Source organism: Methylocapsa acidiphila B2 (assembly GCF_000427445.1).
Classification (GTDB): domain Bacteria; phylum Pseudomonadota; class Alphaproteobacteria; order Rhizobiales; family Beijerinckiaceae; genus Methylocapsa; species Methylocapsa acidiphila.
On record NZ_KE386496.1, the window covers coordinates 3838757 to 3896427 of the forward strand.

The window sequence follows — 57671 nt, forward strand, 5'->3', positions numbered from 1 at the left end:
AGATTTCCGTGCCGGTGACTTTCTCCAAAAGCTCGGCGCGCTCATTCTCGCCGGCCAGAAGAAAGGCGTCGAATTCGCCTTGAGCCAGCAGGACCGTGCGGCGAAACTGATCAAAGGTAAAATCAGTCAGAGCCTGGACTTTGATGAGAACGTCGCGCTTGCCCGAGGCGATCGGCTGGTTGTCGGCAATGCGAATCAGGCTTCGTAACTCGTTTTGCAGAGCGCCATTGGCTTTTCCCCGCGCGCGCAGCGCTTCCCAGCGCGCGCGATAGGCTTGCCCGTCGGAGCCCAGAAAATCGACTTCGGCGAAGCCTTTGCCGGCGCCCCGCCGCAGGAGCGCGCGCGGATCCTGCCCGCTGATCTCCTTGCCGCTCGGGTCGGGGGCGCTCTCGCGCCGGTCTATGGCGACGCGTGGATAGGCGCCGTAAAGCGCGAGGCAGATCGCGTCGAGGATCGTCGATTTGCCGGCGCCTGTTTCCCCGGTGATCGCGAACAGCCCGGCGCCCGCGAGCGGCTCGCGTCGAAAGTCGATCTCGAAGAAAGCGGCGAGGCTCGCGAGATTTTCGCCGCGAACGGCAAGGACGCGCATAGTCACAAATCCGCGCGGAGATGGTGGAAGGCGTCGAGATGCGCAGGCTCCGGCGGGCGGCCATAGCGCTTTTCAAAGGCGCGCCGGAACATGTCTTCGGGATCGCGCTCGGCGAGCCTGACCAGAGGCGCGACGGTGTCGGCCATTGGCTCCGACTCGGCGGAAACGGCCAGGCGGGCGTCGACGAGCCTTACCGGAACGCTCTCGACGATTCGATCGACCTCGGCGCGAAAACCCGCGGCGAGGCCTTCAGGCGCCAGCCGGATCGCCAGAAAGGGCTGCTTGTCGGTCGGCAGGGCGGGATCGAGATCGAGGGCCGCCAATCGATCCGAAAGCTCGTCCAGCCTCAGCGCGCCGTGCTCAGGCAGCCGCAGGAACGGGACCGGGCGCGTCAGCGGGATGTGTTCTATGCGGGTTTCGGCGCCTTTGAGTGTCACGAGGGTGACGCCGTGGCGATAGGCGTGCTCGGTCGCGGAGAGCGGGAAAAGCGAGCCGCTATAGCGCACGCCCGCGCCGAGATCTTGGGCGCGGTGCAGATGGCCGAGCGCGACATAGGCCGCATCCCGTCCCTGGAACATGCCGGCCGGAACCGCGTGCTCGCCGCCGATGAGGATCCGTCGCTCGGCGCCTTCTGACTCGACGCCGCCGGCTACGTGGAGATGGCCCGTGGCGATGAGGGGAAGACCGGCGCGCAAGGGCGCCGCGCTCTCGAACAATTCCCCATAGAGTTCTGAGACCGCGCGAACGATGGGCGAACCGGTAGCGTCCGATGATGAAAACGGCGGCAGGCAGGCCGCGGTCGGATAGGACAGGGCGAGCGCATGGGCGGCGATCTCGCCCCATGCGTCCGCAAGCGGGATGAGATGCCGCCTTATGTCGATCTTGCCCTCGCGCCGCGCGACATTGCCGATGACGTGGACGCGGAAACGTTCGAGCAGCGCGCCAGGCGCCTCCAATCGGCCGGCGGCGTCATGATTTCCCGCGGTGATGACGGTCGTCATGGTGGGCCGCGCGCGATGGAGGCCGGCGAGCAGATCGAAGAAGAGCCGCTGCGCTTCCCCGCCGGGATTTTGGCTGTCGAACACGTCGCCGGCGACGATGAGCGCGTCAACTTCCCGTTCCGCGACGAGAGCCGTCAGCTCCGCGAAAACGGCGCGATGCTCGGCGTCTCGGGAAAAGCCGCGCAAGCTCTGTCCGATGTGCCAATCGGCCGTATGAACGATTCTCAGCATTATCCGCGAGTTTGGCGGATTCGCTGGGCGATGACGAGCGCCGAGTAAGGCGGGGCTGAGAGGCTTTGCGAAAACTCGCCGTCGGCGCGGCTCAGGACTCCCCGGCCGATTGCGTCCCGGACTCGTCGATCGACCATTTTTCGATCGGCTCGGCCGCGAAGCCGGCGGCGGCCTCTTGGATTGAGCGTCCAGACAAGCTCAAGCTCGGGGCGATCTCGGCAAGCGGGATCAGCACGAAGGCCCGATTGAAGAGATCCTTGTGCGGCAGGTTGAGCTGTTCGTGTTGGAAGGACGCGTCGCCATGGAAAAGAATGTCGACGTCGATGAGGCGCGGACCCCAGCGCACCGTGGGCTCGCGGCCCATGTCGCGTTCTATGGCGGTGGTCGCGGCGAGAAGCTCGAGCGGTTCCAGCAGGGTTTCGCCCAGGGCGCAGGCGTTGGCGAAAAAATCCTGCTCGACAAAGCCCCAGGGCGCCGTTCGATAGATGGACGAAACCGCCGTCAAACGAACAATTCCGCGCTCTTCAAGAAGGTTGAGTGCGCGCCGGATATTGCCGGCCTTGTCGCCTATATTGCTGCCGAGGCCGAGGCCGATCTGCGTCCGCTGGCCGGCGCCGAGGAGCTCAGGCGAATGTGACGGCATGGAAAATCCAGGAAACGGCTTGCGCGCTCATTGGCCGCGAGGCTGAGAGGAAAAGCGCGCCTTGCCAGAAGGTTGGCGCGCCTTAGGCGGGGAATAGGATCTCGCCTTTTCCGAGCGCGGCGGAATCGCCGGCGAAACGGTGGAGCAGGCTCGAGAAGAGCTTGGCTGCGCCACGGCTTTCGGGTTTCAGCAACCGTGAGGAGAGGCTCGCAAAGGCGAGCTCATGCGCGCCACAATCGAGGAAAGTGGGCGCGAGCTCGGGTGGGTTGGCGAGCGCGATCGTGCCGCGCCGCATGAGATAGCCGGGCAAGACGCCGGTCGCGCCGAGCACGACCAAAGTTCCGGCGATCATGCGGCTACCTGGATAATCCCCGGCGGAACCTTCAATCACGAGCGTCCCGCGGCGTAGACGATCGCCAGCGCGGGCGCCGGCGTCCCCACGTACGATCAACAAGCCGCCAGTGACGCCTTCGAGCTCGCCTTCGAGAGGCCCGCCGAGGAAGTCGCCGGCATTGCCGCCAATCTCGAGCCGTCCGCCGGACAGGGCGGAGCCGGCATAGGGGCCGGCGTCGCCGGCGACGACGAGATTGCCGCCGCTCATGCTCCGGCCGACGCATTTGCCGACGTCGCCTTCGACGATGATCTCGCCGCCCTTCAGGCCCAGGCCCACATTGTCGAGCCGCGTCGATCCGCCCTCGAAGACAATCGTCTGCGCATCGCCGGGACGAATGCGAAAGAGATCGCCGACCGTGACTTTCTCGCGCGTGGTCTGCACTTCGATCTCGGCGATCTCCTTCGCCGATTTGCCGTCGAGCCGGTGCGGGGAGAGAGGCGACAGGTCGAGCCTTTGATCCGGCTCCTGTTCGAGCGCGAGGACGAGTGGCTTCACGGCAGGAGATCCTTCAGATGGAAGTGGAACGGGCCGAGCTTGCCGCCGTAATTGCCGGCGCCGACGCGCACGGCGCCATCCTCTGGCCCGAGCTTGAGAATGGCCGCGAGGCCGGCGCGCATCGCCTTGGCTACCGCTTGCTCGTTCAGGCCGTCGATGACGATCTCGAGGACGCAGCCGATGTCTTCGTCCAGATTGGTCGCCACGGCCCCACGCAAGGTCGGGCAATAGGCGTCATTGGTCGAGGCCGACATGGCTTTATATTTCGAGCCGACTTTCGAGCCGGAGCGGACGATTCCGCCGGGGAACGGCAGGATCACGTCCTTGACTTCGTTCATCGCCGCGACCGCAGCCTCGGTCGCGCGAAAGGTGGTCTTCGGCGTCGCGCCCATGATGAGCAGATTGCCGCCGCCGACCGCCTTTTTGGTCAGCCCGGTCGTCGCCTCGCAGAGGAATTCTCCGTCCATGACCGGAACGCGCCAGAAATGCCGCGCGCCGAACTTCTTCGACACCTGCCATCCATCGCCGAAATAGCGAATGGCGTCGCCGATCTGCAGCCGGTCCTCGCTTTCCAGATCGCCGAAACAGGCGGATCCAGGGGAGGTGAGCACGCATTGCCCGACGCGATTGACGAGCTGAGTCTGCAATGTGTCCGACGACATGGCGAAGATGAGGACGCGCACGCCCGGCCGCCCGTCCGGCGTCTCCTTGGCGGAAATCTCGTGGTCGATGCCGGCTTCGCAGCCGCAGCCGATGACGGATGTGGCGAAGCCGGTCATGGTGACGGCGGCCTGTTTCGCCCAGCGCTGATTGGGCCCGGTGATGACGATCGCCGTGCCGCGCATGGGAAAAGCTTCGGCGAACGACTCGTCGATGCGGACGCCGTTCCTGACTATTGGGCGCATTCGACCTCCTGGAACGGATCGGGACGCGGAAGAATATGCTCCGGCACCGCGAACATATTATGAGAGACGCCGAAGTGATGGTCGTAATAGCCGGAGAGGCGACGGTCCATGGCTTTGTCATAGCCTGGATTCACCTTGAGCGTCTTGCCCCACCGGTAATGCGTGACGGTTCCGTCGCGTACGACGAGATCGCCGTCCTTGAACACGAGATGGGCGGCGCCGAACATCTTGGCGATGTCCTTGTCCGGCGAATAGACCGCGACATCGGCGAGCCCGCCTTCGCCTAAATGGCCGCGATCCTTCAAGCCCAAGAGCTTCGCCGGCGCGGCGCGGGTCATGATGGCGATTTCGTTCAGCGTGTACTCGCGCGCGATGGAGGGCAGCGTCGTAACGGCGAGCGCCGCCTGCGGCAGGCGCGCGGCGGCCTCGGCCCGCGCCTCGCGGCTCATGAGCAGCGCGAATACCTCTGGATAGGTCGTGAAAGGCGCGCCGTTCGGATGATCGGTCGTGAAGAAGACGCGCCAAGGGTCGTCGATCAGCAGGAAGAGCTCGAGGCCGCAGGCCCATTGCACGGCGTTGGCGAATTCGGTCTCGCGATAATGGTAAGGCACGACGCCGCCGCCCTCGGCGTCCGCGTCGAAAATCACCGATTTCTTCGGCCGCGCTTGGCCCACGGCATTGAACTGACGCAGCACGTCGGACGAAATCGTGACCGTCTGCCGGAACATGGACTGCCCAACGTCGACGGTCACATTCGGCGCAGCGTTCACAGCCGCGGCGACGGCGGCGGCGCCGGAGGAGAAGCCATGATCGCCCTCGTCGCCATAGCAATAGAATTGTAGATGGGCGAGATGTAGGGGCTTGCCGCGCGCCGCCTCGATGGTGGCGAGGGCCGTCGACACATTGCCCGGAATGCCGAGGTTATTGGCGTGCAGATGCAACGGATGTGGGATCTTGAGATCGTCGACGGCCTGCTGCAGCGCCTCGAGGATCTTGCGTGAGGTGGTTCCGTAGAAGGGCACCGCATCGTCGAGGCCGAAGGCCCGGACGTTATATTTGAAGGATGTCGCGCCGCCGGCGTTAATCGTCTTCAGGCCGAGGCCATTGGTGGCGGCCAGCGTCGCCGCGACATAATCCGCGATCGCGCCGGGCTTTTCGCCCTCCCGCAGCAGGGACAAAAGAAAATCGTCGTTGCCGAGGATCGTGAGCGCCCCCTTGTCGAGGATCGGCACGTCCGAAAGTTCGAGATGGCCTTGAAGCGCCTGATGCGGCGCGAGCGCCGGCTCGATCACCGTGGTGAAGCCCATGGCCGCATAGCGAACGCCGGTCTCGAAGGTCGACCATTTGGCGCTCGCCAGGGGCAGGACCTTCTGCAGCGGGGCATCGGCGCGATGCAGCTCCGGCAGCAACAGGCGCGCCGTGTTCACATTGCCGCCGGCGATATGGGAATGAATGTCGATGGCGCCGGCCATGACGATCTTGCCGGTCACGTCGTGGATCTGGTCAGGCTGTCGCCCGGCGGGCGGCGCGACGATTCGCCCGTCCTCGATCCAGAGGTCGCCGATGCCGTCGCGATTATTGACGGGGTCGACGATACGGCCGCCCTTGAGGAGAATAAGCATTAGGCCTCTCCGCCGATATGTTGCGCGATCCGGTCGATGACGGAAGAGACGGAGGGAGCGTCGCTCGGCAGCGAAGCCCGGCGGGCGACAATCGCGCCGACTTCCCGCGCGAATTCCGCCGAATCATGATCGACGCCCGGGCCGCCGACCTCGACGCGGACCTGCGGCTCGTGATCGAACTTGACTTGCGAGGGGACTAGCGCGATGAGCGGAATCTGCTTTTTCCAGCGCGGGACTTCGCGGCCATAGGCCGAGATCCAGAGCGCGGCGTCGGCTTCTCCGCTGTCGACGAGGCGGGCGGCGTCGAACCGCCAGGTGTCATGCTCGGGGAAGCCGCGTCCGAATGACGTGCGCATGGGGAAGCCGGTCATCCAGCCCGAGGCTTGCAGGACGCCGCCGGCATTGGAGTCGGCGCCGAGAGGAAGGCCGGAGAATCGCGTCGTCTTGTTGAGATCGGCGAGAAGGCCATAGAGCATCTCGATCGCGAGGCTATCGAGAAGCTCGGGACCCCAAACCGCGACGCCGAAGCGCGCGCCTTTGAGAATTTGCGCGATCTCGTCGATCTTGCGCTTGGCGCCCTTGCCGGAATTGACCGGCCGATCGGCGACGCGGGCGCGCAAGCTCGCGAGCGCGACATGCGGATCGTTCGAGTCGATCGTCGTGACGTCAAGGCCGTCGACTTGGGCCGCGGCGCGGCCCGGCGCGATCCAGACGAGCTTGCGCGTGGCGTGCGCGAGATCGAATTCCGGGACGGCGGCCGGCGCGAGCCGCTCGAGAAGCTGCGGCCAGATCTTGGTCAGATCCTTGCCGATGAAGAGGAGGACATCGGCGCGCAGACGCGCCTCGTTCGGCGTCGTGACAAAACGCCCGGCCTGGCGCATGACGTCGAGATCCGTGAAGATCTTGTCCGATTCCAGGTGGTCATAGGCGCCGCGAATGCGCTCCGCCAAGGCGATGGAGGCGCGGGCGCCGGCTATGTCGGTCCCGAGGCCGGCGACGATGGGCAAACGGGCGCGTGATAAAATTTCCGCAGCGCGCTGGGCCGCCGCGTCGAGCGAGGCCGGCCTCCCGTCGATCTGGGCTTCAGTCATGGCGCCTCCTCGAAAGCTGCTCACATCGCATTGGGTTCGCCCTTAATTTATTGCGGGCCGGTCCTCGGCGCCGAGCCGCGAGGTCGATATTGCGGCGCAGGCTTCGGATAGGGCTGTTAGCGCGCTTTTGTGCCGGCGGGAACTGTGAAAGCGCGCGATGGCTTCGGTTTTTTTATTTCGGCGCAAGGAGCGGATCGCCCGAACGGCCCATGCGGGCGATCGTTCGCGGGCGGGCCGCGACCCGTGAGATCTGCATCGGAGGGTCCTCCCGCGTGGCTTTAGGCCGAAGCGACCGCGTGGGGCGCGGCCTATAGACCTCGCCGTAGCGGCTGATCAGCGTCTGGGATCTTGTGTCCGGCAGCGTGTCACGACGTTGACGAGGCGCTAGGGCGATTGAAAAAGCGCCGCCTGGCCTTCGAAGATTCGTCCGCGTTCCCTATCGCGGGCGATCTTGAAGCCGGATATTCGATAATGCTACGTTATGGCGCTCAGCCATGCAAGACGACGATCGATTTTTTTCAAAGCCACATTATATAGGGGCATATTTTCGTCGGGCTTGGTTTTTTATCGGCGTTTGACGATCCGCGCGATCCGCGCCAATACGCAATCAAGGCCTTTTGGATATGCTCTTTGGAAGCCCGATCGGATAAGGACGGGTTTTCAGCCGAAAGGACTATTCGAGGAGTTGTCCATGCCGATTCAATCTTCCCTGCCCGTTCAGCGCGAGACGCAAGCGACGGCCGGCGGCGAAACGCCGAGAGCGGCGTCTTTTGCCAGGAGGCCGCGCGGTTTGGTCGCCTATAAGGGTAGGCCCGCCGCGAAGCCGGCGTCGCCGCCGGCTGAGAAGGCCGCGCCTGCGAAGGAAAGCCAGCCGCAGGCCCCGGCCGCGCCGAAGCCGTCCGAGCCGGCCAAAGAGGGCGGCGCCAAAGGTTCTCGGAACTAGGCGCAGGCGCAGCGCGGCGTTCGGCCGAGGCTTTTATAGAGCGTTGTCGGGGGAGCGGCTTCTGGCCGCAAAGGTTGAAAGAAAGGCGCCTGAGCCGATTTCGCGACTCTGGGAGGCCGCTTGAGGGCTGAAATCCTCCCGATGACCGCGCGGCGCGCCGATCGGGAGGGCGAGAGGCCAGTCGGACGAAGCCGTTGAGGCGAGCCTATGCATGTCATCGAGATTGCCTTTCGTGACGCGGCGGAAGCGGCCTCCGCTCTGAGTCATTTGCCGTTTCTCACCTTTCTCGACAGCGCGATGGCCGACGGCAAGCTCGGCCGCTATAGCTTTGTCGCGGTTGATCCTTTCGCGAAGCTTCAAGTCCGCGATGCGGACATCGGCTGGATCGAGCGCCTCAAGAGCCTTTTGGCGCAATATCGCATCGAACCCACGCCCGGCCTGCCGCCGTTTCAGGGCGGCGCCGCTGGGCTGTTTTCCTATGAGCTCGGCCGCAGCCTCGAGCGTCTGCCGAAGCCGGCCTTGGACGAACTCGAGTTCCCTGATCTCTCTCTAGGCCTCTACGATGTAGTGGCGGCCTTCGACGCCCTGGAGCGGCGCGGGTTCATTCTCTCGACAGGCTTGCCCGAGATGGATCCCGCGGCCCGGCGGCGCCGAGCCGTCGAACGGGGGCGCTGGCTCGAAAGCGAACTCGGCCGGGACGCCGTTTCGCGTCCCGCCGGAAATATTTCGCTTTCAGGTTGGACGAGCAATTTCACCCGGAGCGGCTATGAGCGGGCGGTCGGCGAGGTCATCGAGCGCATTCTCGCCGGCGATATTTTTCAAGCGAACCTTTCGCAGAGATTTCTAGCCGCGGCGCCAGATGATTTCGATCATTTCGGTTTCTACAGGCATTTGCGCAAGGTCAACCCGGCGCCTTTCGCCGCCTATCTGGACCATGCCGACTTTGTCATCGCTTCAGCCTCGCCGGAGCGATTTTTGCGGCTCGAGGGCGATCGCGTCGAGACGCGTCCGATCAAGGGCACGCGGCCGCGGTTCGCCGACGCCTTCCTCGACAGCATTCAGGCGCAGGCGCTGAGGGAAAGCCGCAAGGATCGCGCCGAAAACGTCATGATCGTCGACCTTTTGCGCAATGATCTCTCGCGCGTCTGCCTACCGGGTTCGGTGCAAGTGCCGCAGCTCTGCGGGCTCGAGACCTTCTCCTCCGTCCATCATCTCGTTTCGTCCGTCGTGGGGCGCCTCCGCGAGGGACAAGGCGCGGTCGATCTCCTCGCCGCCGCATTTCCCGGCGGCTCCATCACGGGCGCGCCGAAGCTTCGCGCGATGGAGATCATCACCGAGCTCGAAGGCCATGCGCGCGGACCCTATTGCGGGGCGATCGGCTATATCGGCTTCGACGGCGCCATGGATACGAATATCGTCATTCGCACGGCGAGCTTCCGCAAGGGCGCATGCGTCGTCCAGGCGGGCGGCGGCATCGTCACGGCGTCCAGCCCCGCAGCCGAATATGACGAGACGCTCGATAAGGCGCGGCGGATCTTCGAGGCTTTTGGGGTCAAGGAACTCGCTCGATGATCCTCGTCGTGGACAATTACGATTCTTTCGTTCACACGGTCGCCGGCTATCTGAGCGAGCTCGGGGCGACTCCGGTGGTGGTGCGCAACGATGCGCCGCTCCCCGACGAGACGCCTGAGGCGATCGTGATTTCGCCTGGACCCTGCACGCCGAATGAGGCCGGCGTCTCCATGGCGCTAATTCGCGAATATTCCGGCCGGGCGCCGATCCTCGGAATTTGCCTCGGCCATCAATGCATCGGACAGGTTTTCGGCGGGACAGTGCGGCGCGCCTTGCGTCCGATGCATGGCGAGGCGAGCCTGGTGCGCCATGACGCGTTGGGCATCTTGGAAGGGTTGCCAAGCCCGCTCAATGTCGGGCGCTACCATTCCCTCATCGTCGATCTCGAAGGCGGCGAGGCCTCGCTCGCCGCCACGGCCTGGTCGCAGGACGGCGAGATCATGGCCTTGCAGCACCGCGAGCATCCGACCTTCGGCGTGCAGTTTCATCCGGAATCGATTCTTACCGAGCACGGCCATCAAATCCTGCGAAATTTCCTTGGGCGCATCGTCAGACAATGACGCGCGTGTGGCTGGACGGGAGGCTCGTCGCCCCCGATAGGGCGCATGTGCCGATCGCCGATCGCGGGCTATTGCTCGGCGACGGCCTGTTCGAGACCATGCGCGTGCATAAGGGCCGCGCTTTCGATCTCGACGGACATCTCGCCCGGCTCGAGTCCGGGCTCCGGATCCTTGGATTCGCGAGGGCCGTCGATCTTGCGAGGCTTCGCGCCGACGTGACGAATTATCTCGCCGCTGAAGGGGCCTCGGAGGCGGCGCTCCGGCTTACCTTGACCAGAGGCGCGGGGCCGCGCGGACTCGCGCCTCCTGAGGAGCCCCGCCCGACGATCGTCATGACGCTCTCGCCTCTGCCGCTGGCGCGCGAGACGCCGGTTTCCCTTTGGATCGCGACCTCGACGCGCCGGAACGAGCTCTCTCCGGTTTCGCGCGCAAAGGCGCTGCCCTATCTCGACAATCTGATCGCGCTTCAGGAGGCCAGGGCGCATGGCGCCGAGGACGCGCTTATGCTCAACACGCGCGATCTCGTCGCCTGCGCGAGCGTCGCTAATGTCTTTATCGTCCGCGACGGCCGTTTGGAGACGCCGCCGATTTCGGACGGCGCTTTGCCCGGCCGGATGCGGGCGCTTCTCCTCGATCTGGCCGGTGAGGCGGGATTGACGCCGATGGAAGGATCGCTCTGTCCTGATGCGCTCGCCGGCGCCGATCATATGTTGCTGACGAACAGCATTCGCGGCGTCGTGGAGGCGGGGTCTTGCAATGGCGCGGCGCTTCAACGCCGAGCCGGCGTCGTCGTCGCGCGGCTGCGCGCCCTGATCGCGGCCCGCGTCGAGCGCGCGTGAGCCTCCGCGCCCGCCCGTCGCGATTGCATTTGGGGCGCCAGGTCTTATATAGGGCTACCGCCATACAGCTGGCGTTGCTGGCGAGCTTTCGCTCGGGCTCGGCATGAGAGCGCCAAGCGCGTCGCGCGCTCGCGTCAAGTCGATCATTCCACAGCCTGCTCCGTGCGGCCTGCGCCTCTACCCAGCGCCCTGTGGTCTCGAGGCGCTTGGAGGGCTGACGGGTCCGTGCGGCGATGTTGAATGCTCGCGGTCGATCGGACGGGCGCGCGTGAAGTTTTTAACGATGTCCGGGGAAGCGCTAGAATGACATTAATGCTCGCGAGCGTGGCGAACTCTCTCGAAGCCGACGCTGTCTGGGAGGGCGGCGCCGATATTGTCGACCTCAAGGACCCGGCGAAAGGCGCGCTCGGCGCGCTCGACACTTCTATTGTGGCCGAAGTCGTGCGGGCCGCCGCGAAACGCAGATTGGTGAGCGCGACCGCGGGCGATTCCTTCGCCTCGGCGCAGGCCGCGGTCGACGCGGTCGCGCGGATGGCCTCGACGGGCGTCGACTATGTCAAGCTCGGTTTTGCCTCGGGGACCTCGGGCGCGGATTGCATTCGCGCGCTGGGCGGTCTGGCGAAAGAGGTCAAGCTTATTGGCGTTCTGTTCGCGGATCGGGAGCCGGACCTCGACGCCTTGCGTCTCATGGCCGGGCAGGGCTTCGCCGGCGCCATGCTCGACACGGCGACCAAGGGACTTGGTCGCCTGCTCGATTACATGGACGTGGCGGCGCTCGTCGAATTCGTCGATCAATGCCGAGAGGTCGGGCTGATCTCGGGCCTCGCCGGCTCGCTCGAAGCGCCCGACGTGCCGCGTCTTCTACCTCTTCAACCGAACTATCTCGGCTTTCGCGGCGCCTTGTGCCATGGCCGCCTGCGCGGCGCGTCGATCGACGCCGCATCGGTGAGCATGATCAGGGACCTTATTCCAAGGCGAGGGGATGGCGGGACCGTCTCCGGCGAGGCGAGCGTCGATTGGCGTCTCCTCATGGCGCGCGGTCAGGCCGCGCCGGTCGAGCGCGCGATCGAGACGGACCGGGTCTTCGTGCATGATCTCATCATGCCTTGCTCGATCGGCGCTTATGATTTCGAGCGCGGCGTGAAGCAGAATGTGCGCTTCAACATCGATGTCGACGTCAAGCGCGCGCAGCGGCACTCCGACGACATGCGCGACATTTTTTCCTATGATCTCGTGGTCGACGCCATCAAGATCCTCCTTGGGCGCGGGCATGTGGAATTGATCGAGACTTTGGCGCGCGACCTCGCCGATTCCGTCCTCGGCCATCCGCAGGTCGTCCGCGTTTGCGTGCGCATCGAGAAGCTCGACGTCATTTGCGGCATGGTGGGCGTTGAGATCAAGCGCGAGCGGGCGATGGAATCGGGCGCTGTGGACCAGCTTTTCCCGAGCCTCGGCGGCGGCGCCGGAAACACGAGGAGCCATTGAGCCTCACCGTCGTCAAATTCGGCGGCAGCCTGTTGAAATCGCCATACCGTGCGGCATGGCTCGCGGCCTTGGCCGCGTGGGGCGGCCCTCTTGTTCTCGTGCCAGGCGGCGGCCTTTTCGCCGATGGCGTGCGCAATGCGCAAAATGCGATAGGCTTTGACGACGCCTCGGCGCACCGCATGGCGCTTCTCGCCATGGAGCAATTCGCCATCGCTCTCGGCGCCCATTCGGACGCTTTTGTTCTGGCTGGCTCGCGCCCCGAGTTCGAGACAGCCTTGAAGGTCGGGAAGATCCCGATTTGGCTTCCGTCGCAAATGGCGCTCGCCGATCCGACTTTGCCGTCGACTTGGGAGATGAGCTCGGATTCGCTTGCGGCCTGGCTCGCGGAGACCTGCGGGGCGGACCGCCTCCTCCTCATCAAATCCTGCGATCTGACGCCGCCGCTCTCTGCGCGCGAGCTCGCCGAGGATCAAATCGTCGATCCGCTGTTTCCGCGCTTCGCCGCGCGAAGCCGCGCCGAAGTTTGGCTCGCGGGCCCTGCGTCGCTCGCAGGAGCGGTGGAAACGTTGCGCAACGGCGGAATGCCCGGCGCGAACGTCTCTTTGTCTTGAAACTGTCGGAGATTCGAATTTGGTGCGGACATGAGCAAAGTCGTCACCCCGCGCTGGGGATGGGCGCTCACCGGCTCGGGCCATTTCTTCAACGAATGCATCGAGCTCGCGCGCGAGCTCGAGCATGTCGACCTTTTCGTCAGCAAAGCGGCGGCGGAAGTGCTGCGCATGTATAAGCAGAAGCTCGACCTGCCCAAGACCGCCCGTGTCTTCAGCGACAAGGCCGCGAGCTCGCCCCAGGTCGGCTATTTTTATCACGGCGTCTATCACACGCTGATCGTCGCGCCGGCGACGTCGAACAGCGTCGCCAAATTCGTCTATGGCATCTCGGACAATCTCGCGAGCAATGTCTTCGCCCAGGCCGGCAAATGCCGCGTCCCATCGATTGTCTTTGCCTGCGACACCGCGCCGGAACTCGAAACGCGGGCGCCCGATGGAATGGTGAAAGTCTTTCCGCGCCGGATCGATCTCGAAAATTTCGAGAAGCTGAAAAGCTTCGAAGCGACGAAGGTGGCCGAGAGCTTGAGCGACCTCAAGGAATTTATCGCGCGCCGCCGGAGCGAATTGCCGGTGAAATGAGCGAGCGTCTCCTCTTCCTGACCGGGCGTCTCGCCTATCCCCGCCTCGAACGGCTGCTGCGGTCCATGGGAGAGACGAGCTTCAGCTGGGAAATCCGCGACATTGGCGTGAAAGTGGCGGCCTTGATGACCGAAGCGATCATCATGGGGCGGCTGCCGCGCCCCATTTCTGCGGACCGGATCATCTTGCCTGGCCGCTGCCGCGCCGACCTCGCACGTCTTTCCGCCGCGCTCGGCGCGCCGGTCGTGCGCGGCCCGGACGAATTGAGCGATCTCCCAGCTTTTCTCGGCCGCGGCGGGGAGGCGCCGGATCTGTCGCGCTACGACATTCGGATCTTTTCTGAAATCGTCGATGCGCCGATGCTGTCCATCGAGGCCTTGCTCGTCCGCGCCGAGGCCATGCGGCGGGCGGGGGCCGACGTCATCGACATCGGCGGCCTTCCCGACACCGCCTTTCCGCATCTCGAAGATTGCGTGCGCGCCTTGAAGGCCGCCGGGCATCGGGTCAGCGTCGATTCCGCCGATCGCTCTGAACTGGCGCGGGGGGGCGGCGCCGGCGCCGATTTCCTCCTGAGCCTCGACGAAGGCTCGCTCGACATCGCCCAGGGCTCGCAAGCGACGCCGATCCTCGTGCCCGCGCCACATGGCGACGTCGATTCTTTGGTTCGCGCCGCGAAGGAAGCGGAGCGGCGCGGGCTTTCCTTCATCGTCGATCCGATCTTGGACCCAATTCATTTCGGGCTCGCTGCCTCTCTCGCACGCTATATGGAAACGAGGCGGCGTCTTCCGCATGTCGAGATGATGATGGGGACAGGCAATCTCACCGAATTGACCGAGGCGGATTCAGGCGGGGTCACCGCGATCCTGCTGGGGCTCTGCTCGGAACTCGGGATCAGGAATGTGCTCACCGTCCAGGTCAGCCCCCATACGCGAAGGACGATCGAGGAGCACGACGCCGCGCGGCGCCTCATGTTCGCCGCCGCAGCCGACAATGCTTTGCCAAAGGGCTATGGCGCGGGCTTGCTGCAACTTCATGACCGCGCGCCCTATCCGTCCACGAGCCGGGAGATCGCAGAGACCGCTGCGGAAGTGCGCGACGCGAATTTCCGCATCGCGACGGCCGAGGACGGCATTCATGTCTTCAACCGCGCTGGGCATCACGTCGCGCGCGACGCCTTCTCGCTCTTTCCGAAATTGGGCGTCGAGGCCGATGGGGCGCATGCCTTCTATTTGGGTGCGGAACTCGCCAAGGCCGAGACCGCCTTTTCGCTCGGCAAGCGCTATGCGCAGGACGATCCGCTCGACTGGGGCTGCGGGGCTGACAGGCCGGAGGAAGACAAGAACCGACTGCGGGAGGCCGGGCATACATTGCGCGCGAAGGCTTGATATGACCTGCGCAACGGCGCGCGCCTTACGGGAGGAGAAGCCGACGTGCCGATGATCCGTGAAGTCATCGTCACGACCATCGATCCCGCTGGCGAGGCTCATCTGGCGCCGCTTGGCCTGATCGAGGCGGGAGACGGATGGATCATCGCGCCGTTCCGTCCGTCGACGACGCTCGACAATCTCGCCCGCGTTCCTTTTGCCGTCGCCAATTATATCGACGATGCGCGCGTTTTCGCTGGCCTCGTCACCGGCCGACGTGACTGGCCGCTTGTTCCGGCGCGCCAATCGCCCGCGCCGCGTCTGGCTTGCGCGCTGGCCCATGCGGAACTCGCCGTCGCGCGCATCGAGAAGCATGCCGAGCGACCGAGGTTCCATTGCGAGGTTCTGCATCGCGAGCAACATGCGCCATTCGAGGGCTTCAATCGCGCGAGGAACGCCGTGCTGGAAGGCGCCATTCTCATCAGTCGCTTGCATATGCTGCCGCGGGAGAAGATCGACCAGGAGATCGCCTATCTCTCCATTGCGATCGAGAAGACGGCGGGCGCCGCGGAGCGCGAGGCTTGGTCATGGCTCATGCAAAAGCGCGACGCCTTTTACGCATCGAAATAATCCGCCGCGATCAAGGCCACAGCTGACGCCGGCGCGCAGTCGCAGGCCTTGCTCCGCGTCTCGGGCGCGGCCTCGATCAAATCGTCGAAAGCGATGAACGGCCGGTCGAGCCGCGCCGCGAGTTTCTTGACGAGTCCGCGTCCGACGCCGGCGCCGACCACGGGCGCGTCACAGCCGACGAGTCCGCGCGATAAGATGAGCTCCGCAGCGTCCATAATCTCGCGCAATTGCGCTTCGGCGAAAATACGCGCGAGCCTGTCCCAAGCGTCGTCGTCGGCCTCGCTGGCGTCGCGTCCGATCATGCGCGCGAGCCTAGCGCGCGACGCAGGCTTCGTCTTCTCGCGCCCGTCGGCCGAATCCGTCATGTCGGCCTCCTCCGGCAATTCGCCCAGAATGCGGTAGACGTCGGCCGTCGTCGCGAACCATTCGTTCATCAAGGGAGTCCATTGCCCTCCAAACGGGACGCGCTTGGGTCCAGCCATGAGGAAGGTTCGGACAAGGCCGGTATAGACCAGTTCCCCATGCGTGAGGCGCTGGGCGTCGCTATAGCCTAGCGCCGCTGCTCGTCCTTCCGCGATGGGAATAATATCGGTCGTGGTGGAGCCTATGTCGACGAAAAGCGCTTCCCGCATCCGCAGACCGGCCAGGGTCGCGCTCGCGTGCCAATTGGCGGAGGCGATGTCGCGCGCATGCGCCTCCACGCCGCCGCCATCGACAAAGCCCGATCGACCGGCGTAAAACCATGTCCGGCCCGGGGTGAGTATTCGCGCGGCGATTTTTGCGACCCCCTCGACGCCGTCCTCGCGCGTTGCGAAGGCGTCGCATAATTCGCCGGTCATGGTGACCGCATTGAGGGGAGCCGCGCCGATGTCCGCCAGGGCTTCGCCGAAGGCGCGATCGAGTTCCGCGAGGCCGAGCCAAAGCGGGCAGGCGATTTGAACGGCGGCGGCGACAATACCATTTTCGACGCGCGCGGCTTTGAGATGCGCACCGCCGATGTCCCAGCCGATGATAGTTTCCATAGCGATCATCCCGGGCGCATTTTGCGCCGAGTTCGATTTGAGACGCTCGATATAGACTCAAACGAGCTTGAAATCGCGGCTTCGATTCTAGCCGCGAGCTCTCCAAACGCGCTTTCTCGCAGGGCGGCGCGCATCGCAGCCATTGGTCTTTTGTCGCCCATCGAGGCTTGTAGACTTCATGCACGTCATTCCCGTGATCGACCTCAAAAATGGCGTGGTGGTCCGCGCCCGCTTCGGCCAAAGGGAGGCCTATGCGCCGATCGTCACAGCTCTTGCGCCGACAAGCGCTCCGCGGGACGTCGTCGCGGGGCTTTTGAGTGTTTTTCCTTTTCCCATCGTGTACGCGGCCGATCTGGACGCGATCGAGGCGCGCGGAAGCCATGAAGAAAGCTTGCTCGAATTATGCGAGGCTTTTCCGGGCGTCGCCTTTTGGGTCGACGCCGGCGTTCGCGACGCGGAGCAGGCGCGTTCATGGCTCGCCCGCCAGCGGCGCGCGCATCTGGTTTTGGGAAGCGAGAATTTAGGAGATCTCTCGGTCCTGAAGGCGCTTCGCGGCGAGGACCGCGTCCTTCTGTCGCTCGATTTTCGGGGCGAGATCTTTCTGGGGCCGGAGGGGCTCTACGCCGCGCCGGAACTCTGGCCGAAGCGGGTCATCGCAATGACGCTCTCGCGCGTCGGGGCGACATCGGGGCCCGACATGGAGCGGATCCGGGCGGTTGTCGGCCTAGCAAACCATTCCGCAGTCTTTGCCGCGGGGGGCCTCCGCGGGCCTTCCGATCTTGCGACTCTGTCGGAGGCCGGGGTTAGCGGAGTTCTCGTCGCTTCCGCGCTGCACGACGGCGCTTTGACGAGAGACGATCTTGCCGCCCTCGTCACAAGCGCGTGATGACCCACAAAATAAGAAGGGGGCCTAAGCCCCCTTCTGAATTCTACGTCCTTCAGGCGCTCAATTCGGCGCGAAAGGATGCTTGGCGATGTTGCGCTGCGCGACGACATGGGCCGGGGTCGGCTCGCCGTTGACGGCGCGAGCAATGGCTTCCTTGGTCGCCTGATAGTTGTAGTCTTGGATCTTCTTGTCGTCGTTGGCTTCCCAATGGATGAAGACGCCGACCGAAATGAAGAGGTTGTCAGCTTCCTTGATCGGGATGACGCCGTCGGCGACGCTGTCCGCAACGGCCTTGGCGACGCCATGCTGAGCCGGTCCGAACATCTGAACGGCCTGCTTGGCGTTCTTGATCGTCACCTTGTTGAACAGGATCGTCGCCGGCTTGACGAGGACGTTCGGGGCGATCACGGCGAGCAGCGTGGTGAAGCCGTCTTTGTTATTGGTGAGCGCGTTGGCGAAAGCGGTCTCGGCGGCGCTGCCGCGCGGCCCAATCAGCAGGTCGATATGGGCGACCTCATTGCCTTCGCCTACGAGCGATTCGCCGACGAGGAGCCTGTTTATCTTGGCCATGCTTGTAATCCCCCTTGGGTTTCCATTTCAAACTGCAGCGATGTTCAAACTGCGGTGGCGGCGGCTCGACAAATGCCGATGAATATCCTTGTTGTCAACGCCCGGCATTGCGCCAGGCGGGTTGGCCAGATAGCGGCGGAGGCGTTCCGCTGCGGCGCAGTCAACCATCATTAGGTCGATAGATCAAGATACGGGCGAGTCGATCGGCGAAAACAGTCGCGACGGTAAGGTCGGCGGAGGTGCCGGGGTTTAACCTGGCGGTCTTGAGCCGTTGATCGAAGCTCAAAAGCTCGGGGAGCGCGTCCGACGGGTTCGAAAATCCGACAAAGCGATTGCGAAGATCTTTCGCCTCGCTTTGGACGGCGGCGGCGATCTCCGGGCCTTTCTTTCTCGCGATATGGCTATCGGGGAAGCCGGCGAGAAAAGCGAGATAGACCTCGACCGTCGGCCATGGCTCTTTCCAGCCGCGACCGCGCGCGGCGGCGAGAGCGCTGAGGCCGGTCTCGAACACATCGATGAAGTTTGAAGCATATTGAAATGCGATGCGGTCTCGATCGGCAGCCGCCTGCATCGCTTCCAGAAGCGTGACGTCGGGCGCGTCGCGAACGTCGTGGCGCGGCGCGTCGCCGAGGCCCGCCGGAGAGGCGCGAAGAATGGCGCGAAAGGCGGCGGCGGCGTCCGCTCGGGTCAATTCGGCAAGGACGCTCTTCAAGGCGGGCCGCAACGCGCCCCCGGCCTGCGCGGCCTTCGCCAGCGGCGCGCAAAGAAGGACGATGCCGAGATTGGTGTTCGTCCCCACGCTTGCCCAGGTCGCCTCGATGGCGCCGAGGATGCGCTGGCCGACGGAAGCGGAGGGGTCGCTGATCGCCGGCGCCGAAACCTCCGCGCTGCGCAGGAATTCCTGCGCGGTCATGCCGTGGCCGGCGGCGAAAATATGGACATTGCCAGGCTTCGGCGCCTCGATTTCATCGCGGCAAGAGGCGATGAAGGCTTCCGCGATCTCCGTCACAACGCTGTCGCGCTCTTCTTCACTTGGTCGCCTCCGATCCGTAGAATCCGATGCGCGCGAGGAGATCTCCGGCCAGCCGATCGGCGACCGAGAAGGGGGTGACTTTTTGCAAGCCCCGCCATCCCGGCATGCTGTTGACCTCGAGCACATAGGCTGCGCCGGCGGCGTCCGTGATGATGTCGACGCCGGCGAATTCAGCGGCGACCGCGGCAGAAGCGCGGAGCGCCAGGTCGATCATCGCGGCGTCGGGCTCGAACGGTTCCGGCCGCGCGCCGAGCTTGACATTGGTGATCCATTGCTTGGCGTGACGCGTCATGGCCGCGATGACCTCGCCATGAGAGACGAAGAGCCTGATGTCGCGAAAGGTGTCGCAGCCTCCGGCGATGAAGCGCTGAAGATAATAAACACCTTCGACTGCTTCGAAGGGAGGAAGATCTTCCACGCGGCGGATCAGCTTTAATCCAAATCCCTGCGCGCCGAACAAGGGCTTCAGGACCAGCGGCCCGCGTCCCGCCTCGCGCCGCACGATCTGCTGTGCAGCCTGCTCCGACTGCACCGTCCAGGTGGGCGGCGTCGGAATGCCCCGCCGCGCCAATGCGAAGCTCGTCGCCGCCTTGTCGACGCAGAGCTCGATCGCCCGCGCCGAATTGACGACCGGCACCCCGACATCGGCGAGGCTATGCAAGACGCCAAGGCGCAGCGTCACGCTTTCAAAAGTGCCGGACCCGATCGCGCGCACGAAGACGGCGTCCGGCAATTCCGCGCCAAAGCCGGGAATGACCAGCCCGCCGGGCCGCCGCGTGTCGAATCCGCACTGAGACAGGCGGATCGGCGCGGCGATCGCCCCCGCGCGGGCGAAGGCCGCCGCGAGATCCCTGGCGTGCCAATCATACAGATCGACGGCGACGGCGATTTTTAGCCGGCGCGCAACATGCGCCGGCGCGCCGATTCTAGCCGAAAGAGGCATCGAGCAAAGCTTGGTCGAGCGCGCCCGCGTGGAAAGTTTCTCCTGTCTCGACGGCGGTCACGATGGCGCGGGCCGGGCTGAACAGGGCGGGATCGATCTTGTAGAAATCGCCTTTATAGGCCTTGAACACTTCCGCGAAGGGGCGGCCGTAGTCGCGCGATCCCGCGCTCGGCAAGGCCTCGGCGAGAGCCTTCGCGTCGGCCGCCGGACCCTTCACGAAGAGATGCGCTTGGCCGCCATAGATGATCGCGTCATTGGTGCGCCCCATCGCCTGGATGAAATCCGGATGCGGCGGCGAAAGCGGCGCCGAGGCCAGGCCGTCGACGATGCGCTCGAGCGGAAATTTCGCTTCATGCGCCTTGTGCATGGCCACCTCGAGAACCCGGGCGACGACTTGAACGCTGCCGGCGAGGCTCTGGGTTGGGGCGAAGATGAAGGTGAGGTCTTCGGTCTTGACGCCGCAATCGCGGGCGACCTTGTCGACGATCTCGGGCGGCGGCGCCTTGCTCGATTCGAGCACCAACGTCGCCCGTTCGGAATGGTCATGATAGTCTAGCTCGGCGAAGAGCGGCTCCTTGCGGGCGAGCGCGCGTCCGGGGCCCGAACCAAGGGCGAAAAATGCAGTCTTGCCCTCGCCATGCGAAAGGGCCCAGCCGGCATATTGGCTGGCGAGGCAGGCGATCACGGGATCGGTGGAGTGGACGAAAATCTGGAACGGCCATTTCGGGTTCGGGCCGTTGGGCGCGAGTTCGACTGCGCCGAGCCCGCCGAGGCAAATCTCGGCGAGGCGCAAGCCAGCTTCAATGCCGCCCGGAACGGACTGCCCCGCGTCGATGATGGTTTCGCCTCTTTCGCCCTTTGAGACGGCGATCCGCAATTTGGCCGCGTCGGCGATGAGGCGATCGACCGCGTGCCCGGTCAATGTATTGATGCTAGGTCCGATGGTGCTCAAGATGCCGCTCCATTTCCAATGTGTTCTAGGTTGTCGAGGATGAAGGCGGTCCGCTCCGCGATCAGCTTGCGCGCGTCTCCCGGCAGGGCGGCATGCGCCTTCACTGTGCAAAGCGGATCGTCCAAATTCAATGCGCTGCGCGGCTTTTGCCGATCGGCGGCCCAGTCCGGCCAATCGAGCGTCGGCATGCAGGGGATCGGGCGGCGCGCATAGGCGATCGCCGCGGCGGCGGCGCCTTCGAACTCCAGTGGACGCTCCGGAAGTCGGCCGAGGCAACCGTCGATATGCGCTTGGAAGAGCGACCCTTCGCGATCCTCGAATATGTCGAGCGTCGCGCCCGGTCGCGGGTTGATCTCGATCAGGACGATTTCATCTCCGTCGACGAGAAAATCAATGCCGTTGAGGCCACGAAGCTTGCATTGCCGGGCGATGGCCGTCGCGATTTCCGCCAGACGGGCCTCCAAACGCGGACCGCACTCTGCTGGGCGGAGGCTTCCGCCGAAGCGGAAGGGCTCGTCCCCGGTCGGCGCGGTCCATTGGCGGCTTGCGCCTATCGCTTGTGCGTCGGCGCCGTCGGCGACAAAGAGAAACGAGATCGGCTCACCCGAAGCGACGCGCTGATAATAGACATTTTCGCTCTCCGCCCGCTGAGCCCCGGCCGGCGCGACATGGCTGCCGCCCGCTCCGCCAATGGTTTTGACAAGCCAGTTTCGCGGGCGGTGCGGCATGTCGAGGCTGATCTCGGGATGCCGGACCCCGAGCGAGCGGCAAAGCGCCGCTAATTCGAACGGATCTTTCACGCGGCGCACGACCTCGGGCGCATTTCCGAAGATCGTCCATCGCCGCGCCAATTCTTCCAGGATCTCAATTCGGTCCTCGAATCCGGCGCCGTATACGAGGCCCAAGGGCGAGGCGCCTCGCGCGAGACTTTCCAGCGCCTCGATCAAAGCCGCCTTTTCAAAGCCCGATCCGAGATCGCCGGCGACGGCGCAATTCGCTTCAGACAAGATGCGCGTGTCGCCGTCGTCGAAAAAATCGGCGACGAGCGGACGATAACCCGTCCGCCGCGCCGCCGCGGCCAAAGCGCGCCCGGACGTCGCCGCGATCAGAATCGCGGCTCCGGCTTCAGACGAGCTCACGGGCGAGCGCGAATGCGTCGCGGAAATCGAGGCTGAGCGCCTTGGTCGACGCCGCCATGCGCTGGAACAATCCCGATTCTGTCTTGTATTTGATGTCCCCAATGGCGAGTGGCCCAATTCCGAGGCTGCCGCCAGCGAGTTCCTGGCCGTTGCCATGCAGCTCGAGGCCTTCGATGCCGGCCGGCGGAACCGCATTGACGTCCGCGGAGACGAGGAGCGATTTGGTCGAAGACAGTTGTTCCTTTGTCAGGATTTGTCTTCCCGCAGCGGCGGCGCAAAGCACGACGTCGATTCCTTGAAGCGCCGCGACTTTTTTGTCTTCCGAGCTGCCGTCGACCGCCTTGGTTTCGATGTTGAACCGCTTCTTGATGTCGTCGACCTTGGCTTGGACGCGGTCGAGGCCATCATGGCCGACGAGGCGGACTTCGGCGCCTTCCAAGGCGGCGATGACGGCGGAGGCGTAGCCCACCACCCCGGTCGCGCCGAAAATCAAGACCCTGGTCTTGGCGAGCGAAGCGTTCTTCTTGTCCTTCAGAAGCTTCTCGACGCAGGCCACCATAGCCGCTGCGGTCGTGAAGGAGCCCGCCGGATCCGCGAAAGCGGAAATTTCGAACGGCTTCAGCAAGGTCTTTTTGACGAGCTCCATCATGTCGAGAGCAAGCCCGGCGTCTTTCCCGGCGATGAAAATGCCGGTGCGCACCGCGTCTTTCGGAGAGCGGGAAAACATGGCGTCCTGCACAAGAGGCGTGACGTCTTCGAGCGTGACCCCACTATAAGGCGTGATGGAATCGTAACCCGCGTCGAGCGCCATATTCACATCGAACGGGCTCATGTGCTTCAATGGACTGAGCATATGTAAAATATTCTTGGCCACGCATTATTCCCCTATTTGATCGCCGCGAAAGTTTCACCTTTCACCAGCGCGCCGTGATTAAGTCCTTTGCAGACGGCTATGTCTAGACTGGATGCTTTGACTTTTTCTTGCACGAGTCCGCAGAGTCGGTGAGCTTCGTCCGCGTCGCGCGCGAAGGCGAAGCCCGTCGGCCCCCAAGAAGATTGTCCGGTTCCCTTCGCGCCATGGCGGCGCAGCGTCTCCATGACCCCGCCAACCGCTTTGCTCGCGAAAGCCGAGCCGCCTTGCGCAGGTGCGAAATAATCCCCGACAATGTCCTGAATGCGCGTGACGGCGTCGCCGAAGGAGTCGAGATCGGCCTCGGCGACGGCGGGAAGCGCTTTGATTAGGACCAGGCGGCAAATCTCCCCGGCGGCCGAGGCGGCGAAATTCTCGAGCTGCGCGAAAGCCGCCCGCTCTTCCTGCCCGTGAGCGCCCTCCGTGTGCGGATCGATGACGAGGATCACCCGCCATTCCTCGGGGAACTCCAGGCGGGCGATGACGGGGGGCGTCGCCGTCTGCGCGCCGCGTCCTCCGTCGACGATCAAGCCTCCGCGCTCGAAAAGCCCGGCGCCGATTCCGGATCGCGCGCCGCGCTGCAAGAGGATCGCGTCTTCCGCCGGGTTGGAGGGCAAGCATTCGAGACGTCGTACGGAGGCGGCGACGATCAGCGCAAGCTGGGTTCCCGATCCGAGGCCCGCGTGGGCGGGGATAGCTTCATGAATTTGCAGATCATAGTCCGACGCCAACCGTAGACTGTCCTTCAGACAGGCGAGATGGCTCGACGCGCGCGCGGCCTCGGGGCCTTCGATCCGGGGCCCCGCGGCGCGACGGATCGAAAGCCGCGTCGCTCGACCGTCGATCGCAAGCCCCAGGCTGCCGAAACGCCGGCCAAGCCCGCCATTCATGTCCAAAAATCCGAGGTGCAGGCGGGCGAAGGCGGTTGCCGTGACGCTGTCGAACATGACCCTTTCTCGCGCGGACATTCATTCCTTTCGCGGGCGCCGTCGAGGCTCCGCTGTCAGGCTCCGCGCCTATCTCCAGAATTCACATGTGCCTATTGTGACGCCGCCTTTTCTGTCTCGGAACGCGCCCCGCCAAGCGCGCGAGCGCTCAAACCGTTCCGGTCCCGCATCGCGGGGCGCCGCGCCTCGAGATGGTTCGCAATAACGAGAGAGCGTTGTCAGATCAAGGGGCGGGATCCCGCCGCGCGCTTTTCGGCCGACTGGTTACGGCGTCGCGGCCGCGCTTTTTGCGGCAAAGCGGGGGCGTGCGATGAGGCGCGGCTGCGGGGTCTTGTTGTGCGTCCCTGTGCGATCGCTTCGAAGTCGCACGCATCTTGAAGCATTCGACGCTTATCCAGCCGCGCTGGGGCGCTTCGTTGTCCTCGGGCGACGGCAAGCCCTATTTCGCCGCACTGCAAAATCGGCGGGTTCAAGCCCGAGCTTATGAATATCGCAGAAGGTCCACCCATGCGCCAACGGTCCCAAAGGGAACGTTGCGGCGGATTATGTTCCCTCAGCCCTCTCGGTTTGGCGTGCCGAGAACATGGACGTTTGGCGGCAGCATCGCATTGTCGAAGCTTTGGGTGAACATGGGCGCCGCGAAAAAGGCGACGGCGCGCAATGTTTCGCTGCCGGTATTGGCGAGATCGTGCCGCACGGGCGTCGGGATGACAAAAACGCTCCCCGGCGCAACTTGATGGATAATTCCGCCTTCCATCCGCAATTCGCCGGCGAGGATATATTGCGTCTCCTCAGTGGCGTCAGTGTGCCAGCCGAGCCGCCCGCCGGGCTCGATTTCATAGACGATCGTCGAGGATTGGGTCGCGCCATGTCCGCCATATGTCGCGAATGCGCCCGACCATCGGACTGTGGGATCGTCCACGCCGCCGACTTTCGCGCGTGGTAGATCGGCGGTCGAAACAACAAATGCTGAAGTCAAGGTCTTCTCCTGCCGATAGGGCCGACCCGCTGCGAAATGCGCTGCACTATTACTTTTAATGACCTATGATTATTTTTATATTTCGTCAAATCACTAATGGTAATTCATGTCTCTCTATGCTGTGGAGGGTCAGAGGCCTGGCGCGTCGACCTTGGGCTTAGCCAACCACGCGCCGGCGTGTTTGACGCCAAAGAGTTGTTGGAGAGGGCTAGGCTTACGGCTCGCAAGCGCATAGAGCGGATTGCCCGATTTGTCGGACCAGGGCGAACGCCAGATCTCGAAAGGCTTGTTTTTCGCGGCCGCGCTTTGGCCCATGTTCAGCACGCTTCCGACCTTCTCTTCGCTTAAGAGAGTCGATCGCGCGAGACCGGGCGCGCTGCGGAGATCATAGGCGGGGCTGATCAATTGGGCCAGCACGAGGCGGGCGTCGAGCTCGTCGACGCCCGGCGTTGGGGGCAAGTCCCAGCCTTCGATTTGGTCGCGACGGACGAGATCGGCGAGGATCGTGGCGCGCGCGAATTTCAACGTATTGTCGCGGATCAGGCCGATCCCGCGCGGGAATGGACGCAGCGCGATCCCCAGAAGGGCGCGCAAGGGTTCTTTCACGCTCTGGCTCAGAAGCGCCGGCGCGACATAATCGAAGCGCTGCGCGATCCGCTCCTGCAGCGTTTCAAAAAGAGCCTGCGAAATGCGTGGCCATTTAGGCTGGAGGACCTCGGCCTTGGCTGTCCCGAACAGTGGCACGATCGTGTAGGATTCCGACATGGCCGCTGACGCCTCGACCTTGAAATCCTTATTCGCTTTGGCCGCCGCCGGCCACGCCTTGTAGATCGGGTGCTCCGGCGGCACGGTGAGTATCTTTTGCAGGAAGCGTTGGCAATTGCGGCGCCCGAGCTGGTAATCGTGATCTCGGAACGCGAAGGCCACAAAGCCGCCGAAACCGCCGAGAAGCCCACTTGCGATCGTGTAGCGCGCGTCGCTTTGAGGGTCATTGACATTCATGAGGCGGCTCGGGCCGATCAAATACCGGCTCGCGCAGGTCGGATCGGCCGCGAGGATGAGCTCGCTGGGCTTGAAGCGCGCTTGATCGATCAGGGCCGGCATCAGCGCGGAAAATATGCTCAGAATGCCGAGTTCCGGCTGTCCCTCGGCCTTGATGGGCTTGAGCTCGGGAAAGGGCGAGACCATGATCACGGCGCGATCGGCCTCCTCGAGTTTCGACTTGTTGGGCGCCGCGGGATCGTTTTTGAGCGTGAAGCGGGCGTATTCAAAGGGATCATTGTCGATGATCCCGCCGTCCGCCGTCGTGAACCAGAACAGCGGGGCCTGCAGCTCGGCTGTCGTGAAATTCGGATCGACGCCATATTCGTCGACCAAAGCGTCGAGCGGAAAGCGGCGTCCATCATATTCGTTCTTCTCGGCGTCGGCGCCGAGGATCGCGCCGATCTCGCGTGGGGCGAGCCCTACGGGAAAGGCGGCCGAGGCGAGGGCGCAGATCGCATAGTCCTTCCATTTCAGTGATTTTTGCGGATCGCTTTGATCGATGACGAGGTCGGCGGCGTTGATCTTGCGTGGCTTGTCATTATCGGCGAAAGGGCTGTGGCTGGGCCAGTCGCCCAAGCCGTTGACCGCGTAATGAACCCGGTCGCCATGCGAAATCATGTGGTAGTCGCCGCCCTCGAAGGTTACCCTGTAGGGCACGCCGCGCAGATTCGACAGGGTCATGTAGATATGCAGCGGCTCGGCGACATAGGCGCGCGGCGTTTCTCTCAAGCGCGAAACGGCCACCCCGGCTTTCGCGATCTCGTCCAGTAGCCGCGCGTTGAGCAGAGAGGTCACCGGTTGGGGCGAGTCGGGAGGCGGTATGGGAATGCCGCTTGTGCGCGTGAAATCATCGTCCGGGGCAGGCGGCGCGGCGAGATCCGTATTCGTCAGGAAATCATTGCGCGCTCCGCCTTCGGAGACGAGAGTGGGCCGGAGCACCCAGGCTTCATAGAGCTTCGGCAGGTAATATTTGATTTTCTGTGTTCCGGCCGGTGGAGACGGCGGGAAGGGCGTGGGCGCCTGGTCCGCGTCGGCCAGGGCTACGGCGCCGATCGCGGCGGTTATCGCTCCAGCCGAGGCGCCCGCCATGACCTTGATCGCGACCCTATGGTTGGGGATTTCGTCGGGGTTCACGCCCTCGTTTCGATAGTCGCCGTTGCGCGCCTTTTCCCATTCGTCGAGCGCTTGAATGAGGAAGTCGAACACGCCTGCGGTGTAGGCGCCCGCCGAGATCGCGCCCGACATGGTCAATCCGATCTGGAATTCTTCATTGGATGTCGTCGGCATGCTCCCCTCCCATAGCGCCATGTCGCAAAACTGTTGTTATCGCAGGAATTGCAAATGACTTGGCCGTCAACTCGGCAAATGACGTGAACTGGCCGCGACCGGCTCGCGCGCGGGATCTACATCGACCGCTGCGCGTCAACATGCCACATTGAGGAAACAATGGAAGAGCTTGTCAAGCGCGACGCGCTTCAAATGCTCCAGAAGACCCCGAATGTTCGCTCGATGAACCAGGCCAGGGCGAGAGCGAAGGCGATGCAGGAAAGCGCCGGCGCCAGGGCGCGCAGATAGATCGGCTCCCGCCTTGCGACGAAAACGATTGGAATCAGCAGAAGGGCGAGCGCGACTTGCCCTAGCTCCACCCCGATGTTGAAGCTGCACAGCGCAAGCGCGAGGCCGGAGGGGTGCAACTGCATGGGCGTCAGCGCGCTGGCGAAAGCCAGCCCATGGATCAGGCCGAAGCCAAAAGCGACGTTCCAGCGAACGCGGGACAGAATCGGCCAGACATTGTCGGCGGCCGCAAGCATGATCGTGAGGGCGACGGCCGGGTCCACGAAGCGCGACGGAACGTCGACGACGCCCAGCACGGCGAGCGTCAGGGCGATCGCGTGCGCCAAAGTGAATGCGGTCAGGATCTTCAAGGTTTCGACCAGGACGCGGCCGAAGCCGTCGAGCGGCTTCCAGCCCTTGCGAGGGGCGCGTTGGAAGGCCGCCATGATCAGGAGGACCGCGACGAACAACAGATGATCGTAGCCGAGCAGGATGTGATTGATCCCGAACCCGATAAATCGCCCGATTTCGTCCTGCGTCGAGTCCGGCGCCGCATCGAGAGAGGCCTCGGCGTGGTCGGGCGACAGGACGTCGGAACGCTCGCCGGTCGGCTGCACGAGCGTCAACAGGCCGCGATGGGTCGGATCTAGATCGAACAGCAGCCGATAATTGAGAGTCAGGGGGCCGGCCGCACGTGGGCAATCGGCGCGAAAAAAAATCGCGGCATAGGCGTTGCCTGCGTGATAATCGACCATGAAGTCGGAGGGGCGCAGCGCGCAGCCGCTGATCGTGAGGCGCCTGAGGACATAGGCCTCGATCGCAGCGCGCTTCGCTTTGAGCTTGCCCCAGGTGACGATCCCCTCGGCGCCGGCGTCGAGGCCGATAGCCGCGTCGAGGTCGCGCAAGGCCACATCCAACTGCCCGTTGACCTCGCGTTGCGCGTCGATCTGGATGCGAAGATAGCTGTCCGACGCCAGATGGGCGTTGGCCGTCATGCTGGTGAGAAAGAAAGCCAAGCCCGCAAGCGCGAGGAGGCGCATTACGCTCGTCCTCGCAAATGCGCGAATTGCAGCGCGAAGACCATGAGTCCGATCGCCGCGATCCAGCTCGCGCCGGCGCGAAGCGCGATCTTGGCCCAATTGGGAGCAGATGGAGCGATGGCGATGAAGCCATAGCTGACCAGCGAGCATGCGGCGATCGCCGCTCCGAGTCCGAACAAAGCCGGCTGCAGGCCTTCCGCGCCCATCTGGCTCGCGAGACCGATGAGAAAACCGCAGCATGCCGCGATCAAAATCAGCGTGGTTTTGCCGAGGTCGAGCGCGGCGGCTCCGGCAATTCCGATCAAGACCATCAAAGCGGAGGCGTAGACGAGGGGATCGAATTGCGCGGCGCTGGCGAAGACCGCAAGCGAGCCGGCCCATGAGCCGAGGCAAAGCGTGCCGACGATCGGCGCGTCTCCGCGGCGGCTCTGGAGGCTCGCCCAAATCGCCAATCCGACAAGAAGCGCGATTTGATCGAAAGAGGTCAGCACGTGAAGCGCGCCGGACCAAAAGCTCCCGAGAGTCTTGAAGGCGCTATGCGCTTGCGCCCCGCTCGGAGAAAAGCAGATCGCCGCGCCTATGAGAGAAGCTCCAGGCCTTGCGCCGGCGCATCTACGCAACGGCATAATCAAAGACGAAATAGAGTCCAATGAGGGCGATGACGCCGCCCAAGTAGCGGATCGCCAGCGCGCCCGTGGGCCAGTTGACGAGCAAGCCGATCCCGATGCCGAGGGCGTGCAGCATGCCCGTCGCCGCCACGAATCCGACGCTGAAGGCCAAGGCATTCGCCGCCATTGGCAATTCGACGCCATGCGCATGCCCATGCGCGACAGCGAACACGGCGATGATCGCCAGGGCGGCCGCCAAGGGCAAACGCCGCGCTTGGGCGACCAACAGGCCGAGCGTGAGGACCGAAAGAGCGATGAGGAGTTCGGTCGCGGGCAGGGGGGCGCCGAGCACGCCGAGCGCGCCGCCCGCCGCCATGATCATGGGAAAGCCGATCGGCAAGATCCAAATCGCCGGCGCGCCGAGCTGCGCCCCCCAGATGCCGACGCTCACCATAGCGAGGACATGATCGGGTCCGAGCAGCGGATGGGTGAAACCGGAGGTGAGGCCGTCGCCGATCCCGTCGCCTGCATGGCCAAAGGCGGCCGTCGCGCTCGCCAGGAGCAAGAAACAGGAAACAGCGACCGCCCTAGTCATTCAATATCCGTGGCTTAAAAGCCTCCCGATCGCGTTAATCGCTTGATCGGGAAGCGTCGGGAAAATCGCGCAGCGCGCGGTCAGGCCACGGAGGGAACGACCAAGGGCCGCGAGCTCAGCGCGTCGGCGAGAATGACGTCGGCCGCTTTCTCGCCGATCATATAGATCGAGCTGACGATGAAAAACCCCGGAATTCTTGGGAAGATGGACGCGTCCACAACGCGCAGCCCCATCACGCCGCGGACTCTGAAATTGCCGTCGAGGACCGCCATGGGATCGCCGTCTTTCCCGATCGCGCAAGTGCAGGATGCGTGATGCCCCCAGGATTGATATCTCGCGAAATCGCGAATCTGCTCGTCCGTCGCCACCGCCGCGCCCGGCGCCAGCTCCGCCACGAAATAGCCGCTCGCCTTCAACGGTTCGGCGAGCCTGCGGACGAATTTCACGCCTTCGACAACCGAGTCCAGGTCTTTTTCCTGCGCGTCATTGCCTTCCTGAAAATAGCGGAAATTGATGTTCGGGCGCTCGCGCGGGTCGGTGGAATTCAAAGTGACTTCGCCGGCCGTGTTGTTTGTATGCGCCTTGAGCACCGCCCATGTCAGATGTTTCAGGCTGTGGACGATGCGGACGGAATAGTCTGGATAATAGCCCCTGAAATCGGTCAGGAGGGCGAAGCAGAAAAGATCGGGCAATGGCCGCTCGTCTGCGGAACGCTTGATGACGGCGAGGACCGCGCCATTGGTGGCGTAGACGCCCTCCTTCTTATTTTTCCACTCGGTGTATTGCGGATCCTTGCTCGAATAGGTGGCGTCTTTCAGGACGTTCCATTCCTCTTTCATTTCATTGACGACGCCGACCTCATAGCGGTCCTGCAGATTCTTGCCGACGCCGGGCAGATCGACGCGAACCGGAACGCCATGGCGTTCGAGCTCTTCCCTTGGGCCGATGCCGGACAGCATCAGCAATTGCGGCGTATTGAAAGCGCCGCCGGCGAGGATCACCTCCCGCGACGCGTGGACCTGACGCAACTCGCCGGGCTCGCGGCTCGGACCCTTGTGCGCCTGGTAGAGACGAGCGCCCTTGAGATATTCCACGCCGATCGCTCGGTTATTCTCGTCCAGGAGAATGCGGGTCGCCAGCGCGTCGAGCTCTATAGTCAGATTGCCTGGAAATTTTTCTTGCGCCTTGAGCAAGCGCTCCCGAGTTCCGGTCCGGGAATGGTTGCGGGTCGCGAGCGGAGGATAATGAATTCCAAAAGCGTTCTTGGTCACGAGGCGCCAATCATTGGGATCGCCCTGGCCGAGAATGAACCATAGGAAGCGCTTGAGAGGAGAGGCGAGCGCCTTGATCTCAGTTCTGATGGATTTCTTGAGAAGCTTTTCCAGCTGCTCGCTTTCGATCGCGGCTTTTGGGATTTCGATTTCCGAGCTGAGCCAGCCGTTCCAACCATGCCTGGTCGGATTGTAGCCGAGCTTCGCCAGCCAACGGTAGAGGAAGACCCGGTGCCGACAATCCTCCAGCCTCTCGAAATATTTGCGCATGTTGGTCGCGCTCCAGGAGGCGTCGTCGGTCAGCCTCGCCAACGCGTCCCAATCCTCATTATGAGGATAGACCGTGATCATCGCGTTATGGGCGGTGCATCCGCCGAGGCAGCCCGCGCGTGGATATAACACCCCGTCGACGCGCTCTCCCTTCCATTCCTCGCGATATTTCAGATCCCTCTTCTGCAAGGCGTCGTCGCCGAAATGACGCACCCAGAAATCCCAAGCCATGGCCTCGTTCTCGGTCGAGCAGGCATGAAATACCGGGACCTCGTAATCGTCCGGCAGGCGCTCCTTATCGTCCGGGTAGGCCGCGTCGCCGCCCTTCAACTTGATCGGATCGCCGCCAGCCTCCAGGACGAGGACCTTTCGGCCCTGTTCTGCTAGGCGCGCCGCGACCGTGCCTCCACCGGCGCCGGAGCCGACCACGATATATTCGAAGCTCGCATTATCGGTGACGCTCATGGCTCGTCCTCGTTATATTCGTGCGGCTGGAGTCGGGCGGCTGGGGACAAATGCCGGCTCCGACGCAGGCTCACGTCAGCTAATGGAATGTTGGGATTGAGCCTTCTAACGGGCGAGGCGTCGCTGGCGGCGAGCCTCGCCCGCAGGTTCAAAACGTCTTCAAGAAGGCGATCAAGGCTCGCTTGTCGTCATCGCTCAGACTGGGCTCTTCCTTGAAATAATCCGTGCCGAAATAATGCCCGCGATTGACGACGAAGTCGGGGCATTTGTTCACCGCGAGCAAATCGTCCAGGACATTGCTGAAGACCCGACGGGCGTCGTCGTCGCTTGCATCGCTCGGCAGCGCCTTGAGATCGAATTTGAGCTTCAGCAGAACCTTTCCGAGCTGCGCGATATGTTTGATTTCGTCGATTGGATTGTCGCGCTTGTCGAGGTCGATATTGCCGAGTAGAGCGACGGGCGTTCCTTTGGGTATAGGACCGAGCGCCACGCCGTCTTCATCGAAGAAATGCCCGAGCCGTAAGGCTTCAACCAAGGGTTGGAGCTTTTCGGAATTGTTGAAGCCGGCTTGCAGGAAGTCGGGCAGATAGCCCTTAGGCACTCTCAGATAGCTCGGCGCCGTCGTGACGTCGACCTGGCCGCGAAGCTTCTTCCCGGAAGCGGTCACATAATCGATATTGCCGGTCCGCTTTTCTGGCCAGAGCATTTGCTCAATCGAACTGTTGAAGGACGCCAGCCGCGCCTCGACCGACGGGCTCGGGTTGAATTCGCCGACCGAGTTGTTGAGCAGGAAAGGCGCTGTGGACCAAAGGCTGATCAAGGAAGCGGGACGCGTGTAGCCGCGGCCGCCGGCCGGCATTTCATAGGGCCTCGGCTCGCCCGTGAACGGATGATGCACGGTGATCGTGCCAACCGAGGGAAGATCTTTGTATGAGGTGGAGGAGTAATCGTTCCAGATATTGTCCTTGATCGCATTAGTGGCGAGCGGGCTACAGGCGTTGGTTTCGAGGAGGCTCACGGGAACGCGCAGATCCGTCGACAAGAAATTGTCGACAAGGAAATCATCCGCGGTCACGATTTTCTTGAAGGCCAGCTTGGCCTCGTCGGATTTAGTCCAATCCCAATAGGCGTTCCAACACGTGAGGTAATCCTTGCCGACGCAGCCGTCATTTGGGAAGAAACTATAGGTCTTCTCCGGTAGCTTGCTCGAGTGACATCTTGCGCAACGCTCGCCGAAGACCTCTTTGCCATGGGCCATGGTCGCCGCGTCGGCGGCGAGATTGGCGGCGCCATTGGGCGCGTTTTTCAGATAGTCCGGCTTGGCCGTGGCGACGAAAAACAAGGCCGTGTTCGGCGTCTGCTTTTCATTCGCTTGCCAATAGGAGGAATTGGCGCGCCCGATCTTGATCTCGATCGGGCTGATCGGCTTGCCGCCGACGATCGGGTTGAAATGCTCGAACCATTCCTCGCTGAAGAGGCCGATGTTGACATAGACGCGGTTGAAGGAAGCCAACGCGCCGGCGGAATCGGAGCCGTCCTTGAGAACGCGCGGCGTCCATACCTGATCCGGCTTGCTGAAAAATTTGGTCAAAGGGGTGCCGGGCGGCACGTATTCATTGAACTGCTTGTTGTCCTGCTCGCCGCCTACAAGCTTTTCGTGGCCCAGCTTCAAGGCGTTTTGTAACCTGGGTCCGAGATTATAGATCGCGTTCATCGTGCGCGGATTTATGATGTAATCCGTGGAAATGAGCGAGGTGTCGAGGGCTCCAGGGCGCGACGTATGGAAATATTGATAGGCGAAGTTCGTCGGGTCCGCAGTATAAGTAAAAATCCTATCCCACCAAAAATATTGAGCGCCTGGGTTGGAATTGAGATTTTCCCATTTCGGATTTTCGGGGTCCGCGGGCGGATTGGTCGGGTTCGGCCCGACATGGCAGAATCCGCAGGACATGCCGACCCGATAGGGCCGCACGAGGTTCTTATTATTGTAATAGCTCGGATCGTTGTAGAAGCGCTCTGGGTCCCAGTTCTTTTCCGCCTCCTCGTCGAAGTCAGGATTGGGGAATAGCCGTAGGCCAACGATGCCTGTGGCGTAACCATAGTAGGAACCGACCGGGAAATTGTCGCTGCGGCCGCGGGCGCCGATCTTGACGCCCGGATATTTCGCCTCATTCTCGAACGGATCCGGCGCGCAGCTCGGATCACGCATGTCGAGCCAGAGGCCGAAGCGGTCTTTGCGCGGCGCAGTCGGCTTGGAGAAGCACGGCTCGTTCACGAGACCGAGATAGTTCCAGCGATTGCTGCGGCTGAACTTCAGGCCGGGGTGGTTCGAGATCGTTTTCAGGAAATCCAGTTCGCCGAAGGATTTCTTGTTGAGGACATCCCACATCCGGTCATTGCCGGCGGTCCATACGATCCAATTGTTACGTCCGATCGCGGCGGCTTTGACAGCTTCTTGTGGCGTGATTCCGGGAAGATAGGGCGCGAGCGTTTGGGCCAGGGCCTCCGGATTCTTGGTCGCGCCATAGTCCATGTCGCGATAATAATCCTCGTCGGAGCCGGGCAGGGAGTCCGCTGTGCGCCCGGCGCACATTGCTTCATCCTTGACATTGCCGGAGCCCGTGCCGCATTTCGCCTTCCAATCGTCCCCGGCGACGCCAGGCGCAGCCCATCCGATCGTGGCGAGGGTTACGAGTAATATGGCGGATTTCAACGAGTTGATCTTCACGTCATCCTCCCCTTCGCTTTGTTGTCCGACGTCGTCTTGACAGGCGGCGCGGATCTCGGCGATCGACGCAATCTCAAGTTTGCTTTCAATGTGCTTCCTGCATCGGGAAAACGCGGCTCACCCGAACCGCGGCTTGCCGCCGCCATCACGAATAGGCGCTGCGCTTTCTCCGCCGCAACAGGAATAGGCCGATGATCAAGGCGAGCACAATCGCGGCTATGCCCCATAGCACGCCAGGACGCGACAGGAACCGGACCACATAGGGTCCCATGGCGCCCGGCGCTTGCGGGTGGTAGGGCCACGGTTCGGCGAGGTAGGGAAACTCTTTCAATAATGGCTTGTCGTTGACTGTGGCGCGGGGCCATTGATTCGAATCGATGAAGGAATTTTCTTGCAGCGGGCAGTCGCCTTGTTGGCAGGTCAAATAAGAGACGTCGTCTTCCAAGCGCCGCCCGTTTGGAAAACCCGACGGCCTTTGATTGGTGTAGACCATCACATCCGGCACATAATCGTAATGCCTGATCAAGAAGCCGCTGAGCTGATTGAGATTGGCCAGCGGAGGCGCCCAATTCTTCAGAAAATCTTGAATCATCGCCCTCGATTTCGATCGGTCCTTGATCGCGGCGACCTGCTCGTTGGGCGGTATCGTGTTCAGGAAGTCGAAACGGCCGAGTTGCGTCCTATTGGAGCGGCCGACGTGATCAATCTGTTCCCCGCCGTTGACGCGATTGGTGGTCGCCCAAAGAAGCCAGTTTTGTTGGTTATCAGGGAACGATGATTTTGGAATGCTCAAAACCATCGTGATCACGTTGACCTTGAAAAACTTTGGGAAGATGAACGGGTCATCGCGGACGCCCGTATAGACTCTAATCTTCTCTGGATCTTTCAATCCCTTGAAGGATTGCTCCTTGACTGAAGTATCGTTGTTCAGCCGAAACCTTATCGTGACGTCCGGGCTTATCATCTCGGGGCTAGGGATCGATCCGCCATAGCGCGCGACGTCCTCGGCGTTGTCGAACGTCACCTTGCTATGTAGATCCATGTTGATGTTATATTCAAATGGCTCCAGATTATAGGGTGGGGGCCCGGTCAGCGACCTCCGCACGTCCAAGATCGCAACCATCTGATCGCCATCCGGAAAAAAGAAAAGCCCGGTGATATTCGCCTCTTGTTCATCTTCGGGCAGCCACATCGGGTCGGCGTGATCCGATGCTCGGCTCGAAGAGGACGCGAGGACTATGCCTATAAAGGCGAATAAAATGCCAAGGCGTTTCATGATCTCCCCCTCTATTAATATTGTTCTTTATAGATCTCTGGGCCTCGACCAGATTTCCTGTTTTTATTGTCAGAACATAGATTTATCTTAATAAGAACGACATCGACGTAGGCGTTGAGTGCGGTTTTCGATAAAATTCGCTCCAAATAGCTTTTTAGCTTGCTGCTTCTTGAGTCGAACAAGCCTCATTGAGGCGGCCATCGCACGGGTTTGCTCCCCTCGCTCATCCTCTGAGTCGCCCCGCGGCCGTACGTAGCCGCTTGCGGCGCATCCGATGCCCCAAGCTATCGCGGCGTATGTTAGGGACCGAAGGGCCTCCGCGTCAAAGCAAAAATTTACAAAATGTTGGAAATCAATTCACAGTCGGCCGCTGACATTAGCACAGGTTCGCCGCGCGGCTACCGGCGGCCGCAATTGCAACATTTGCGTGTGGCGCGAGATTGCACGAAAATTGAACAACAAACGCTTTCGAGAGTGGTTGGACCAAAAATGCGCCTGATCGGCTCACGCGGAGTCAATATAGCTCCTATGATTGCATACCGTCGACCTCCGACGCATGGAGATGGCATGGAGACGAAGAGAGCGGCTACGTTCGCCTGCATCAAGCGGAGCGAAACGTGTTTTGCGTTGATTCTCGTTGTGTCTTTGTATGGAGTCTCGGCGGCTTTCGCAGCGCCGTTCACGCCTACGAGCGACAATCAAGTACTTGAGCGGCTTCCGCTTTCGGCTGCGCCCTACGACAGGGAGCTGCGCACTTTGCGGGCGGCGCTCGACGGTGCGCCGGGAACTCTCGATATCGCCCTCAAGCTAGCGCAGTTTTACATTCGGATTGGAAAGATCGAGTCGGATCCACGCTATTATGGCTATGCTCAAGGGGTGTTGCAGCCTTGGTGGAATGAGCCGGAAGCGTCGGCCAAAGTTCGTCTTCTGCGCGCGATGATCAGGCAGAACCGCCATGATTTCAGCGGCGCCTTGCAGGATTTGGCGCAGGTACTCAGCGTAGAGCCGGGCAATATTCAGGCTTGGCTCACGCGCGCGGTCATCATGAAGCTCCAGGCGAATTATGACGAAGCGCGGCTCAGTTGCCTGCCGCTCGCCGAGTCCCGGGATCCTTTGCTCGCAGTCACATGTTTGAGCGACGTGAACAGCCTAAACGGGAGGGCGCAAGCGAGTTACGAGTTTTTGCAGGACGTCTTGCGCGAGCGCGAGGGTGCGTCGCAAGACCAGCGCGTCTGGAGTCTCACAGTCCTTGCTGAAATCTCGATGAGAATGGGAAGGAACGACGACGCCGAACGGTTTTTCAAGGAGGCCTTGGGCGTTGGGCGCCAAAGCGCCTATCTTCTTGCCGCCTACGCCGATTTTCTGTTGGATCAAGGGAGGGCGGCGGAAGTCGCGGATTTACTGGCCGATAAGACCTCCGTCGACAGCCTGTTGCTTCGTCTCGCCTTAGCCAAACAGCAGCTCGCGGCGGCGGATCTACCGGAATTCGTCGCGAAGATCGGCGATCGCTTTGCGGCGAGTAAAATGCGGGGCGAAAACTTCCATCAGGGCGATGAAGCGCGTTTCGCCTTGCGCCTGCAGGGGAGGGCCGAAGACGCATTGCGGTTGGCCAAGGCCAACTGGGCCGCGCAACGCGAGCCGCAGGACGCCCGCGTTCTGCTCGAAACGTCGCTCGCGGTTCGAGACCGCGCCGCGGCGCAGCCGGTGCTCGATTTCCTGGCCCGGACGAGACTTGAGCATGTGCGGCTCAAATCATTGGCGGCCGAAATTGAAAGACTGCCGTGAGGCTCGTCGTCGACGCCGGGCTAGGCGAAGCGTTCAGGCTGCGACGCCCAGTCCAGGTTGCGCCTCGATGACGAGAGAATCGACTTGCCGCTCATATTTCACGAAATTCTCGCGAAACATCTTGATGAGCTTTTGCGCAGCGTCGGCGAATTCCGTTTGGCTCGCCCAGGTCTGGGACGGATCGAGGATGCGCGGATCGACTCCCGGCGCGGCGTGAGGGATGAGAAGTCCGAAATAGGGGTCCGGGCGGAAGCCCCCGTGGGAAAGTGCGCCGTCGAGGGCGGAGTTCAGGAGCTTGCGCGTGACCTCGATGGGCATGCGTCGACCGACTCCATATTTGCCGCCCGTCCAGCCCGTGTTGACGAGCCAGCAATCGACCTGATGTTTGGCGATTTGGGCGCGCAAAAGCGCGCCATATTCCGACGCGCTGCGGGGCATGAATGGCGCGCCAAAGCAGGTCGAAAAGGTCGCCTGCGGCTCGCTGACGCCCTTTTCCGTTCCCGCCACCTTCGCGGTGTAGCCCGACAGAAAATGATACATGGCCTGCGCCGGATCGAGCTTCGCGATCGGAGGCAAGACGCCGAAAGCGTCGCAGGTGAGCATCACGATATTTTTCGGATGGCCCGCCCGTCCCGTAGCGACGGCGTTGGCGATAAAGTCGAGAGGATAGGCGATCCGTGTGTTCTCGGTCCTTGAATCGTCATCGAAATTAGGCGCCCGCGTCAATGGATCGAGCGCGACATTTTCCATGATCGTACCGAAACGCTCCGAGGTCGCGTGAATCTCCGGCTCGGCCTCGCGTGACAGCCTAATCGCCTTGGCGTAGCAGCCGCCTTCGAAATTGAAGACGCTTTCCTCGCCCCAACCATGTTCGTCGTCGCCGATCAGACTGCGGCGAGGATCGGCGGATAGGGTGGTTTTGCCGGTCCCCGAGAGGCCGAAAAACAGGGCCGTGTCGCCAGCGGGGCCGATATTGGCCGCGCAATGCATGGGCATGACGCCTTTGGCCGGAAGCAGAAAATTGAGATAGGTGAAGACAGCCTTCTTGATCTCGCCGGCATAGCTCGTGCCGCCGATGAGGACGATTCCCCGGCTGAAGTCGATGGCGATGACCGTTCCAGAACGGCAGCCGTGGCGCGCCGGATCGGCGCTGAAGGACGGTAGATCGACGATCGTGAGATCCGCGCGGAATCTCATGAGTTCGTCCGCGGGCGGCCGGATCAACAGGTTGCGGATGAACAGCGAGTGCCAGGCGAGTTCCGAATAGACGCGGACATTCAGCCGATGCGCCGGCTCGGCGCCGCCGTAAAGATCCTGCGCGAATAGGTCCATGCCCCGCGCATGGGCGATCATGTCGGCGCGCAGCCTGTCGAATTGCTCCGGCGTCATCGACTGGCAATTGTCCCACCAGACTGATGGGTCGGTGAGCGCATCTCGCACGATGAATTTGTCGCTCGGCGATCGGCCCGTATGGACCCCCGTCTCGGCGACCAGCGCGCCGCCCTTCGCGATCTTGGCCTCGCGGCGCGCGATCGCTTCCTCATAAAGGCGCGGCGCCTCCAGATTGTAAAAGACGCTTTCAAGCCCCTCGAAACCGAAAGTCTCGGCTGGAAACTCGGGATTGACTGGTCCTGCTTTGCGCATTCTCGCCTCCCGCCCGAGACGCCCCTGTTTTGCTTCGAATCGCGGCGTTAGCCCAACGTCCCACTCGCGCGCATGTTCCAAAGCCGAGCAGAGCGTGAGGCAAGATTCCCGCGCCGGGCCGATGGTCACGCGCGGAAATTCGCTGAACGGAGACGTGACGCTCTACTTATTAAATCCGCTAACCGGCTGGTTTTCTCTTGCGGCTTTGGCGATCTCGGCGAGAATCGCGCGCAAGGCCGAGGGTGACTCGACGTGGCGCGGAAAAACGATGCGCGCGGTTTCATCGCCGCAGGCGAGGTCGAGGCCGTCCGGATCGATGCCGGTCGCGCGCCATTCGCCTTTTGTGGCGCCCGAGAGAGCCGTGGCGTAGAGCTCGAGCGCATCCTTGTGGTCTGTGTTGAGGTGGACGAGGGCTTCCGCCTCCGCGGCGATAAGATCCGCCGCGTCCGCGATGGGCGTCATTAGCCGTTCCGCCGCAAAGCTCCCGGCTCGGCCAAAGCCGCCGTTCAAATGGCCGTGCTCGATTGAGACGAGCCAGAATGAAAAATCGCCGAAATCGGCATAGAGGGCGGCCTTCGGATGCTTCGCGAGAAAACGCGCCTTCAGCTCGGCTCTATCCGGTGGATCGTCGGCCCGCGCGGCGCGGCCCGTCAGCGTCAAGCGGGGATGGGCCAGCGGATCGCCCTCGCCGGTTTCGGCGAGGAGAAGCGAGACGCGGGGATCGGCTTCCATCTGCCGCGTATGTGCGGCGAGGCGTGAGACGAGGAGGATTGGGCTTCCGTCGGGCGCCGTCGCCACATTGACGAGGCTGACGAAAGGTCCGCCCTCTTTGGCGCTCAAGGTCGCGAGCGCACCGGAACGGACGCAGCGCAAAAGACGCTTGGCGTCAGCCTCGGCGTCATAAGGCGTCGGCGTGGAGGGGGTGTCGACGCCTTGTGCATCCGTCATGCGTGACCATGCCTTCTCGCGGAGCGCTCTTCGACCGAATGAATTCTTCCGGTTGATAGAGAGATCGCTCGAACCTCAAGAATTCGAGCATATTCTGCCCGAATATGCTCGAGGGCATGATGACCCGCCTTTCGAAAAAGCTCCAGCCAAGACCTCTATGGATCGGCGTGAATTTTTTCCGCTTTAATGCACGCTCACCATCTCAAGCTCGTGCTCCAGAGCATTGGCCACGGCGGCGTCGCGCGAATCGGTGAGGACGATGGGCGTTCCGTCGGCAGCCAAGAGCGCGAAGAGCTGCAGCCCCGGTTGCAACTGCGGCGCCGCGGGAAACACCTTGCGAACATCCTCCGAGAGAATCGGTTTTAGATAGGCGACGCGCCCGCCGCCCAAGCTCGCGAGTTGCTCATTGGTGAGCAATAGCCCCGAGTCTTCCTTCGTCTCGTTCAACATCATTGCTTCTCCTTTTTTGCGGTCTCACCGAGACCCGCACGCGCGCGAACCGTCAGTCTCGCACATTGATCGCCACCCTTTTGACATGCCCGCGCGGCTCTGGACGGATCAGCTCCACCGAAAGCAGGCCGTCCTGAAGGCTCGCTTCGGCGACCTCCATCGCCTCGGCAAAGCGGAAAACCCGCTGAAATTGCCGCGCGGCAATGCCGCGATGAAGATAGGTCCGCGCTCGCTCGTCTTTTTGTCGGCCCCGGATCGTCAGCTCGTTTGGATCCGCTGCAACTTCGAGCTGATCCGCGGCGAAGCCTGCGACGGCCAAGGTGATTCGCAGCCGAACCTCGTCGGTTTCACCCCCGACGATCCGCTCAATGTTGCAGGGCGGGTAGCCGTTCGAGACGGCTTTCGCGGCTCTTTCCGCCGCCCGTTCGATCTCATCGAACGCCAGCAGAAATGGCGACTTTAGGTTCGGCGCACGTGACATTTCCGAAGCTTTCGAGCCTTCGTTCCAGGGGACCCTAAAAAGGCGTCCCACAGCTTTGTCGTAGAGGGAATATGGCCCCGGGACGATGCGTTTCAAGCCCGGAGCCATCATTCATGCGGCGCGCGGTCGAGCCTCAGCAAAATAAAAAGGCCCGGCGTTTGACCGGGCCTTTCTCGCTTCGTTCGATCTTTGCGACGGTTCAGGCCGCTTCTTCGATATCCGCTTCCTCGGCTTCCGCCTCGACCTCTTCCGCTTTGCTGCGGCGGGGTCCCTTGAGCAACTGTCCCTCGATAACTTTCAGCGACTCGGTCTCGGTCAGCTTTTGCACGACGACGATTTCTCGCGCCATGCGATCGAGCGCGGCCTCATAAAGCTGCCGCTCGGAATAAGACTGCTCCGGTTGCGCATCCGAGCGATAAAGGTCGCGCACGACCTCGGCGATCGCGATCAAATCGCCCGAATTGATCTTGGCTTCGTATTCCTGCGCCCGGCGCGACCACATGGTCCGCTTGATCCGCGCCCGGCCCGCCAAAGTATCGAGCGCCTTCTTGACGACGCCCGCCTCGGCGAGCTTGCGCATGCCGACGCTCGCGACCTTCGGCGTCGGGACTTTCAGGATCATCTTGTCCTTGATGAAGCTGATCACGAAAAGCTCGAGCTTGAAGCCGGCGACGACCTGCTCTTCGATTGCGATGATCTGCCCAACGCCATGGGCGGGATAGACAATGAACTCGAGTGGCTTGAATCCCTGCCGGGCCGGGTTCGTCGCCTTTCCGGGCTTGCTCAGCGCGGCGGCCGGCTTTTCCCCTTGCTTCGTCTCATCCTGTTTGGGCTCCGCTGCCTTCGGGCGTCCAGCCGCGCTCGCCTGGGCCTCAAGCGACGCCGGGATCTTCGCCGCTTTGGTCGAAGCCTTGTCGTCTTGGCGGATCCGCGCGTCGTCTCGAGCCGGCGCTTGGGCCGCGCTGTCTTCGATGGATGCAAGCGAGGCGTCCGAGCCGGTTGACCTCACCGATGTCTTTTTTTCAATTTTCTTTGTCACCGTTGTCCGCTCATTTTCCCCTGGGGTCAGGCTCGAGGATAGGACGGTCGCCGCGGGGACGGCCGCCGGTTGGGTTTGCTTTTGCGCCTTTGTATCGCCGTGGAGCGACGCGTCTTCGATCGACGAATTCGATTGGGCCGGAGCCTGTTTCGACGCCGGAGCCTCACGTGCCGCCGCGCCTGACGTCTCGGATTTCGCGCGAGACGAAGATTCGGTCTCCGGCTTGGGGCTCTTACTCCGCGTGCGGGTCTCGGCGACCTTTTTCGCGGCAGAGCCCGCCTTGCCGTCGGTGTGGGCTTCGGGCATCTTGGCCGTATTTTTAATCACGGGCGCCGCATTTTTCGTCCGTGCAGCGGCTTTCGCCGAGACGGCGGAGGTACTTTCGCCTTGTGACGCGCCGATTCCGGGCTGATTCTGACTCTTGTCGAGCGGCGCGCTCGCTTTAGGGGCGGACGTCGTGCGCGTGGATATCCTTTTCGCCGCGCTGGCGACGGAAGAATGAGCTTTGCTTCCGCTGCGTCGAGCCGCCGTCGGCCTAGCCGTAGCGGCGGCGAGCTTTTTGGCCTTCGCCTCTGGCGCCTTTGATGCTTTGGTCTTAGTTTTCCCGGCGTCGGTTCGCGCGGTCGAGGGGAGAGCGCCTTTTGTCTTGGAAGGCTTTGTTGTCTTCTTGACGGACGCCATAAGCAGCGCGCTCCTTTCTAGTCCCGCTTTGGAGACGGGACGTGTCATCGACGGCGGAAACCGGAGTCGCCGCGCATGGAACACCGTCTACGCGCCCAGGCAAGGCGCGAAGCAAGCCATTCCTATATGATGATCATCCGCCTATGAAGCGGCCGAACTGGCGAGGCAAGCTTGACCCGCGCGGGCCATCATAAAAATAATCGCCTTGGTGCTTTGCGGGCTTCCCAAGACGCGGATGACTGATAGAAAGTCGTAAGCTCACGCTTCAGCGACTGTCGCAAGAAGTTAGCACAGAAAAGATCGAAAATCAAAATATTATGCGGAACCGCGCGTCGTGGCCGTGGCCCCGCCACGCGATTCGACCCCCGAGAGGCGGTCGTCGGCCCAGAGTCAATCTCCAGAGCCGGGTTCCGCCGAGAAAAATTCGTCGAATTTGCCGGGACGCCCGTCAAAGGCCTTGGCGTCTGGCATGGCCTCCCGCTTGACCGTCACATTTGGCCAGGCCTTGGCCATGTCGCGATTGAGCTCGAGCCATTTGTCGAGTCCCCGCTCGGTGTCAGGCTTTATCGCCTCAGCGGGACATTCGGGCTCGCAGACGCCGCAATCGATGCATTCGTCTGGATGAATGACGAGCATGTTCTCGCCTTCGTAGAAGCAATCCACTGGGCAGACTTCGACGCAATCCATGTACTTGCACTTGATGCAGTTCTCGACGACGACATAAGTCATGATCTCGCTCCTTGGACAGGGCAGGCGAATCCTCGCGAGTCCTGATGCTGGGCGGTTGCGCACGCCGCTCCTGCGCGCTAGGAGGCATGCGGCCGAGCTTGCATAAGTTATTGATTTTATAACTAAAAATATAAGCCTGACCGCGCTCGCTCGGTTTCGATGCACTAGCGCCTTTGACGGACCAGCGCAAGGACGTTCGAGGGCGGGCCGGCATATTTCTCACCTTCCGCCCGGCCGCTCATTCGAGCCTCTGGACGCCGGGCGTGAGTTCGTCGAACAGGAGCTTGGCCTCGGGATAGCCGCCCCGGCGCGTGCCCGGAGCCAAAACTTTCAGAATTCTTACCTGCTGTTCGAGGGCGATCGTGAGGACGTCGCCCGGCCCGACGGGTTTCGCCGGGGTCTCGATTCGCTTGGCGTTCAGCCTGACATGGCCCTCGACGACGAGTCTGGCGGCGAGGCTTCTCGTTTTCGCCACGCGCGCGAACCAGAGCCATTTGTCGAGTCGCTGTCTTTCGTCGTCCATCCATCGCCTTCATTAAAGAAGGAGCGCCGCTGGAAGCTTTTGAGCGGAACGCGAAAATGCAGATCCGTCATTTCGCGGAAAATTTCGCCTTCGCTTTCGAAACCCGAACACGTTTGACGTTTTTGGTGGATTTAAGCGTCCCGCGTGGCCGGTTCAAGCGAGCAGCCCGCCGCGCGCCGGCGCCAAGGGATTGTCGGCGAGCGCATCGGCGTCGGGCTGGTCCGGCGCGGGAGGCCCGACGAGCGCGCGCCAAAGCCCTTCGACGAATGCCGGCGCCATGTCGCGCAAAATGAACACGATTCGAGTGCTGCGATCGGCGTCCGGCCATGCGGCTAAGCGCGCCGGCGGATGGAAGACATGCTGCACGCCATGAATGACAAGCGGCCGATCGGGTTCGTCGGCCAGCGCGACGATTCCCTTCACCCGCAAAAGGGCGGGGCCATGGGCGTTGCGCAGCAACTCGATGAACAGATCGAACGCAGCGGCGCCGATCGGCGCGTCATGGCGCAAACAGAACGCCCGGATGCGGGCGTCATGACGATTCACGTCGTGTGAATCGTGAGAATGGTCATGGCCGTGATGGCCATGATCATGTTGGTCTTGGCTGATAGATGGGCCTGCTGCGCCCGCGGCCGGGAAAGACTCCGCATTGAGCCAGCCCTGCACGTCGAGACTTTTGCGGCTCGGGTCATAGAGCCCGGCGCCGAGCAAGGCCGCCGCAGTCGCCTCGCCTTTCGCGGCATCGAGAAGACGCGCGCCGGGGTTGAGATTAGCCAGCCGGACTTTCAGATCAGCGACGCGGACGCTTCCGCCTTCGTCGAGGAGATCCGATTTGGTGAGGACGAGCCGGTCGGCGACCGCCGCCTGCTTGACGGCTTCCTCATGCGCGTCGAGCGTCGCTTGGCCGTTCACGGCGTCGATCAAAGTGACGACGCCGTCGAGCCGGAACCGCAGCATGAGATAGGGATGAAACATGATGGTGTGAAGGACAGGGGCCGGATCGGCGAGCCCCGTGGTCTCGATCACCACCCTTTGAAACGGCGCGATGCGTCCATTGTCGCGCTTGCGGACCGCGTCTTCCAAGGTTGCGATGAGATCGCCGCGAATCGAGCAGCAGAGGCAGCCCGAGGTCATGACCAGCATGTCGCCGTCGACCTTTTCGACCAGCAGATGATCGAGCCCGATTTCGCCGAATTCATTGATGACGACAAGCGTGTCGGCGAAAGCCGGATCGCGAAGTAAGCGATTGAGCAGGCTCGTCTTGCCGGAGCCGAGAAAGCCCGTGACGATCGTCAGGGGGAAAGGCGGCGGCGGCCTGCGATCTAGGCGTGAAAAATCGCCCCGCGCGATCTCGCCGGTCGGCTCAGGACTCGCCGCCGGCGCGTCATTGCCCTGCATCGGCGTCGGAATGTCCTTGCTTCGCTTTGCCCGAGCGGGCTGTGGACTTCGGCTCCGTAGCCTGCTTTTGCGCCAGCTTTGTCGCCGGCTTGGCGGGATGGCGCTTGTCGAGCGCGGCTTTGTCGGCCTTGCTTTTCGGCTCCGCCGACTTCTTCTTTTCAGCTGTGGCGGTTTTGGCGGCTTCCGGCCGCTCGGCGGCTTTGGTCTTTGCCGCGTGACCGGATTTTGCGACGGGCTTGGTCTTTTCCGCAGATTTGGCGGATTTGGCTTTTCCGGTCTTGAGCTTTTTTGGCGGCGGCGCTGCGTCCTCGCCGCCGCTGGCCTCTTGTTCCGCGGCGGCGGTCGCATGGCGCCGGCCATGATGACGCGCCGCGGCGAGATGGGCGCGCTTCGCGTTCGGCTCGATCTGGCCCGCGGAGGGATCGGCGGCGAGGGGTGTCGCGGCCAGCTTCGGAGCGTCGAGCGGAGCATAGGCGCTCGCTGATTCCGGAGGACTTGCAGTCCCGAGAGGCGAATGCGCTGGGCGGGCTTGCGCGATCGGGCCGACATATCCATTGGGCGCGCCGACGAAGACTGGCGTCGGATCGAAGGATGGCGTCGGCACCAAAGCGATTCGCCGCGCCATGGGCGCGGTGCGGGCGAGGGCGTTTGCGCTATAGACCTCAGGACCGGCTGAGGCGGGGACGGATCTGCCGCCGTCGAGCGCTGCGATCAGGCGCTCGTTCTCGGCGTTGAACTCCGCGACGAGCTTGCCGCGCTTGCGGCAGACATTCTGGTTAGGGTCAGGAGGCGGCGCGTTCGTAGGGCCCGCGAGTGCGGTCACCGAACCCGTCGGGCGATCGACGCCGGAAAACCCGCGATCAAAGAGAGCCGCGGCCTTGATCGTGCGTTGCGCGACATTCGGCGCGCCGAGGATGACTGCGATGAGTTTCCGGCCACCTTGCGTGGCGCTCGCGACGACATTGAACCCCGCTGCGCAGGTGAAGCCGGTCTTCATGCCGTCGACGCCCGGATAACGGCCGAGAAGATTGTTGTGATTGGTGATGATGTCCCCGCCAAGCCGCAAGGCCCCGATCGAAAAGAGGTCCGCCTGCTCCGGAAAGGTCGAATAGAGGGCGATTGCGAGAACCGCGAAATCCCGCGCCGAAGAGATATGCTGAGGATTGGGCAGGCCATTCGGATTGACGAAATGCGATTGGCGGAGCCCCAGCGACGCCGCAGCTTCGTTCATCTCATCGGCGAAGGCCTCGACGGACCCGGAAATCCCTTCCGCGATGGTGACGGCGAGATCGTTGGCCGACTTGACCATCAGCATTTTCATGGCGTTGCCGAGCGTCACGAGCGTTCCCGGCCGAAAGCCCATTTTGGACGGCGGCATGGACGCGGCGCGGGCGGAAACTGCGAGGGGGGTGTCGAGCGTCAGCCGATGCTCGCGAACGGCTTTCAGCGCCACATAGACCGTCATCAACTTGGTCAGCGACGCAGGATACCAGGGCTGCGTCGCATGGTCCTCATAAAGGACGGCGCCCGACGGATATTCGACGACGATGGCCGGGGCAGCTTGCGCCGGCGCCGAAGCGGTAGTTCCCGCGCAAAGGGCCGCCACCAACAGGAATGCGAGGCCGCTCGAAATCCGCCGCGGCGGGCGGGGGTTCCGGAACAGGCGCCCGAAAGCTCCAGACCTCGAAGGTGCGACCATGGATCCTGTCGGCATGGGGGAAGCCATAGCGAGACATTGTTGATCCACTTACCTACCGCGCGCGCGGTCGAATGGGAAGCGTCATCGCGCAGTAGGCTCAGCCATAGCTTTGGTTCCGAGCGTCGTGTGGATCGATCAAACCGCGGCGGCGGGGCTTTTCACCCGCTCCGGGCGAATGCCGATCCCGATGATTCGGGCCGGCAGCCGCCGCAGGATTGGGAAACGAATGAAAAGGCGCAGGAAACCCGGCGGCTCGAATTTGCCGGAACTTGCGAGAACTCGGGAAATCATCCTTTTCTGGATGAAGACTTGGATCGCCTGCGTGGCTTTGGTCGGCCATTCGCGCCGTTTTTGAACCTTGGCCAGCATATCATCCGTCAAAACCCCTTGGCCGTGTAGCGGTTCGGCCAGAATATTCGCGGTCGCGATCGCGTCCTGAATGGCGAGATTGATTCCGACGCCGCCGACCGGTGACATGGCGTGCGCCGCATCGCCGATGCACAAAAGGCCCGGCCGGCTCCAAAGCGGCAGGCGATCGACCGTAACGGTTAGCAGCTTGACGGCGTCAAAGCTCTCGATCTCACCGACCCGATCCGCGGCGAAAGGCGCGAGAGCGGCGATCCGCTCGCGCAAAACCGCGATTCCCTGTTCCCGCATCCGTTCGCCGGACCCTTTGGCGATCACATAGCCGCATTGCCAATGTTCGCCCCGGTTGATCAGAACCAGGATCTGCCCGGCGTCGATCCGGCCGAAGGTCTCGATCGGGTCGCTCTCGCAGCGCGACAGGCGGAACCAGAGCACGTCCATCGGCGCGCCAATGTCCTGCGGCGTCAGTCCCGCCGTCTTGCGCACGGTTGAATGGCGACCGTCGGCCCCGATCGTGAGATCGGCGCGAATCGAGAGCGGCCCGTCTTTGGTCTTGGCGGTCACGCCGACGACGCGTCCGTTTTCCTCGATAAGACCCTCGACCGCCGTCGACATGGCGAGCCGGAAGCTCGGATAGAGCTTGGCGCGCGCCGCGAGAAAATCGAGAAAATCCCATTGCGGCATGAAGGCGACGAATTTTGCGTGCGTGGAAAGGTGCGAGAAATCGGCCAGAGGAATCGTGACGTCGCCGATTCGGCCCTGAAGCGTGCGCGCCTCTTGATGCGGCAGCTTCAGGAAATCGTCGAGGAGGCCGAGATCATGCAAGGCCTCGAGAGTCGAGGGGTGGATCGTGTCGCCGCGAAAGTCGCGTAAGAAGTCCGCGTGCTTCTCGACGACGATCACGTCGACCCCGGCGCGGGCGAGGAGCAGCCCCAGCATCATTCCCGCAGGCCCGCCGCCGACGACGCAACAGCGGCAAAAGGCTTGCGCTTGCGGCGTTTCTTTCGCGAACCTATTCATAGGCCTGTTCCTGTTTCGATCTCGTTCGAGCTAACACTATTATATAATGTAAGTCGTCAAGATGAGCTGAATCGAAACGGCCCTAATTTACGCGATCCTGTTTCGCGCCCTTGGCGACGCCGGACGCGGCCCGGCGGCGCTCCAGCGCGGCATTGACGACGAGTGCGACGACAATATTGGCGGCGAGGGCCAGCAACCCGGAATAAAGGACGAAATGGTGCTCGCCAAAGGTCAATGTATGCAAAGGCTTGAAATTATTGACCCAGGCCAGCCAAGTTCCGCCAAGGAAGCCAACCGCCCAGCCGGCGAGCAACGCGCCGGCGCGAAACCAGCTCGTGAACAGGCCGAACACCACTGTTGGGAAGGTTTGCAAAATCCATAGGCCGCCGAGCAATTGCAGATCGAGCGCGAATTGCGTCGGCAGAAAGAGAATCACCAATAAGGCCCCGAGCTTCACCGCCAGAGAGGCGGTTTTCGCGACCTTAGCCTCGCCGTGAGCCGTGATTTGCGGATCGACATAGGCTCGCCAGAAATTGCGGGCGAAGAGATTGGCGGCGCCGATGCTCATCACCGCAGCCGGCACGAGCGCGCCTATGGCGATCGCGGCGAAGGCGAAACCGGCGAACCACCCCGGAAACATAGTCTTGAAGAGGGTCGGGACCACGTCATTATTATTGGCGAGCTTCAGGCCGGCGGCGTGGCCCATGAATCCGAGGAGGGCGATGAGGCCCAGCAGAAGCGTATAGGCTGGCAGCAGAAAGGCGTTCTTGCGGATCACGTCGGGTCCGGAGCTGGCGAACACCACGGTTAGCGTATGAGGATACATGAACGAGGCAAGGGCCGAGCCGAGCGCCAGGCTCGCGTAGGGAAGATATTGGTCCGGCGTCAGGAGAATGCCGCCGCTTCCCTTCGCTTGGAACGCTGCCTCGGCGGCGGCGAAAACCGCTCCATAGCCGCCAAGCTTGAGTGGAATGAGCGCGATCGCTGCGGCGACGACGATATAGATCATCGCGTCCTTGACGAAGGCGATCAAGGCGGGCGCCCGCAGGCCGGAGGAATAAGTGTAAAGCGCCAGGACGATGAAAGCGGCGACGAGCGGAAGCTCGCCTTCGAGGCCGAGGGCGTGAATGGCCGCGGCCATGCCGATCAACTGCAAGGCGATATAAGGCATGGTGGCGATGACGCCGGTGACGGCGATCGCGAGCTCCAGGGGCCGCGAGCCATAGGCTCCATGCGCGACATCCGCCGCGGTGACGTAATGATGCTCTTTCGCCAACTTCCATAGCGCCGGCATAATTGTAAAAACAATTGGATAGACGATGATCGTATAGGGCAGGGCGAAGAAGCCGAACGCGCCGACCGCATAGACGAGGGCGGGAACCGCGATCACGGTATAGGCAGTGTAGAGATCGCCGCCGATCAGAAACCAGCTGATCCAAGGCCCGAATTGGCGTCCGCCGAGTCCCCATTCGTCGATATGCGCCAGAGTCTTCGGACGCCGCCAGCGGGCGGCGACGAAGCCCAGCGCCGTGACGAGGACGAAGAAGAAGACGAAGACTGCAAGCGCCGCGTAATCGACCTCACCGATCATGGCGCGCCAGCCGGTAAACGAGATAAATCAGCAGGGAGGTGATCGGCACGAAAGCCAACTGGTACCAATAGAAGAAAGGCAATCCGAAGAGGGCGGGCGCTTTGTGATTGTAGAGCGGGACGCTGAGCAGCGCGATATAGGGGATCAAAAGGAGAAGCCATATCAAGCGCATGTGAGGATGCGTCCCGGTTCTGATCGGTCGATGGCGGAGCCCATCGATGAAATGGAGCCGATCCGCCGTCTATCGAACTGGCTGGAGGAATGCGCTTCGTCGGAAGCAGCCGGAGAAAAAGCACGGCGCGCCGATCCGGCGGAGGCAGTCGATGCTATCCAGTCCGCCGGGGAAAGCAACCACGATGCGGCAGAGCCCCGCGCCTCAAAGGACCGAGCTATTCCGAGGGTTGCTCGATAATGATCTTGTATCGTTCGCCGGCCTGGAGCGGTCCGCGTCGTTCGAGGCCGTTGATCAGCAAAAAATAGTCAAGCTGACGGTCGGGGACCGCCATGCGCGTCGCAAGCGTTTCGGCCGTGTCGCCTGGTTTTGCGACGACGATCGCGATTTGCCAGGGCCGCACCGCTCGAATCTCGTCTTCCGACGCGCGGTGAAACGAGTCCGTCGAGGCGCGAAAACGCTTTTCGCTGGCGTCGGTCAAGGCGCGGGTCGCAAAAATGAGCCGGTAGGCCTCGGACGGCATGAATCGGATGACCGCCACTCGAAAGCTCCACTCGCCAGCATGCGCGGTCGCCATCGCGGCGGGTGAATTGTTGATCTCGGTTGTCTCGATCGAGTTTTCGTCCAGTCCGTCGATCCAGCCCGAGGCCATGTAGGCGGGCAACGAGGTTCCGGGCGCCAGCTTGACGCTGTCGAGGCGCAAGGCTTCATCGCCTGCCGCGGTGACGCCGAGCAAGGCTTTCGAGGAATTTTCGAGAATGAACCCCTCCGGCGCCATGAAGGCGAAGCCGAGGCGACCGTGCAGATATTTGCGGCCGCGGATCGAGCCTTCCGAGGGAGAGTCGCCGAAAGCCACGCCATCGATCGCGGCGAGAAAAGGCGCCCTGTCCCGCGAGCCCAGCCCCGGCGCGCCGATCTGGCGGGCGGCGCTGATCGCGGCCGCAACTCGCTCCGGCGTGGAAGGATGGGTCGCGAGCATGTCCGGTTTGGCTGCGCTGGCGGATTGGCCGATCAATGACGTCCGCAGAGCGGACGAACGGCCGAGCGCGTCGAGGAAACGGGCGGCGCCATAGGGGTCATAGCCCGCGCGGGCGACGACCTTGATCCCGATTTGATCAGCCTCGAGCTCCTGCTGCCGGGAGAAGCTCGCGATCGTGCGGCGGGCCGAGGCCTCGACCTCTTCGCTCTTCTGTTTGCTCTGGAGCGCGCTGGCCGCCTGGCTGATCACGGCGGCGCGCTTTTCCTCCTCCTCGCGCCGAACGGCGTGCCGCGCGCTGATATGGGCGATCTCATGCGCCATGACGGCGGCGACTTCGGAGGCGTCGTTCGCGAGGGCGAGAAGACCCCGCGTTACGTAAAGGTTGCCGGGCGGCAGCGCGAAGGCGTTCACGATCGGCGAGTTCAGGATCGTGACCTTATACGGCTGGCTCCCCCGTTCGGTCGCATTGGCGAGCTTGACCAGAATCTCATTGAGATAGCGTTCGGCCGTCGGATGCCTATATTCGCCATCGAAAAGCGCGACCATTCGGGCGTGTTCGGCCGACCGTTTCGTTTCCGCGTTGGCCGGGCGCGCGGGCGGTGTGGCGGCCTGAAACGGTTGCCCCCCCTGGGGCTCCATCGTCGAGCAGCCGGCCAAAGCGAGCGCGCCCGCGAGCGCGGCGCGCGGCCAATGACGCGCCACGCGCCGGGCAAAAACCGCGACCTCGGCCGTCATCAAGGCTTCGGGGCTCGCGCCTTTCCGGCATGGGCGGCGGCCGCGTCTCGGTCCGCCGGCCGTCGCGGCGCAATCGCATTGCAGCGATCGAGTTGGGTTTGGGTGACGGTTCATCCGCGCCGGCGATCCGCTTCAGCGTCGCGATCTGGGTGGACGGGTCGCGACGGCGTCTTGGTCTTGTGCGATGAGCTCGATCTCGTCAGGGTCCGAGACCTCGATTTGGGGACCGAATCGCATCTCCAGGAGACCGCGCACGCGAAGGAGGCGACCTGAGAATTGCGCCGGATCCAAGCCGGCGGACTCGAATCTCTTGATGTTGCGGGTCAAAATCGTGACGGAAAAATCCAAGTTTCGGCGTGGACCATAGAAAAGCGTCGTCCGCGCGCTTCCGATGTCGACCCGGCTCACGCGACCTTCTACGATGACGGAAGTGCCTGCCTTTTCACGGAAAGATTCGCGGTCGGACGCAGCGATTATCGAATAATACGGATCGCTCCAAACGCCAAGCGCCGCGGCGCGGGCGGCGGCCTCGGCGGCAAGGAGAGCAGCGCGGCAAGGCGGCGACAGGCCCGCCGCCGGGTCGAAGCGGCCGAGGCCGGCGTCGAGCAGGGCCGCGCCGACGTCGACGGGCGCCGCGTTCGGCGTCCCCACCGTCGCGAATATGACGGCGGGGGCGCGCCCCCATCGGTCTGGGCGCGGATCCAGCCGATGGAAGGAAACCGCTTGTCCCCTCAACCAGCCCGTCAGGCGATCGCGGCTTTTGGCGTCGAGGTCCGGATCGGTCGGGGTCGGCGCGGGCGGAAGAACCCCGGCGATCTTCAGCACGTCACCGCTGTCGAGTTCGAGCTCGAGCCTTTCGTCGACGGATTTCACGGCGCCGTTTTCTTGACCTTCCACCGAGCAGGGCTCCGCGCTCGTCGTCGCGCGCCCCCAAAGCAGGAGATTCGTCAGGGTCGCGCCCGCAAGGACGAGCCAGGTCGCGACGCTGCGACCCTTTGCCGCGCCCCGATTCCGCTTCGGCAGACGCGAAGTCTCGGCCGCCTTCACAGCAATATCCATTCCCAAAAAGGCGTCATGTCCTCCCCCGACAGCGGTCCCGCAGGCTTTCGAGAGAAAGCGACCGGCTCGACCAATTGACTGGAGCCCCCTAAGGCGAGCTCAACATAATCAGGCCCAACTCGCGGCCAAAGCCTTTCCTCCGAGCCGAATTCAAGGCCTGACCGAACGCAAACAATCGACCGCGCGCACGCCAGGGACAATGGCGCCGCCCCGCCGCCGGGACGATATCCTACCCTATTAGGTAGTAATGACCTGCCTGAAAAAATGTCATTACCGCCCACCTGACCGAATATTGTTCGTGCCTCTGGTCAGATCTAATCCTTGCGGCGGACGATCGGCCGATCCGTCAGCCACGTTGGCCGCAGCGGGTTGATGACGGATCTGGATCAAGGGAGCAGAACGCGTCCGACGACCAGATTCACGGCCCTAAATCCCCACAACAAAAACGATCTTATCCCCAAGAGCTGAGAGGCACGTGAGATGAGTTTAATTACCGAAACATCCCCTAGCCGCGCTGACGCTGCAGCGCTTTCGGCGGCGACGCCGGTATGGGATCCGAAGCCCTTCATCATCGGCACGGTCGCTTTGACCGTTTTCTACATCGGCGTTCGCATTTATGAGCAAGTCTTCGGCTGGTACGCCGGTCTCGACTCGTTCTCGCCGGAATTCCAGAAATACTGGATGACCATCCTGTACATCGAAGAGCCGACCGAGCTCATCGCCTTCCTTGGGCTCATCGGCTATCTTTGGAAGACGCGTCCGAATGACCTCGACACGGTCGCCCCGCGCGAAGAGCTCCGCCGCATCTTCTATCTGTTTAACTGGATCTTCGTGTATGGCGTCGCCATTTACTGGGGCGCCAGCTACTTCACCGAGCAGGACGGCACCTGGCACCAGACGGTTATTCGCGACACCGACTTCACGCCGAGCCACATAATCGAATTCTACATGAGCTATCCGATCTACATCATCATGGGCGTAGGCGGATTCGTGTACGCTCGGACGAGGCTCCCGACCTTCGGCTCGAAGGGCTACTCTGTCGCCTATCTGCTTCTGTTCGTCGGCCCGTTCATGATCTTCCCGAACGTTGCGCTCAATGAGTGGGGCCACACGTTCTGGTTCATGGAAGAGCTGTTCGTCGCTCCGCTGCACTGGATGTTCGTGTTCTTCGGCTGGTTCATGCTTTCTGTGTTCGGCGTTTCACTGCAGATCCTCGGCCGGATCAAGGAACTCTGCACGGGTTACGAAGACGTCGTCGGCCTCGAGCCGGCGGAATAATGTCCGCAAGAGCGGGCTCGGTCACAGCTATCGAGCTCGCTGGCGTCGGCCCGAGGCGGCGGTCGTTTCTTCGAAGCGTTACGCTTGAGGAGCGGCCGCTGATGGGGCCTAGCAGTAAGATCTGACACCAACTGGTATTTGCTCCGAAAAACCGGCCGATGAGCGCGGCGGAGCAATAGGGAGGAATGTTAATGTTTAAACGCAAACCAAACTTGGCCGCGGGCGGTCCTGTGACCGAAGCGATTGAGGCGTCGCCGGGTCTCGAGGGCGGCGCTGGCGCCAATGCGCCGACGCTGGCGGCCGACGCCGGCGTGCTCTCCGCCGGCGCGCGCGCCGCGGCTGGCTCGCCGTTCAATTCCAAGGCCGAGGCCGCCGGGCTCGTCAAGACCGCCGATATTCTCCTCTTGGCTTCGCTCTTCCTGATCACCCTCGGCGGCTATCACATTCACGCCATGCTCACCATGGGCGACTGGGATTTCTGGATCGACTGGAAAGATCGCCGCTTCTGGCCGACGGTTCTTCCGATCGTGCTCGTCACGTTCCCGGCCGCCGCTCAGGCCTATTTCTGGGAAAGCTTCCGCCTTCCTTTCGGCGCGACCTTCCTGGTCCTCGGCCTTCTCTTCGGTGAATGGGTCAACCGCTACACCAATTTCTGGGGTTGGACCTATTTCCCGATCAGCCTCGTTTGGCCGACCTCTTTGGTCCCGGCTGCTCTGTTCCTCGATATCGTGCTCTTGCTGAGCCGCAGCTTCATCGTCACCGCGATCGTCGGCGCGATGGGCTGGGGTCTTCTTCTCTATCCCTCCAACTGGCCGATTCTTGCGCCTTATCATCAGGCGACGGAACAATATGGCCTTCTCATGTCTCTCGCCGACTTGATTGGCTTTGAATACGTCCGCACCTCGATGCCTGAATATCTCCGCATCGTCGAGCGCGGCACGATGCGCACCTTCGGTAAGGACGTCGTCGCGGTTGCGGCCTTCTTCTCCGGCTTCGTCTCGATCCTGGTGTATTTCTGGTGGTGGTACGTGGGCAAGCTGTTCTCGACCGTCGCCTACACCAAAGAAGTCTAAGATTCGCACAAAGCTGAACAAAGACTCGTTGAAATAGACAATGCCACGGCTCAGCCGTGTGGGAGACATTAAATGAAAACATCCGTGTTTAGTACACTGGCGGGTCACGCCAAGCGTCAGGCCGGAAGGCTCTGGGCTCTTGGATTGGCCGTTGGTCTCGCTGCGTCCATGGCCGGTTCCGGCCCCGCCGACGCCCATGGTGAAAAGTCGCAGGCGGCCTTCCTCCGCATGCGCACTTTGAACTGGTATGACGTGAAGTGGTCGAAGACCTCCCTCAACGTCAACGAAGAGATGGAAATCACCGGCAAGCTTCACATCATGGACGCTTGGCCCGTCGCCGTCGCCAAGCCGGAAGTCGCCTTCCTCAACGTCGGTATGCCTGGTCCGGTGCTGGTTCGCGAGGGCTCGTTCCTCGGCGGAAAGTTCGTTCCTCGCTCCACCTCGCTCGAATTGGGCAAGACCTATGAATTCCGCGTTCTGCTGAAGGCGCGGCGTCAGGGCCGGTGGCACGTCCACACCCAGCTCAGCGTCCAGACCGGCGGCCCGATCATCGGACCCGGCCAATGGGTTGAGATCAAGGGCGACATGGCGGACTTCAAAAATCCGGTCACGTTGCTGAACGGCGAAGTTATCGATCTCGAGCAGTACAAGATCGGCAACATCTACTTCTGGCACACGGTGTGGTTCATCGCCGGCGTCGCTTGGGTCTTCTACTGGTTCCGCAAGCGCGGCTTCGTCGGCCGGTATATCTCGGTGGCGTCCGGCAAGGGCGGAGAGCTGATCACTCCTTTGGAGCGTCAGATCGGCGCCGGCGCCCTCGCCGCCACGCTGTTGGTCGTGATCATTTCTTATGCTCTGACCGCCAGCGAATTCCCGCGCACGATTCCGCTTCAGGCCGGCAACATCCGGGCTATCGACGCGCTCAACATTCCGGAATCTCCGATCAAGGTTGAGTATCTCCGTGGGACCTACAAGGTGCCGGGCCGCGAGCTTGTCGCGACCTATAAGATCACCAACACGGGCAAGGAGCCGGTTCGCGTCGGCGAGTTTGCGACCGCGACCCTTCGTTTCTTGAACCCCGACGTCTACACCCAGAAGGTTGACTATCCTGAATATATCCTGGCTGAGCGTGGCCTGTCGCTGAGCGACAACGCCCCGATCGCGCCCGGTGAAACCAAGGAACTCACCGTCAAGGTGCAGGACGCGCGTTGGGATACGGAACGTCTGGCTGACTTGGCCTATGACGTCGACAGCTCCTTCGCTGGCTTGATGTTCTTCTTCACCCCGAGCGGCGCTCGCTACGAGGTGGAGACGGGCGGCCCGGTCATCCCCGAGTTCCTCCCGATCTGATCTAGGTTCTAGAACGCCTAAATCATAAGAAAATTCTGGTTCCCCCGCTCGTTGGCTCTCAACTGGCGGGGGAATTAGCTTAAGGGCCCGGATTGGCGCACCGCGTTTTTCAACTTCGTCGATATCGGACCGAGAGCGCAGCGCGCTCCGATCTAACGATTGGGAATTCCGGATCTAATTTCGTCGCATCGCGATGTTGGACGAAAGGTTGGATCGCTGGTTTAGATCACCGAGATTTGCACCCGAATTTTCCGCTTCGTCGTGAAGCGATGTAAAGGAAGCATGCTGGCGAATAAAGATGGGGCGCTGTACCTTGCAAGGCGTCGATGAGATCCGATGGTTGTCACTTCGTTGCAGGGAGATCCGCTCCTAATGACTTCGGCATGCGGCGGAGTATCCAGCATTCGGGCTTTCGCAGATCGGCAATTATGCGGGGATCATGAACATCTGCCGTCGGAGCTTGATGTCGAGAACCCGTATGCAGCTACTTGAAACGGGCGCCCATTTTCCTGTTCGTCCCTTGGCGCCGGATAATCTATGGCCAATTCTCCGCTTTGGTGAGTTGGCGGCTACGCGGGCATATCGGATCGCTTTTGTATGCGCCGTTATTGCCTTTTGGCCTTCGTCCAGCGGCTCGTCGCCGTCCATTCCCCGCTTTCTGGTATAATCCGAGTGTTAAAATGATGATCAAATTGCCGCCGCCCGTTCATGGCCTCCTTGGCATTCTGCGGTCTGAAGTTGGCCCGGAGGTTTTGCCGAGTTCCAGCTTTTTGTTGAAACTCAGCCTCGGCCTCTTTGTCGTCTCCGAATTTGCCGTCAAGCTTCCGACCCATTCTTTTTTCGGCGCGATAGGCATTGGAATTACGGCTGCGGCGCTTCTGGCCT

The 57671-nt window shown here is 62.5% G+C and carries 52 protein-coding genes (2 of these 52 running past the window's edge); 15 read left to right on the forward strand and 37 right to left on the reverse strand.

Annotated elements, in window-relative coordinates:
* The 7 genes from METAC_RS0121135 to METAC_RS0121165 form a co-directional block, all read right to left on the reverse strand.
* Positions 1–589, reverse strand: partial view of an AAA family ATPase gene (locus METAC_RS0121135; protein WP_026608546.1) — the 5' end (the start) only. 3179 nt of this gene lie to the left of the window's left edge; the window shows 589 of its 3768 coding nt (coding positions 1–589); the start codon lies at positions 587–589; the stop codon falls past the left edge of the window.
* Between the two features lie 2 nt (positions 590–591).
* A complete protein-coding gene (locus METAC_RS0121140; RefSeq protein WP_026608547.1) occupies positions 592–1821 on the reverse strand; it encodes an exonuclease SbcCD subunit D in 1230 nt (409 codons plus the stop codon).
* A gap of 91 nt (positions 1822–1912) precedes the next feature.
* The gene (folK, locus tag METAC_RS0121145) at positions 1913–2464 is read right to left on the reverse strand and encodes a 2-amino-4-hydroxy-6-hydroxymethyldihydropteridine diphosphokinase (RefSeq protein ID WP_051335747.1); all 552 of its coding nucleotides are present in this window, start codon (positions 2462–2464) and stop codon (positions 1913–1915) included.
* Positions 2465–2546: 82 nt separating this feature from the next.
* A complete protein-coding gene (locus METAC_RS0121150; protein WP_026608549.1) occupies positions 2547–3353 on the reverse strand; it encodes a formylmethanofuran dehydrogenase subunit C in 807 nt (268 codons plus the stop codon).
* The gene (fhcD, locus tag METAC_RS0121155) at positions 3350–4258 is read right to left on the reverse strand and encodes a formylmethanofuran--tetrahydromethanopterin N-formyltransferase (protein WP_026608550.1); all 909 of its coding nucleotides are present in this window, start codon (positions 4256–4258) and stop codon (positions 3350–3352) included. The genes METAC_RS0121150 and fhcD overlap by 4 nt, the downstream gene beginning before the upstream one ends.
* Entirely contained in the window at positions 4246–5880 is a 1635-nt protein-coding gene (locus METAC_RS0121160; RefSeq protein WP_026608551.1) for a formylmethanofuran dehydrogenase subunit A, read from the reverse strand. The genes fhcD and METAC_RS0121160 overlap by 13 nt, the downstream gene beginning before the upstream one ends.
* Positions 5880–6971 carry a molybdopterin-binding domain-containing protein gene (locus METAC_RS0121165; protein ID WP_026608552.1) on the reverse strand — a complete coding sequence of 364 codons (1092 nt, stop codon included), beginning with the start codon at positions 6969–6971 and terminating at the stop codon, positions 5880–5882. Before METAC_RS0121165 ends, METAC_RS0121160 begins: the two co-directional genes overlap by 1 nt.
* Positions 6972–7662: 691 nt before the next feature.
* Between METAC_RS0121165 and METAC_RS0121180 the strand changes: the two genes are divergently transcribed.
* From METAC_RS0121180 to METAC_RS0121225, 9 genes are all read left to right on the forward strand, one after another.
* The gene (locus METAC_RS0121180; protein WP_156898304.1) at positions 7663–7914 is read left to right on the forward strand and encodes a hypothetical protein; all 252 of its coding nucleotides are present in this window, start codon (positions 7663–7665) and stop codon (positions 7912–7914) included.
* A 207-nt stretch (positions 7915–8121) separates the two neighbouring features.
* Positions 8122–9486 carry an aminodeoxychorismate synthase component I gene (pabB, locus tag METAC_RS0121190; protein ID WP_026608555.1) on the forward strand — a complete coding sequence of 455 codons (1365 nt, stop codon included), beginning with the start codon at positions 8122–8124 and terminating at the stop codon, positions 9484–9486.
* Positions 9483–10046 (forward strand): anthranilate synthase component II, encoded by a 564-nt coding sequence (locus METAC_RS0121195; RefSeq protein WP_026608556.1) that lies wholly within the window; start codon positions 9483–9485, stop codon positions 10044–10046. The genes pabB and METAC_RS0121195 overlap by 4 nt, the downstream gene beginning before the upstream one ends.
* Positions 10043–10885 carry an aminotransferase class IV gene (locus METAC_RS0121200; RefSeq protein WP_026608557.1) on the forward strand — a complete coding sequence of 281 codons (843 nt, stop codon included), beginning with the start codon at positions 10043–10045 and terminating at the stop codon, positions 10883–10885. The genes METAC_RS0121195 and METAC_RS0121200 overlap by 4 nt, the downstream gene beginning before the upstream one ends.
* A gap of 303 nt (positions 10886–11188) precedes the next feature.
* Positions 11189–12370, forward strand: coding sequence for a (5-formylfuran-3-yl)methyl phosphate synthase (locus METAC_RS24850; RefSeq protein ID WP_051335899.1), 1182 nt, complete (start codon positions 11189–11191; stop codon positions 12368–12370).
* Positions 12367–12981 carry an amino acid kinase family protein gene (locus METAC_RS0121210; protein ID WP_026608558.1) on the forward strand — a complete coding sequence of 205 codons (615 nt, stop codon included), beginning with the start codon at positions 12367–12369 and terminating at the stop codon, positions 12979–12981. Before METAC_RS24850 ends, METAC_RS0121210 begins: the two co-directional genes overlap by 4 nt.
* A 30-nt stretch (positions 12982–13011) precedes the next feature.
* Positions 13012–13560 carry a flavoprotein gene (locus METAC_RS0121215; RefSeq protein WP_026608559.1) on the forward strand — a complete coding sequence of 183 codons (549 nt, stop codon included), beginning with the start codon at positions 13012–13014 and terminating at the stop codon, positions 13558–13560.
* Positions 13557–14945, forward strand: a complete 1389-nt coding sequence (locus tag METAC_RS0121220; RefSeq protein ID WP_026608560.1) for a DUF6513 domain-containing protein — start codon at positions 13557–13559, stop codon at positions 14943–14945. Before METAC_RS0121215 ends, METAC_RS0121220 begins: the two co-directional genes overlap by 4 nt.
* 45 nt (positions 14946–14990) lie before the next feature.
* Positions 14991–15554 carry a DUF447 domain-containing protein gene (locus METAC_RS0121225; protein WP_026608561.1) on the forward strand — a complete coding sequence of 188 codons (564 nt, stop codon included), beginning with the start codon at positions 14991–14993 and terminating at the stop codon, positions 15552–15554.
* Here METAC_RS0121225 and METAC_RS0121230 read toward each other — a convergent pair.
* The gene (locus METAC_RS0121230; protein WP_026608562.1) at positions 15539–16576 is read right to left on the reverse strand and encodes a hydantoinase/oxoprolinase family protein; all 1038 of its coding nucleotides are present in this window, start codon (positions 16574–16576) and stop codon (positions 15539–15541) included. The two genes, METAC_RS0121225 and METAC_RS0121230, sit on opposite strands and share 16 nt — an antisense overlap.
* 178 nt (positions 16577–16754) lie before the next feature.
* On the opposite strand from METAC_RS0121230, the gene METAC_RS0121235 reads away from it, so the two are divergent.
* Positions 16755–17462, forward strand: coding sequence for a HisA/HisF-related TIM barrel protein (locus tag METAC_RS0121235; RefSeq protein WP_026608563.1), 708 nt, complete (start codon positions 16755–16757; stop codon positions 17460–17462).
* A gap of 60 nt (positions 17463–17522) precedes the next feature.
* Here the strand turns inward: METAC_RS0121235 and fae are convergent, their stop codons facing one another.
* The 15 genes from fae to METAC_RS0121310 form a co-directional block, all read right to left on the reverse strand.
* Positions 17523–18032, reverse strand: coding sequence for a formaldehyde-activating enzyme (fae, locus tag METAC_RS0121240; RefSeq protein ID WP_026608564.1), 510 nt, complete (start codon positions 18030–18032; stop codon positions 17523–17525).
* A 160-nt stretch (positions 18033–18192) separates the two neighbouring features.
* A complete protein-coding gene (locus tag METAC_RS0121245) occupies positions 18193–19041 on the reverse strand; it encodes a triphosphoribosyl-dephospho-CoA synthase (RefSeq protein ID WP_026608565.1) in 849 nt (282 codons plus the stop codon).
* A gap of 19 nt (positions 19042–19060) precedes the next feature.
* The gene (locus tag METAC_RS0121250; RefSeq protein WP_051335749.1) at positions 19061–20008 is read right to left on the reverse strand and encodes a RimK family alpha-L-glutamate ligase; all 948 of its coding nucleotides are present in this window, start codon (positions 20006–20008) and stop codon (positions 19061–19063) included.
* A complete protein-coding gene (gene mch, locus METAC_RS0121255) occupies positions 19992–20960 on the reverse strand; it encodes a methenyltetrahydromethanopterin cyclohydrolase (protein ID WP_245257536.1) in 969 nt (322 codons plus the stop codon). Before mch ends, METAC_RS0121250 begins: the two co-directional genes overlap by 17 nt.
* Positions 20957–22099, reverse strand: coding sequence for an ATP-grasp domain-containing protein (locus METAC_RS24855; protein ID WP_156898305.1), 1143 nt, complete (start codon positions 22097–22099; stop codon positions 20957–20959). Before METAC_RS24855 ends, mch begins: the two co-directional genes overlap by 4 nt.
* Positions 22086–22931, reverse strand: coding sequence for an NAD(P)-dependent methylenetetrahydromethanopterin dehydrogenase (locus METAC_RS0121265; protein ID WP_280643019.1), 846 nt, complete (start codon positions 22929–22931; stop codon positions 22086–22088). The genes METAC_RS24855 and METAC_RS0121265 overlap by 14 nt, the downstream gene beginning before the upstream one ends.
* 53 nt (positions 22932–22984) lie before the next feature.
* Complete coding sequence (locus METAC_RS0121270; RefSeq protein WP_342446956.1) at positions 22985–23977, reverse strand: beta-ribofuranosylaminobenzene 5'-phosphate synthase family protein; 993 nt, start codon at positions 23975–23977, stop codon at positions 22985–22987.
* 532 nt (positions 23978–24509) lie between these two features.
* Entirely contained in the window at positions 24510–24935 is a 426-nt protein-coding gene (locus METAC_RS0121275) for a cupin domain-containing protein (RefSeq protein WP_026608570.1), read from the reverse strand.
* A gap of 129 nt (positions 24936–25064) precedes the next feature.
* Entirely contained in the window at positions 25065–27266 is a 2202-nt protein-coding gene (locus METAC_RS24860; protein ID WP_198017260.1) for a patatin-like phospholipase family protein, read from the reverse strand.
* Positions 27267–27454: 188 nt separating this feature from the next.
* Positions 27455–28573 carry a HupE/UreJ family protein gene (locus tag METAC_RS0121285; RefSeq protein ID WP_036255780.1) on the reverse strand — a complete coding sequence of 373 codons (1119 nt, stop codon included), beginning with the start codon at positions 28571–28573 and terminating at the stop codon, positions 27455–27457.
* Complete coding sequence (locus METAC_RS0121290) at positions 28573–29199, reverse strand: HupE/UreJ family protein (RefSeq protein WP_026608572.1); 627 nt, start codon at positions 29197–29199, stop codon at positions 28573–28575. Before METAC_RS0121290 ends, METAC_RS0121285 begins: the two co-directional genes overlap by 1 nt.
* A complete protein-coding gene (locus tag METAC_RS0121295) occupies positions 29186–29776 on the reverse strand; it encodes a HupE/UreJ family protein (protein WP_026608573.1) in 591 nt (196 codons plus the stop codon). The genes METAC_RS0121290 and METAC_RS0121295 overlap by 14 nt, the downstream gene beginning before the upstream one ends.
* Before the next feature lie 80 nt (positions 29777–29856).
* Entirely contained in the window at positions 29857–31782 is a 1926-nt protein-coding gene (locus METAC_RS0121300) for a GMC family oxidoreductase (protein WP_026608574.1), read from the reverse strand.
* Between the two features lie 148 nt (positions 31783–31930).
* A complete protein-coding gene (locus METAC_RS24865; RefSeq protein WP_198017261.1) occupies positions 31931–34510 on the reverse strand; it encodes a hypothetical protein in 2580 nt (859 codons plus the stop codon).
* Positions 34511–34655: 145 nt separating this feature from the next.
* Positions 34656–35786 carry a DUF4331 family protein gene (locus METAC_RS0121310; protein WP_026608575.1) on the reverse strand — a complete coding sequence of 377 codons (1131 nt, stop codon included), beginning with the start codon at positions 35784–35786 and terminating at the stop codon, positions 34656–34658.
* 567 nt (positions 35787–36353) lie between these two features.
* On the opposite strand from METAC_RS0121310, the gene METAC_RS24870 reads away from it, so the two are divergent.
* Positions 36354–37571: a tetratricopeptide repeat protein gene (locus METAC_RS24870; RefSeq protein ID WP_051335751.1), complete on the forward strand. Its 1218-nt coding sequence runs from the start codon at positions 36354–36356 to the stop codon at positions 37569–37571.
* 33 nt (positions 37572–37604) lie between these two features.
* Here METAC_RS24870 and METAC_RS0121320 read toward each other — a convergent pair whose 3' ends face one another.
* The 14 genes from METAC_RS0121320 to METAC_RS24895 all read right to left on the reverse strand — a co-directional run bounded on the left by METAC_RS0121320 (position 37605) and on the right by METAC_RS24895 (position 53085).
* Entirely contained in the window at positions 37605–39215 is a 1611-nt protein-coding gene (locus METAC_RS0121320; protein ID WP_026608576.1) for a phosphoenolpyruvate carboxykinase, read from the reverse strand.
* Positions 39216–39377: 162 nt separating this feature from the next.
* On the reverse strand, positions 39378–40163 hold the full coding sequence (locus tag METAC_RS24875) for a HugZ family pyridoxamine 5'-phosphate oxidase (RefSeq protein WP_036255783.1): 786 nt from the start codon (positions 40161–40163) through the stop codon (positions 39378–39380).
* Positions 40164–40346: 183 nt separating this feature from the next.
* The gene (locus tag METAC_RS0121335) at positions 40347–40613 is read right to left on the reverse strand and encodes a BQ00720 family protein (protein WP_156898338.1); all 267 of its coding nucleotides are present in this window, start codon (positions 40611–40613) and stop codon (positions 40347–40349) included.
* Positions 40614–40665: 52 nt separating this feature from the next.
* The gene (locus tag METAC_RS0121340; RefSeq protein WP_026608579.1) at positions 40666–41094 is read right to left on the reverse strand and encodes an Hsp20 family protein; all 429 of its coding nucleotides are present in this window, start codon (positions 41092–41094) and stop codon (positions 40666–40668) included.
* A 199-nt stretch (positions 41095–41293) separates the two neighbouring features.
* Positions 41294–42460 carry a CarD family transcriptional regulator gene (locus METAC_RS27365; protein ID WP_342446957.1) on the reverse strand — a complete coding sequence of 389 codons (1167 nt, stop codon included), beginning with the start codon at positions 42458–42460 and terminating at the stop codon, positions 41294–41296.
* Between the two features lie 744 nt (positions 42461–43204).
* Entirely contained in the window at positions 43205–43543 is a 339-nt protein-coding gene (gene fdxA / locus METAC_RS0121350) for a ferredoxin FdxA (RefSeq protein ID WP_026608581.1), read from the reverse strand.
* A 238-nt stretch (positions 43544–43781) separates the two neighbouring features.
* The gene (locus tag METAC_RS0121355; RefSeq protein WP_026608582.1) at positions 43782–44066 is read right to left on the reverse strand and encodes an RNA-binding S4 domain-containing protein; all 285 of its coding nucleotides are present in this window, start codon (positions 44064–44066) and stop codon (positions 43782–43784) included.
* Positions 44067–44219: 153 nt separating this feature from the next.
* Entirely contained in the window at positions 44220–45464 is a 1245-nt protein-coding gene (locus tag METAC_RS0121360; RefSeq protein WP_084143862.1) for a CobW family GTP-binding protein, read from the reverse strand.
* The gene (locus tag METAC_RS24880; RefSeq protein ID WP_245257537.1) at positions 45451–47178 is read right to left on the reverse strand and encodes a D-alanyl-D-alanine carboxypeptidase family protein; all 1728 of its coding nucleotides are present in this window, start codon (positions 47176–47178) and stop codon (positions 45451–45453) included. The genes METAC_RS0121360 and METAC_RS24880 overlap by 14 nt, the downstream gene beginning before the upstream one ends.
* A gap of 120 nt (positions 47179–47298) precedes the next feature.
* Entirely contained in the window at positions 47299–48549 is a 1251-nt protein-coding gene (locus tag METAC_RS0121370; RefSeq protein WP_026608584.1) for an FAD-dependent oxidoreductase, read from the reverse strand.
* An 82-nt stretch (positions 48550–48631) separates the two neighbouring features.
* Complete coding sequence (mctP, locus tag METAC_RS24885; RefSeq protein WP_051335752.1) at positions 48632–50140, reverse strand: monocarboxylate uptake permease MctP; 1509 nt, start codon at positions 50138–50140, stop codon at positions 48632–48634.
* Positions 50130–50312 carry a DUF3311 domain-containing protein gene (locus METAC_RS0121380; RefSeq protein ID WP_036255787.1) on the reverse strand — a complete coding sequence of 61 codons (183 nt, stop codon included), beginning with the start codon at positions 50310–50312 and terminating at the stop codon, positions 50130–50132. The genes mctP and METAC_RS0121380 overlap by 11 nt, the downstream gene beginning before the upstream one ends.
* A 217-nt stretch (positions 50313–50529) precedes the next feature.
* A complete protein-coding gene (locus tag METAC_RS24890) occupies positions 50530–52026 on the reverse strand; it encodes a M48 family metalloprotease (RefSeq protein ID WP_036256959.1) in 1497 nt (498 codons plus the stop codon).
* Positions 52027–52158: 132 nt separating this feature from the next.
* Complete coding sequence (locus tag METAC_RS24895) at positions 52159–53085, reverse strand: hypothetical protein (RefSeq protein ID WP_036255789.1); 927 nt, start codon at positions 53083–53085, stop codon at positions 52159–52161.
* 480 nt (positions 53086–53565) lie between these two features.
* On the opposite strand from METAC_RS24895, the gene amoC reads away from it, so the two are divergent.
* The 4 genes from amoC to METAC_RS0121410 form a co-directional block, all read left to right on the forward strand.
* Entirely contained in the window at positions 53566–54363 is a 798-nt protein-coding gene (amoC, locus tag METAC_RS0121395; RefSeq protein ID WP_026608586.1) for a bacterial ammonia monooxygenase, subunit AmoC, read from the forward strand.
* Between the two features lie 191 nt (positions 54364–54554).
* Positions 54555–55436 (forward strand): bacterial ammonia monooxygenase, subunit AmoA, encoded by an 882-nt coding sequence (gene amoA, locus METAC_RS0121400; RefSeq protein WP_084143866.1) that lies wholly within the window; start codon positions 54555–54557, stop codon positions 55434–55436.
* A 72-nt stretch (positions 55437–55508) separates the two neighbouring features.
* Entirely contained in the window at positions 55509–56786 is a 1278-nt protein-coding gene (gene amoB / locus METAC_RS0121405) for a bacterial ammonia monooxygenase, subunit AmoB (protein ID WP_051335753.1), read from the forward strand.
* A gap of 680 nt (positions 56787–57466) precedes the next feature.
* Positions 57467–57671, forward strand: the beginning of a protein-coding gene (locus METAC_RS0121410) for a hypothetical protein (RefSeq protein ID WP_026608589.1). 326 nt of this gene lie beyond the right edge of the window; 205 of the gene's 531 nt are visible here — the first part of the coding sequence; its start codon is at positions 57467–57469; the stop codon falls past the right edge of the window.

Coding starts and splice junctions, on each gene's coding strand:
- METAC_RS0121140 (WP_026608547.1), bottom strand. CDS start 1,821: ATGCTGAGAATCGTTCATACGGCCGATTGGCACATCGGACAGAGCTTG.
- folK (WP_051335747.1), bottom strand. CDS start 2,464: ATGCCGTCACATTCGCCTGAGCTCCTCGGCGCCGGCCAGCGGACGCAG.
- fhcD (WP_026608550.1), bottom strand. CDS start 4,258: ATGCGCCCAATAGTCAGGAACGGCGTCCGCATCGACGAGTCGTTCGCC.
- METAC_RS0121160 (WP_026608551.1), bottom strand. CDS start 5,880: ATGCTTATTCTCCTCAAGGGCGGCCGTATCGTCGACCCCGTCAATAAT.
- METAC_RS0121165 (WP_026608552.1), bottom strand. CDS start 6,971: ATGACTGAAGCCCAGATCGACGGGAGGCCGGCCTCGCTCGACGCGGCG.
- METAC_RS0121180 (WP_156898304.1), top strand. CDS start 7,663: ATGCCGATTCAATCTTCCCTGCCCGTTCAGCGCGAGACGCAAGCGACG.
- pabB (WP_026608555.1), top strand. CDS start 8,122: ATGCATGTCATCGAGATTGCCTTTCGTGACGCGGCGGAAGCGGCCTCC.
- METAC_RS0121195 (WP_026608556.1), top strand. CDS start 9,483: ATGATCCTCGTCGTGGACAATTACGATTCTTTCGTTCACACGGTCGCC.
- METAC_RS0121200 (WP_026608557.1), top strand. CDS start 10,043: ATGACGCGCGTGTGGCTGGACGGGAGGCTCGTCGCCCCCGATAGGGCG.
- METAC_RS24850 (WP_051335899.1), top strand. CDS start 11,189: ATGACATTAATGCTCGCGAGCGTGGCGAACTCTCTCGAAGCCGACGCT.
- METAC_RS0121215 (WP_026608559.1), top strand. CDS start 13,012: ATGAGCAAAGTCGTCACCCCGCGCTGGGGATGGGCGCTCACCGGCTCG.
- METAC_RS0121220 (WP_026608560.1), top strand. CDS start 13,557: ATGAGCGAGCGTCTCCTCTTCCTGACCGGGCGTCTCGCCTATCCCCGC.
- METAC_RS0121230 (WP_026608562.1), bottom strand. CDS start 16,576: ATGGAAACTATCATCGGCTGGGACATCGGCGGTGCGCATCTCAAAGCC.
- METAC_RS0121235 (WP_026608563.1), top strand. CDS start 16,755: ATGCACGTCATTCCCGTGATCGACCTCAAAAATGGCGTGGTGGTCCGC.
- fae (WP_026608564.1), bottom strand. CDS start 18,032: ATGGCCAAGATAAACAGGCTCCTCGTCGGCGAATCGCTCGTAGGCGAA.
- METAC_RS0121250 (WP_051335749.1), bottom strand. CDS start 20,008: ATGCCTCTTTCGGCTAGAATCGGCGCGCCGGCGCATGTTGCGCGCCGG.
- METAC_RS0121265 (WP_280643019.1), bottom strand. CDS start 22,931: ATGAGCCCGTTCGATGTGAATATGGCGCTCGACGCGGGTTACGATTCC.
- METAC_RS0121270 (WP_342446956.1), bottom strand. CDS start 23,977: ATGTCCGCGCGAGAAAGGGTCATGTTCGACAGCGTCACGGCAACCGCC.
- METAC_RS24860 (WP_198017260.1), bottom strand. CDS start 27,266: ATGCCGACGACATCCAATGAAGAATTCCAGATCGGATTGACCATGTCG.
- METAC_RS0121285 (WP_036255780.1), bottom strand. CDS start 28,573: ATGCGCCTCCTCGCGCTTGCGGGCTTGGCTTTCTTTCTCACCAGCATG.
- METAC_RS0121290 (WP_026608572.1), bottom strand. CDS start 29,199: ATGCCGTTGCGTAGATGCGCCGGCGCAAGGCCTGGAGCTTCTCTCATA.
- METAC_RS0121295 (WP_026608573.1), bottom strand. CDS start 29,776: ATGACTAGGGCGGTCGCTGTTTCCTGTTTCTTGCTCCTGGCGAGCGCG.
- METAC_RS0121300 (WP_026608574.1), bottom strand. CDS start 31,782: ATGAGCGTCACCGATAATGCGAGCTTCGAATATATCGTGGTCGGCTCC.
- METAC_RS0121310 (WP_026608575.1), bottom strand. CDS start 35,786: ATGAAACGCCTTGGCATTTTATTCGCCTTTATAGGCATAGTCCTCGCG.
- METAC_RS24870 (WP_051335751.1), top strand. CDS start 36,354: ATGGAGACGAAGAGAGCGGCTACGTTCGCCTGCATCAAGCGGAGCGAA.
- METAC_RS0121320 (WP_026608576.1), bottom strand. CDS start 39,215: ATGCGCAAAGCAGGACCAGTCAATCCCGAGTTTCCAGCCGAGACTTTC.
- METAC_RS24875 (WP_036255783.1), bottom strand. CDS start 40,163: ATGACGGATGCACAAGGCGTCGACACCCCCTCCACGCCGACGCCTTAT.
- METAC_RS0121335 (WP_156898338.1), bottom strand. CDS start 40,613: ATGTTGAACGAGACGAAGGAAGACTCGGGGCTATTGCTCACCAATGAG.
- METAC_RS0121340 (WP_026608579.1), bottom strand. CDS start 41,094: ATGTCACGTGCGCCGAACCTAAAGTCGCCATTTCTGCTGGCGTTCGAT.
- fdxA (WP_026608581.1), bottom strand. CDS start 43,543: ATGACTTATGTCGTCGTCGAGAACTGCATCAAGTGCAAGTACATGGAT.
- METAC_RS0121355 (WP_026608582.1), bottom strand. CDS start 44,066: ATGGACGACGAAAGACAGCGACTCGACAAATGGCTCTGGTTCGCGCGC.
- METAC_RS0121360 (WP_084143862.1), bottom strand. CDS start 45,464: ATGCAGGGCAATGACGCGCCGGCGGCGAGTCCTGAGCCGACCGGCGAG.
- METAC_RS24880 (WP_245257537.1), bottom strand. CDS start 47,178: ATGCCGACAGGATCCATGGTCGCACCTTCGAGGTCTGGAGCTTTCGGG.
- METAC_RS0121370 (WP_026608584.1), bottom strand. CDS start 48,549: ATGAATAGGTTCGCGAAAGAAACGCCGCAAGCGCAAGCCTTTTGCCGC.
- mctP (WP_051335752.1), bottom strand. CDS start 50,140: ATGATCGGTGAGGTCGATTACGCGGCGCTTGCAGTCTTCGTCTTCTTC.
- METAC_RS0121380 (WP_036255787.1), bottom strand. CDS start 50,312: ATGCGCTTGATATGGCTTCTCCTTTTGATCCCCTATATCGCGCTGCTC.
- METAC_RS24890 (WP_036256959.1), bottom strand. CDS start 52,026: ATGACGGCCGAGGTCGCGGTTTTTGCCCGGCGCGTGGCGCGTCATTGG.
- METAC_RS24895 (WP_036255789.1), bottom strand. CDS start 53,085: ATGGATATTGCTGTGAAGGCGGCCGAGACTTCGCGTCTGCCGAAGCGG.
- amoC (WP_026608586.1), top strand. CDS start 53,566: ATGAGTTTAATTACCGAAACATCCCCTAGCCGCGCTGACGCTGCAGCG.
- amoA (WP_084143866.1), top strand. CDS start 54,555: ATGTTTAAACGCAAACCAAACTTGGCCGCGGGCGGTCCTGTGACCGAA.
- amoB (WP_051335753.1), top strand. CDS start 55,509: ATGAAAACATCCGTGTTTAGTACACTGGCGGGTCACGCCAAGCGTCAG.